The organism is Actinoplanes sp. NPDC051851, from assembly GCF_040681165.1.
Lineage (GTDB): Bacteria > Actinomycetota > Actinomycetes > Mycobacteriales > Micromonosporaceae > Actinoplanes.
Genome location: NZ_JBFAYF010000039.1, coordinates 1 through 46,978, shown reverse-complemented (window position 1 = coordinate 46,978; position 46,978 = coordinate 1). Strand labels below are relative to the sequence as shown.

The 46,978-nt window shown below is 72.2% G+C and carries 45 protein-coding genes; 31 read left to right on the top strand and 14 right to left on the bottom strand.

The genetic code is table 11. The annotated features are described in order from the left end of the window. From AB0M08_RS30970 to AB0M08_RS30960, 3 genes are all read right to left on the bottom strand, one after another. Nucleotides 1–2,532: ATP-dependent helicase (locus AB0M08_RS30970; RefSeq protein WP_364500816.1), on the bottom strand; the 2,532-nt coding region annotated here is incomplete at its 3' end. 40 nt (nt 2,533–2,572) lie between these two features. Then, nucleotides 2,573–3,121: a TIGR00730 family Rossman fold protein gene (locus AB0M08_RS30965; protein ID WP_364500813.1), complete on the bottom strand. Its 549-nt coding sequence runs from the start codon at nt 3,119–3,121 to the stop codon at nt 2,573–2,575. Beyond that, entirely contained in the window at nt 3,121–3,897 is a 777-nt protein-coding gene (locus AB0M08_RS30960) for a TIGR00730 family Rossman fold protein (protein WP_364500811.1), read from the bottom strand. Before AB0M08_RS30960 ends, AB0M08_RS30965 begins: the two co-directional genes overlap by 1 nt. Before the next feature lie 184 nt (nt 3,898–4,081). On the opposite strand from AB0M08_RS30960, the gene AB0M08_RS30955 reads away from it, so the two are divergent. After that, entirely contained in the window at nt 4,082–4,273 is a 192-nt protein-coding gene (locus AB0M08_RS30955; RefSeq protein ID WP_364500809.1) for a hypothetical protein, read from the top strand. A gap of 29 nt (nt 4,274–4,302) precedes the next feature. Here the strand turns inward: AB0M08_RS30955 and dapE are convergent, their stop codons facing one another. Continuing rightward, complete coding sequence (gene dapE, locus AB0M08_RS30950; protein WP_364500807.1) at nt 4,303–5,373, bottom strand: succinyl-diaminopimelate desuccinylase; 1,071 nt, start codon at nt 5,371–5,373, stop codon at nt 4,303–4,305. Between the two features lie 76 nt (nt 5,374–5,449). Between dapE and dapD the strand changes: the two genes are divergently transcribed. Further along, nucleotides 5,450–6,397, top strand: a complete 948-nt coding sequence (gene dapD / locus AB0M08_RS30945) for a 2,3,4,5-tetrahydropyridine-2,6-dicarboxylate N-succinyltransferase (RefSeq protein ID WP_364500805.1) — start codon at nt 5,450–5,452, stop codon at nt 6,395–6,397. A 42-nt stretch (nt 6,398–6,439) separates the two neighbouring features. Here dapD and AB0M08_RS30940 read toward each other — a convergent pair whose 3' ends face one another. Beyond that, a complete protein-coding gene (locus tag AB0M08_RS30940; protein ID WP_364500936.1) occupies nt 6,440–7,273 on the bottom strand; it encodes a LysR family transcriptional regulator ArgP in 834 nt (277 codons plus the stop codon). 70 nt (nt 7,274–7,343) lie between these two features. Between AB0M08_RS30940 and AB0M08_RS30935 the strand changes: the two genes are divergently transcribed. The 8 genes from AB0M08_RS30935 (at nt 7,344) to AB0M08_RS30900 (ending at nt 15,020) form a co-directional block, all read left to right on the top strand. Beyond that, nucleotides 7,344–7,946 carry a LysE/ArgO family amino acid transporter gene (locus AB0M08_RS30935; protein WP_364500802.1) on the top strand — a complete coding sequence of 201 codons (603 nt, stop codon included), beginning with the start codon at nt 7,344–7,346 and terminating at the stop codon, nt 7,944–7,946. Between the two features lie 35 nt (nt 7,947–7,981). Then, nucleotides 7,982–9,043: a MerR family transcriptional regulator gene (locus AB0M08_RS30930; RefSeq protein ID WP_364500800.1), complete on the top strand. Its 1,062-nt coding sequence runs from the start codon at nt 7,982–7,984 to the stop codon at nt 9,041–9,043. A 1,008-nt stretch (nt 9,044–10,051) separates the two neighbouring features. Beyond that, nucleotides 10,052–10,795 carry a methyltransferase gene (locus tag AB0M08_RS30925; protein ID WP_364500799.1) on the top strand — a complete coding sequence of 248 codons (744 nt, stop codon included), beginning with the start codon at nt 10,052–10,054 and terminating at the stop codon, nt 10,793–10,795. A 498-nt stretch (nt 10,796–11,293) separates the two neighbouring features. After that, a complete protein-coding gene (locus AB0M08_RS30920) occupies nt 11,294–11,785 on the top strand; it encodes a hypothetical protein (protein WP_364500797.1) in 492 nt (163 codons plus the stop codon). Between the two features lie 62 nt (nt 11,786–11,847). Continuing rightward, nucleotides 11,848–12,327, top strand: coding sequence for a hypothetical protein (locus AB0M08_RS30915; RefSeq protein ID WP_364500795.1), 480 nt, complete (start codon nt 11,848–11,850; stop codon nt 12,325–12,327). Further along, nucleotides 12,324–13,010 carry a hypothetical protein gene (locus tag AB0M08_RS30910; protein WP_364500793.1) on the top strand — a complete coding sequence of 229 codons (687 nt, stop codon included), beginning with the start codon at nt 12,324–12,326 and terminating at the stop codon, nt 13,008–13,010. The genes AB0M08_RS30915 and AB0M08_RS30910 overlap by 4 nt, the downstream gene beginning before the upstream one ends. Nucleotides 13,011–13,434: 424 nt before the next feature. Beyond that, entirely contained in the window at nt 13,435–13,992 is a 558-nt protein-coding gene (locus tag AB0M08_RS30905) for a hypothetical protein (RefSeq protein WP_364500790.1), read from the top strand. Nucleotides 13,993–14,027: 35 nt separating this feature from the next. Next, the gene (locus tag AB0M08_RS30900; RefSeq protein WP_364500788.1) at nt 14,028–15,020 is read left to right on the top strand and encodes an SDR family oxidoreductase; all 993 of its coding nucleotides are present in this window, start codon (nt 14,028–14,030) and stop codon (nt 15,018–15,020) included. Between the two features lie 3 nt (nt 15,021–15,023). Here the strand turns inward: AB0M08_RS30900 and AB0M08_RS30895 are convergent, their stop codons facing one another. Genes AB0M08_RS30895 through fdxA form a run of 4 tightly spaced genes read right to left on the bottom strand, consistent with a single transcriptional unit; the run spans nt 15,024 to nt 18,396 of the window. Next, nucleotides 15,024–16,271 (bottom strand): DUF4407 domain-containing protein, encoded by a 1,248-nt coding sequence (locus AB0M08_RS30895; RefSeq protein ID WP_364500785.1) that lies wholly within the window; start codon nt 16,269–16,271, stop codon nt 15,024–15,026. A gap of 43 nt (nt 16,272–16,314) precedes the next feature. Then, a complete protein-coding gene (locus AB0M08_RS30890; protein WP_364500782.1) occupies nt 16,315–16,965 on the bottom strand; it encodes an SIMPL domain-containing protein in 651 nt (216 codons plus the stop codon). A gap of 10 nt (nt 16,966–16,975) precedes the next feature. Next, nucleotides 16,976–18,076, bottom strand: a complete 1,101-nt coding sequence (gene dapC, locus AB0M08_RS30885; protein ID WP_364500933.1) for a succinyldiaminopimelate transaminase — start codon at nt 18,074–18,076, stop codon at nt 16,976–16,978. After that, on the bottom strand, nt 18,073–18,396 hold the full coding sequence (gene fdxA / locus AB0M08_RS30880) for a ferredoxin (RefSeq protein WP_364500779.1): 324 nt from the start codon (nt 18,394–18,396) through the stop codon (nt 18,073–18,075). The genes dapC and fdxA overlap by 4 nt, the downstream gene beginning before the upstream one ends. An 83-nt stretch (nt 18,397–18,479) precedes the next feature. On the opposite strand from fdxA, the gene AB0M08_RS30875 reads away from it, so the two are divergent. Continuing rightward, nucleotides 18,480–19,442 carry a GNAT family N-acetyltransferase gene (locus tag AB0M08_RS30875; protein ID WP_364500776.1) on the top strand — a complete coding sequence of 321 codons (963 nt, stop codon included), beginning with the start codon at nt 18,480–18,482 and terminating at the stop codon, nt 19,440–19,442. Here the strand turns inward: AB0M08_RS30875 and AB0M08_RS30870 are convergent. The 3 genes from AB0M08_RS30870 to mshB all read right to left on the bottom strand — a co-directional run bounded on the left by AB0M08_RS30870 (nt 19,439) and on the right by mshB (nt 21,320). Beyond that, nucleotides 19,439–19,903: a hypothetical protein gene (locus AB0M08_RS30870; protein WP_364500773.1), complete on the bottom strand. Its 465-nt coding sequence runs from the start codon at nt 19,901–19,903 to the stop codon at nt 19,439–19,441. The genes AB0M08_RS30875 and AB0M08_RS30870 overlap by 4 nt on opposite strands. Nucleotides 19,904–20,004: 101 nt before the next feature. Beyond that, nucleotides 20,005–20,448: a hypothetical protein gene (locus AB0M08_RS30865; RefSeq protein ID WP_364500770.1), complete on the bottom strand. Its 444-nt coding sequence runs from the start codon at nt 20,446–20,448 to the stop codon at nt 20,005–20,007. Beyond that, nucleotides 20,445–21,320, bottom strand: a complete 876-nt coding sequence (gene mshB / locus AB0M08_RS30860; protein WP_364500767.1) for an N-acetyl-1-D-myo-inositol-2-amino-2-deoxy-alpha-D-glucopyranoside deacetylase — start codon at nt 21,318–21,320, stop codon at nt 20,445–20,447. Before mshB ends, AB0M08_RS30865 begins: the two co-directional genes overlap by 4 nt. 82 nt (nt 21,321–21,402) lie before the next feature. On the opposite strand from mshB, the gene AB0M08_RS30855 reads away from it, so the two are divergent. The 7 genes from AB0M08_RS30855 to AB0M08_RS30825 all read left to right on the top strand — a co-directional run bounded on the left by AB0M08_RS30855 (nt 21,403) and on the right by AB0M08_RS30825 (nt 30,564). Then, on the top strand, nt 21,403–23,235 hold the full coding sequence (locus AB0M08_RS30855; RefSeq protein WP_364500764.1) for a prolyl oligopeptidase family serine peptidase: 1,833 nt from the start codon (nt 21,403–21,405) through the stop codon (nt 23,233–23,235). A gap of 41 nt (nt 23,236–23,276) precedes the next feature. After that, the gene (locus AB0M08_RS30850) at nt 23,277–24,704 is read left to right on the top strand and encodes a TldD/PmbA family protein (protein WP_364500761.1); all 1,428 of its coding nucleotides are present in this window, start codon (nt 23,277–23,279) and stop codon (nt 24,702–24,704) included. After that, nucleotides 24,701–26,143, top strand: a complete 1,443-nt coding sequence (locus AB0M08_RS30845) for a metallopeptidase TldD-related protein (RefSeq protein ID WP_364500758.1) — start codon at nt 24,701–24,703, stop codon at nt 26,141–26,143. The genes AB0M08_RS30850 and AB0M08_RS30845 overlap by 4 nt, the downstream gene beginning before the upstream one ends. A gap of 139 nt (nt 26,144–26,282) precedes the next feature. Beyond that, nucleotides 26,283–27,059 (top strand): hypothetical protein, encoded by a 777-nt coding sequence (locus AB0M08_RS30840; RefSeq protein WP_364500755.1) that lies wholly within the window; start codon nt 26,283–26,285, stop codon nt 27,057–27,059. A gap of 14 nt (nt 27,060–27,073) precedes the next feature. Then, entirely contained in the window at nt 27,074–28,963 is a 1,890-nt protein-coding gene (locus tag AB0M08_RS30835; RefSeq protein WP_364500753.1) for a fumarate reductase/succinate dehydrogenase flavoprotein subunit, read from the top strand. Next, a complete protein-coding gene (locus AB0M08_RS30830) occupies nt 28,960–29,943 on the top strand; it encodes a succinate dehydrogenase/fumarate reductase iron-sulfur subunit (protein ID WP_364500750.1) in 984 nt (327 codons plus the stop codon). Before AB0M08_RS30835 ends, AB0M08_RS30830 begins: the two co-directional genes overlap by 4 nt. A 42-nt stretch (nt 29,944–29,985) precedes the next feature. After that, a complete protein-coding gene (locus AB0M08_RS30825) occupies nt 29,986–30,564 on the top strand; it encodes a GNAT family N-acetyltransferase (RefSeq protein ID WP_364500747.1) in 579 nt (192 codons plus the stop codon). Nucleotides 30,565–30,589: 25 nt separating this feature from the next. On the opposite strand, the gene AB0M08_RS30820 is transcribed toward AB0M08_RS30825, so the two are convergent. Beyond that, entirely contained in the window at nt 30,590–31,354 is a 765-nt protein-coding gene (locus tag AB0M08_RS30820) for a TetR/AcrR family transcriptional regulator (RefSeq protein ID WP_364500744.1), read from the bottom strand. Nucleotides 31,355–31,442: 88 nt separating this feature from the next. On the opposite strand from AB0M08_RS30820, the gene AB0M08_RS30815 reads away from it, so the two are divergent. Together AB0M08_RS30815 and AB0M08_RS30810 are read left to right on the top strand one after the other, a co-directional pair. Next, nucleotides 31,443–32,951: an MFS transporter gene (locus AB0M08_RS30815; protein WP_364500741.1), complete on the top strand. Its 1,509-nt coding sequence runs from the start codon at nt 31,443–31,445 to the stop codon at nt 32,949–32,951. After that, complete coding sequence (locus tag AB0M08_RS30810) at nt 32,948–33,580, top strand: alpha-ketoglutarate-dependent dioxygenase AlkB (RefSeq protein ID WP_364500738.1); 633 nt, start codon at nt 32,948–32,950, stop codon at nt 33,578–33,580. The genes AB0M08_RS30815 and AB0M08_RS30810 overlap by 4 nt, the downstream gene beginning before the upstream one ends. A 114-nt stretch (nt 33,581–33,694) precedes the next feature. Here AB0M08_RS30810 and AB0M08_RS30805 read toward each other — a convergent pair whose 3' ends face one another. Next, nucleotides 33,695–34,837: a DUF4328 domain-containing protein gene (locus AB0M08_RS30805; protein WP_364500736.1), complete on the bottom strand. Its 1,143-nt coding sequence runs from the start codon at nt 34,835–34,837 to the stop codon at nt 33,695–33,697. Nucleotides 34,838–35,106: 269 nt separating this feature from the next. Here AB0M08_RS30805 and AB0M08_RS30800 point away from each other — a divergent pair, with 269 nt between their 5' ends. From AB0M08_RS30800 to AB0M08_RS30750, 11 genes are all read left to right on the top strand, one after another. After that, nucleotides 35,107–35,907 carry an ABC transporter ATP-binding protein gene (locus AB0M08_RS30800; protein WP_364500734.1) on the top strand — a complete coding sequence of 267 codons (801 nt, stop codon included), beginning with the start codon at nt 35,107–35,109 and terminating at the stop codon, nt 35,905–35,907. Continuing rightward, nucleotides 35,904–36,623: an ABC transporter ATP-binding protein gene (locus tag AB0M08_RS30795; protein WP_364500732.1), complete on the top strand. Its 720-nt coding sequence runs from the start codon at nt 35,904–35,906 to the stop codon at nt 36,621–36,623. The genes AB0M08_RS30800 and AB0M08_RS30795 overlap by 4 nt, the downstream gene beginning before the upstream one ends. 12 nt (nt 36,624–36,635) lie before the next feature. Continuing rightward, nucleotides 36,636–37,514 (top strand): branched-chain amino acid ABC transporter permease, encoded by an 879-nt coding sequence (locus tag AB0M08_RS30790; protein WP_364500729.1) that lies wholly within the window; start codon nt 36,636–36,638, stop codon nt 37,512–37,514. After that, on the top strand, nt 37,511–38,530 hold the full coding sequence (locus AB0M08_RS30785; protein ID WP_364500726.1) for a branched-chain amino acid ABC transporter permease: 1,020 nt from the start codon (nt 37,511–37,513) through the stop codon (nt 38,528–38,530). Before AB0M08_RS30790 ends, AB0M08_RS30785 begins: the two co-directional genes overlap by 4 nt. Beyond that, on the top strand, nt 38,527–39,777 hold the full coding sequence (locus AB0M08_RS30780; RefSeq protein ID WP_364500723.1) for an ABC transporter substrate-binding protein: 1,251 nt from the start codon (nt 38,527–38,529) through the stop codon (nt 39,775–39,777). The genes AB0M08_RS30785 and AB0M08_RS30780 overlap by 4 nt, the downstream gene beginning before the upstream one ends. Before the next feature lie 39 nt (nt 39,778–39,816). Beyond that, nucleotides 39,817–40,563, top strand: a complete 747-nt coding sequence (locus AB0M08_RS30775) for an SDR family oxidoreductase (RefSeq protein WP_364500720.1) — start codon at nt 39,817–39,819, stop codon at nt 40,561–40,563. Continuing rightward, nucleotides 40,560–41,333: an SDR family oxidoreductase gene (locus AB0M08_RS30770; RefSeq protein ID WP_364500717.1), complete on the top strand. Its 774-nt coding sequence runs from the start codon at nt 40,560–40,562 to the stop codon at nt 41,331–41,333. Before AB0M08_RS30775 ends, AB0M08_RS30770 begins: the two co-directional genes overlap by 4 nt. Continuing rightward, a complete protein-coding gene (locus tag AB0M08_RS30765) occupies nt 41,330–42,310 on the top strand; it encodes a phosphotransferase family protein (protein WP_364500714.1) in 981 nt (326 codons plus the stop codon). The genes AB0M08_RS30770 and AB0M08_RS30765 overlap by 4 nt, the downstream gene beginning before the upstream one ends. Continuing rightward, a complete protein-coding gene (locus tag AB0M08_RS30760) occupies nt 42,310–43,515 on the top strand; it encodes an acyl-CoA dehydrogenase family protein (protein WP_364500711.1) in 1,206 nt (401 codons plus the stop codon). The genes AB0M08_RS30765 and AB0M08_RS30760 overlap by 1 nt, the downstream gene beginning before the upstream one ends. Further along, on the top strand, nt 43,512–44,093 hold the full coding sequence (locus tag AB0M08_RS30755) for a TetR family transcriptional regulator (RefSeq protein WP_364500709.1): 582 nt from the start codon (nt 43,512–43,514) through the stop codon (nt 44,091–44,093). The genes AB0M08_RS30760 and AB0M08_RS30755 overlap by 4 nt, the downstream gene beginning before the upstream one ends. A gap of 99 nt (nt 44,094–44,192) precedes the next feature. Continuing rightward, the gene (locus AB0M08_RS30750) at nt 44,193–46,886 is read left to right on the top strand and encodes an AAA family ATPase (RefSeq protein ID WP_364500706.1); all 2,694 of its coding nucleotides are present in this window, start codon (nt 44,193–44,195) and stop codon (nt 46,884–46,886) included. The last annotated feature ends 92 nt before the right edge of the window (nt 46,887–46,978 follow it).

Sequence of the window (46,978 nt, the reverse complement as noted above, 5' to 3'; positions counted from 1 at the left end):
GTCAGGCTCGGGTGGCAGCGGCGGCTCCGGGTCCGGGCCGTCGTCTCCGCCGCCGGCGCTGTCGCTGCCGCCGTCGTCGCCGGACGGGCGGCGGGCCGGGGCGGCCAGTTCGGTCAGGAAGCGGCTGGGCTGCTCCTCGCCGGTGGTGCCGCCGACGCCGGCCGAGGCGACCGCGGTGGCGACCAGGCGGCGGCGGGCGCGGGTGGCCGCGACGAAGAAGAGGCGGCGTTCCTCGTCGAGCAGGGCAGACGTCTCCCCCGCCACCGCGGCCGGTCCGGTGGCGGGACGGCCGGCGAGGACGTCGATCAGGCGCTCCGAGCCGAGCAGGCTGCCGCGCAGGCGCAGGTCCGGCCAGATGCCCTCCTGCACGCCGGCCAGCACCACGACGTCCCACTCCAGGCCCTTGGCGGCGTGGGCGGTGAGCAGGCGTACGGCGTCGCCCCGGTCGGCGCTCGGCGCGATCGAGTCGGCGGGGAGGTCCTGACCGAGCACGTGGTCGAGGAAGACGCCCACGCCGGCGCCGGGCAGCCGGTCGACGAAGCGGGCCGCCGCGTCGAAGAGCACCACCATGGCGTCGAGGTCGCGGTCGGCCGCCTCGGCCCGCCACTGCCGCGCGCGGCCGGGCTGATCGGTCTCGGTCGACGGGAATCTGCCGGTGGACATCGCGTACCACCGGTCGGCCAGCCCGCTCGCCCGCCACACCGCCCAGAGGACGTCCTCGGCCGAGGCACCGGGTGTGGCGGCGGCCTCCCGGGCGGTGCTGAGCAGCCGGGCGACGGTCTGCGCCGGACGGGCCCAGCGACGGTCCACCATGTCCAGCCCGGCCGGGTCGCGGACCGCGTCGACCAGCAGTTCGCCGGAGGGGCGCCGGTCGCCGGCCGCCACCGCGAGCGCGCGCAGCCCCTGGCGCAGGCGGCGCTCGGCGAGCGGGTCGGCACCGCCCAGCGGGGAGTGCAGCAGGGCGACCACGGCCTCCTCGGTGAGCGTCGCGGCGTCCAGGGCACAGCGCAGGAGCAGCAGGAACGGCGCGACGGCGGGCTGCAGGTGCAGCGGCATGTCCTCGGCGTGGATCACGGTCGGCACCCCGGAGGCGGCGAGCGCACGCTGCACGGCCGGCTGCTGGAGGGCCGCCGAGCGCATCACCACGGCCATCCTCGACCAGGGCACCCCATGAAGCAGGTGCGCCTCCCGCAGCGCATGCGCGATGAACGCGTTCTCCGCCGCCGGCGCCCGAAACGTCCGCACCACCGCCCCCACGCCCAACTCCTCCCCACCCTCCCCGCCGCCTCCCTCGGCGCCGCTCGATCGTGGCAAGTTGTGGTCGCCAGGTGGGCCGATCTCGCCGAGATCGGAAAGGGGCGCCGACGAGGCTGCGGGTGAGGGGGCGGCGGGTGAGGGGGCGGCGGGTGAGGGGGAGTCAGGCGTGGGCGGGGCGGAGTCGGTGGGGGGTGGGAACATCGGGCGGTGACGGATCGGGCCGCGCATGCGGCGGGCGACCCGGGACGTGGCCGAGAGCAGGGGCGCGGCGATCCGGTGGTTCGTGTGCAGGGTGATCGTCTCGGCGGGGGTGCCGGAGGCGGTGCGGAACTCGGACGGGAAGCGGGTGACCACGGCGGGATCGGCGCCCCGGAAGCCGAAGATCGAGGAGTCCGGGTCGGCGAAGGCGATCAGCGGCGACCCGCCACCGGCGATCTGGGCGAGCAGCGCCACCTGGGCGGGGTCGGTCTCGGCCAGCTCGTCGACGAAGACCCAGGCGAGGCGGCGGCGCTCGGCGGCCAGCACCCCGGGTTCGTCGGTGAGCAGCCGGGACGCGGCGCGGACCAGCTCGGCCGGGTCGTAGGCGACCGAACCCCGCGTGGTGATGTCGCGCAGGTTGAGAACGTCGACGTACTCCTCCAGGAAGCGGGCGGCGGCGAGCCAGTCGTCGCGGCCCAGCTCCCGGCCGAGGCGGGTCAGCTCGGCGGCGTCGACGCCCCGCTCGGCGGCGCGCTGCATCAGGTCGCGCAGCTGCTGGGCGAAGGCGCGGGTGGGCAGCGCGGACCGGAGTCCGCCGGGCCAGCCCGCGGGGTCGGCGGCCTCCGCGTCGGCCACCACGGAGAGCAGCTCGCGGATGATCAGGTCCTGTTCCGGACCGGTCAGCAGGCGTGGAGCGGGCTCACCCCGCTCGGCCGCGGCCCGGCGGAGCAGGCCGAACGCGTACGCATGGAAGGTGCGCACCAGCGGCTCGTGCACGACCCGCCCGGCCTGACCCGCCACCCGGGCCTCGATCCGGTCGCGCAGTGACGCGGCGCCCCGGCGGCCGAAGGTGAGCACCAGGATCCGCTCCGGGTCGACGCCCTCGGCGATCCGCGCGGCGACCGCCTCGACCAGCACGGTGGTCTTGCCGGTGCCCGGGCCGCCGAGCACCAGCAGCGGCCCGCCGGCGTGCCCGATCACCCGCCGCTGGACCGGATCGTCGCGCAGCTCGGGCGCGACCGGACGCGGACGCCGCACCAGACGGTAGTCGGGGGTCTGGAGGGACGGCGTGCTCACGGCATCTATGAGAGCACGCCGGTACGACGTTTCTTCGAGGTCATCCCCCGAGTGCGGCCTCGATCGCGTCGAGGGCCTCCGGGACCGAGCGGGCGACCAGCACCGTCTCCATCGCGCCGGTGCGGACGAACTTCTTGTCGACCAGGTCGTTGAGCCAGGCGATCAGCGGATCGTAGAAGCCGTCCGGGTCCAGGATCACGATCGGCTTCCCGTGTACGCCCAGCGTCGAGGTCGTCCAGACCTCGAACAACTCGTCCAGGGTGCCCAGCCCGCCCGGCAGCGTGATGAACGCGTCCGAGCGGTCGATCATCAGGTTCTTCCGGGAGCCCATGTCCTCGGTGATCACCAGCTCGTCCGAGTCGGTGTCGGCGACCTCCCAGTCGACCAGGCACTGCGGGATGATGCCGAGCGTGTGGCCGCTCGCCTCGCGGGTGCCGAGTCCGACCGTACCCATCATGCCGACCCGGCCGCCGCCGGAGACCAGGCTGTGCCCGCGCTCGGCGAGCGCCCGGCCGGTCTCGCCGGCCAGGTCGAGCCAGCGCTGGTCGAGGGTGTCGGAGGATCCGCAGAAGACGCAGATCGCCGCCATCAGTGCGCGTCCTGCGCGGCGGTCTGGGCGCCCGCCTCCACGATGATCCGGACGGCCTCGGTGACGTCGTCGGTGACCTGGATCAGGTCCAGGTCGGCGGGGCTGATCTTGCCATCGTCAAGCATGCGTCGTTTGATCCAATCCAACAGTCCGCTCCAGTAGTCGACGCCCATCAGGATCACCGGGAACCGGGTCACCTTCTTCGTCTGCACCAACGTGATCGCCTCGAACAACTCGTCGAGCGTGCCGAAGCCACCCGGGAGCACCACGAAGGCCTGGGCGTACTTGAGGAACATGGTCTTGCGTACGAAGAAATAACGGAAGTCGATTCCGACGTCGACCCAGTCGTTGAGACCCTGCTCGAACGGGAGCTCGATGCCGAGCCCCACGGACATGCCGCCGGCCTCGGTGGCGCCGCGGTTGGCGGCCTCCATCACGCCGGGACCGCCGCCGGTGATCACCGCGTAGCCCGCCTCGGCGAGCGCGGCGCCGAGCGCGGTGGCCATCGCGCACTCCGGGCTCTGCGGCGCACTGCGGGCCGAACCGAAGACGCTGACCGCGGGCGGCAGGTCGGCGAGGGTGTCGAAGCCCTCGACGAACTCGGAGAGGATGCGGAGGGCCCGCCAGGCGTCCTTGGTCTTCCACTCGCCCCGGTGTGGCGAGTCGAGCAGCTTCTCGTCGGCGGTGCTGGGCGGGACGGCGTCACGCCGCAAGGTGACCGCGCCACGATGACGCTGTGGCGTGGCCGGCTGCCGGCCGTCGGTGCTCTCCGTCATGCGTCAACGGTAGTGCGGCCACTCCGCGCCCGGTGAATTACAGGCTGCGTTTTGGTAAGAGGATTGCGACCGGCAGACCTTTTTGCCAGATTGAAGCAACGGACGGTAGCCCTGGCGCGTCTGTACTGTTACGGCACTTCGCTGGTCATCCTCGCACCACGGCAGGCACAGAAGGGCGGCCACCGTGACGAACCGCTACGAGCGCCTCAAGATGCAGCGGCGCATGCAGCGACGGATCCGCCTGGTCGTGGAGGAGCGGCGGATCGCCTTCGCGGCCCGGGATCCGGAACCGGACTTCGACGCCGAGGCGACGATGGAGATCCCGCCGCTCGCCACCCAGCGCGCGATCGGGCGGGTGAAGCTCCAGCAGGCCTGAGCTCCCCGCCCGTGTTCCCGGAACCCGGGCTAGGACGCCAGCCAGCGGTGCAGTGTGGCCGCGCCGTCCCGGATCTGGCCGATCTCCACGTGCTCGTCGGGCGCGTGGGCCAGGGCCGGGTCGCCCGGTCCGTAATTCAGCGCGGGGATGCCGAGCTTGGCGAAGCGGGCGACGTCGGTCCAGCCGAGCTTCGCGGCGGGCTCGACGCCGACGGCGGTGAGGAACTCGCGGGCCGGCGCGGCGCGCAGCCCGGGGAGGGCCCCGGCGGACGAGTCGATGACCACCAGGTCGTACCCCTCAAAAACGGTCTTGAGGTGATCCAGGGCCTGCTCCTCCGAGCGGTCCGGCGCGAATCGCAGGTTGACCTCGACCGCGCACTCGTCCGGAACCACGTTGCCGGCCACGCCACCCGCGATCCGGACCGCGTTCAGGCCCTCCCGGTACGTGCAGCCGTCGATGGTCACGGTCCGCGGGCGGTAGTCCTCCAGCCGGCGCAGCACCTCGCCGGCCGCGTGGATCGCGTTGACACCGCGCCAGGCCCGTGCGGTGTGCGCCCGCCGCCCGTGGGTGAGCACCTTCACCCGCAGTGATCCCTGGCACCCGGCCTCGACCACGCCGTACGTCGGCTCGAGAAGCACCGCGAAGTCGGCGTCCAGCCACTCGGGGTGGCTCGCCGAGACCAGGTTGAGCCCGTTGAACTCGGACTCGATCTCCTCGGCCTCGTAGAACAGGTACGTGATGTCGTACGCCGGATCGGGCAGGGTCGCCGCCAGGTGCAGCGCGATGGCGACACCGGCCTTCATGTCCGACGCGCCGCACCCGTAGATGAGGTCGTCGACGACAGTGGACGGCCAGTTGTCGTTGATCGGCACGGTGTCCAGGTGCCCGGCGAGCACGACGCGCTGCTCGCGGCCGAGCTCGGTCCGCCCCATCACGGTGTTGCCCACCCGCCCCACGGTGAGGTGACCGGCGCTGCGGAGGACGTCCTCGACGCAGTCGGCGATCACCTTCTCATCGCGGGACACGGACTCGATGTCGACCAGGGCACGAGTCAGCTCGACCGGGTCGACCACCACGTCCGGGGTAAGCGGGTTGGCCATGAGCGCACCATACAAGGCGTGCCCGACCCGTGCCTCCAGGCGATCCGCCACCGCGACGGCTAGTAGGGTTCACGTCGTGGAAACCGCGCTCTCGACTTCGCCCGCCTGGGGCATCGGCCTCGCCACCGTCACCGCCGAGGGGCAGGTCCTGGACACCTGGTTCCCCGCCGGTCACCTGGGCCTCGGCGAGGAGCCGGCCGGTGTGCCGGCGCTGCCCGCCGGGCTGACCGGCCCGAAATCGCTGGCCGGGCTCTCGGTCGTCGAGGTCCGCGCCACGATCAAGTCGCTGACCGACCCGATCGCCGACGCCTCGGACGCCTACCTGCGTCTTCACCTGCTCTCGCACCGGCTCGTCCAGCCGAACGCGCTCAACCTGGACGGCGTCTTCGGCGCGCTGGCCAACGTGGCCTGGACCTCGGCCGGCCCGTGCCCGCCGGACCGGGTCGACGAGCTGCGCCTGCTGGAGCGCGCCGCGGGCCGGCAGCTGAGCGTCTTCGGCGTGGACAAGTTCCCGCGGATGACCGACTACGTGGTCCCGTCCGGTGTCCGGATCGCCGACGCGGACCGGGTCCGGCTCGGCGCCCACCTGGCCTCCGGCACCACGGTCATGCAGGAGGGGTTCGTCAACTTCAACGCCGGCACGCTCGGCACCTCGATGGTCGAGGGCCGGATCGTGCAGGGCGTGGTGGTCGGCGACGGCTCGGACATCGGCGGCGGCTCGTCGATCATGGGCACCCTCTCCGGCGGCGGCAAGGAGAAGGTCCGGATCGGCGAGCGCAGCCTGCTCGGCGCGAACGCCGGCGTCGGCATCTCGCTCGGCGACGACTGCGTGATCGAGGCGGGCACCTACATCACCGCGTCGTCCAAGGTCGCGCTCCCCGACGGCCGTGTGGTGAAGGCCATCGCGCTGTCCGGTGTGAACAATCTCCTCTTCTGGCGCAACTCGGTCTCCGGCGCGCTGGAGGCCCGCCCCCGCAAGGGCACCGGGATCGAGCTGAACAGCGCTCTGCACGCCAACGACTAAGCACGCCAACAACTGAGCACGCCAACGACTGACCGCTTCTGATCAACGCAGTCTCGAGACGGCCGCCGTTTTCACGGCGGCCGTCAGCGTTTCCAGGAGCTGAGACTCGATCTTCCAGTACTGCCAGTAGAGCGGGACGTCGAGGAACCTGCCCGGAAAGATCTCGACATAGCGGTTGGCGGCGAGATCATCGCTGGCGTTCTGCTCCGGCACCGTGCCCCAGCCCAGACCCAGCCGGATCGCCTCGTTGAAGGCCGCGGCGGCGGGTACGTAGTGAATGGGAGGATTTATCGTACCCAAACCTGCTTTTGACAGAAATCGATGTTGCAGCCGGTCCTTCCGGTTGTAGACGATCATCGGCGTGCCGGCGAGATCGTCCACCGCCAGCCCGGGAGCGGCCACCGCCAGGTAGCGCATCGCGCCCAGCCGCTCCACCCGGCAGCCCTGGACCGCCGCACCCTCGGCGGTCACCGCGCCCATCACCGACCCGGCACGCAGCAGGTCGGCCGTGTAGTCCTGATCGTCCGTCTGGATCTCGAAGGTCACACCGGGCACCGCGGTCAGCACCGGCAGGAACCAGCTGTTCAGCGAGTCGGCGTTGACCACGATCGAGATCCGGGTGCCGCCCCGGGCCTGGGCCAGCGCCTCCCGTTCCAGCAGCGCCACCTGACCGGCGAAACGGACCAGCGCCGCGCCGGCGGTGGTGGCCGTGCAGGGCTTGGCGCGGCGGACCAGCACCTGGCCGACGGCGTTCTCCAGCGCCTTGATCCGCTGGCTGACCGCGGAGGGCGTGACGTGCAGCACCCGCGCCGCCGCCTCGAAACTGCCGTGGTCGACGACGGCCTGGAAGGTCTCGAGCTGAACATGGTCCACGATTAAGGAACGCTAATCCATACTGAGAATCTTTAGCTGGAGTAACGGCGAGCCTCTCCGTAGCGTCGAATCCATGCTCTCCTCCGCTTTGGCCGGTTTTGCCGCTTCCGCTGTCCTGATCATCGCCATCGGGGCGCAGAACGCGTTCATCCTCCGGCAGGGCCTGCGCCGGGAACACGTACTGCTGGTGGTGCTGATCTGTGCCCTCTCCGACCTCGCGCTGATCTCGGCCGGGATCGCCGGTCTCGGCGCCGCGGTGACCGCCCAGCCCGGCCTGGTCGAGGTGATCCGCTGGATCGGTGCCGCGTTCCTGACCGGCTACGCGATCCTGGCAGCCCGGCGCGCGCTGCGTCCCGACGCCGCCCTCGGCCCGTCCGAGCAGGCACCGGCCACGCTCCGGGCGACACTGCTCACCTGCCTGGCACTGACCTACCTCAACCCGCACGTCTACCTGGACACCGTGCTCCTGCTCGGCACGGTCGCGCAGCAGCATCCGCACCGCTGGCTCTTCGGCCTGGGCGCGGCGGCGGCCAGCCTGGTCTGGTTCACCGGGCTCGGCATGGGGGCGCACCGGCTGGCTCCCCTGCTGGCCCGCCCCGGGGCCTGGCGCGTCCTGGACGGCCTGATCGCGATGGTGATGGGCGGCATCGCGATAACGCTCGCGATTCCGGCTTGACTCTCCACCAGGGTGAGACCCCAGAGTCGGTGACCGTGGAGAGCGAACTTCGGGGCATCGGCGAGACGGCACGGGCCAGCGGGCTCAGCGTCAGCGCGCTGCGTTTCTACGACAGCGCCGGCGTGCTGGTCCCGGCCGACGTCGACCCGTCGACCGGTTACCGCCGCTACACACCCGCGCAGATCAAGGCGGCCCGGCTCATCGCGGGGCTGCGCCGGGTGGGCATGCCGGTCACCGAGATCGCGGAGGCGGTTCAAGATCTTCAAACCCCTTCCCGCGTACGCCGTCGCCTGGACGACCATCTGGCCCGACTGGAGGCCGGATTCGCCGACGCCCGTCGTGAGCTCCTCCGATTGCACACCCTGCTCGATGTGGAGGAGAACCTGATGACCCGGATCACCCTGCCCGCCGCCGCCCTCGCCGCGACCCTGGAGGCGGTCCGTTTCGCGTCCGCCGCCGAGGTCCCCGGCCTGCCCATCCCCGGCGGCGTGCTCTTCGAGACCGGCGAGGGCGTGCTGACGCTCGTCGCCACCGACCGGTATCGCCTGGCCGTCGCCTCGGTACCGGCCGGCATCGAGGGCCCGCCGGTGCGGCCCTACCTTCCCCTGCCGTTCGCCGACGAGCTCCGGCGGTTCGCCTCCGGCTCGGTGACGCTCGATCTCACGACCTCCGGGGTACGCGCCGAGCACGAGGGCGAGACCATCGAGTCGAAGCCGATCGACCTGGACTTCCCCGACTACCGGCGTCTCCTGCCGGTCGCCACCGACCGGACGCGCCGGGTGACGGTGGACCGGTCCGCGCTCCGTGACCTGCTCGCCGCGGCCCCCGAGGTACGCCGGGAGCACGACGGCACGGCGTACGCGGTCTCGATCCTCGCCCTCGACCCCTCCGGCGACCTGCGCCTGGCCGGCGAGTCGGAGTGGACCGCGGACGCCGAGGCACACACCGCGGTGAACCGGGAGTTCCTGCTGGAGGCGTTGGACGCGGGCGGCACCGGCCAGCTGCTCCTGGAACTGGACGGCCCGGTCCGCCCACTGATGATCCGCATCCCGGGCGACGATTCCCGCCTCTCCCTACTGATGCCGATCCGCAGCTGACCCCGTCCACCCGCCTCACCCCTGTCCCGTCCCACCTCACCCCGCCCGCCCCGCCCGCCACGCCCGCTCCTCCAGTCCCGCCCGTCCCGCCTCACCCCCGCCCCGTCCCGCCCCGCCCTGTCCCGGGCGCCAGGCACGCCCGGCCCCTGCCCTGCCGCGCCTGTCCCGTCGCGCCTGTCCTGCCGCGCCTGTCCTGCCGCGCTGCTCCCGTCGCGCCTGTCCTGTCGCCGCCCGGCCCGCCCAGCTTCAGCCCGTTCGTGCCGATCCGAGGTCGCGCTCTCGCCCGCCACCGAGTTGTCCACAGGCGGCCCGCCAATATCCACACTCATCCGTGACATTCGATTGGCTTTCGGCGAGCCCTGGGCGGTTCGGGTTCACGATCATGGCCAGCCGGGGCACCGGGGATCCACGATCGCCGCTCGTGTCCTTCCGGCGCCCCTCTGACGGCTGCACGCGCACACGATCCGTGATCGTGTGCGCCCACCGTCCCTGCACCCGGCCGATCGTGTGCACGGGCCGCCCCGCCCGCGCTCTCCGTGTGCACACACCACCCCGGCCCGCGCTGTCCGTGTGCACACACCACCCCGGCCCGCGCTGTCCATGTGCACACGCCGCCCCGGCTCCCGCCGTCCGTGTACATGCGGCGCTTCAGGACCGGTGGATCGGGGCGCCGCAGACTGTGCGAGCGACTGGCGGCGCCCGAACTCCGCGTACCAGCCGCAAGCCACGGCGCCGCGGGGAACTCGAGTGCGCGGCGGCACCGAAGTTCGTACACGCGAACAGCACCTCGACACAACACCTCGACACAGCACCTCGACGGGGCGCTCGGGCGGCGATCGTGGGCGCCTGTCCGCGAGCAAGGTCGCGGGGCGGGCCTGGAGGACACGGAAGAGGGGCGAGCGGAGGGCAACGGCAGGATCGAGGCCGTCCTGTAGTACTTCCGTAGCGGTCCGGTGACCCAAGGGGACCGCCTGAAAACGGGGTGGGAGGTGCTGGTTACCGTCGGGTGTGCGCAGTAGCCGGCCGGATGAGGATCACAACGCCGCGGCCACCGGCGCGTCCATGACCGGGTGGGAGTTCGCCTGGATGGACGGGCTGGCCGTGGCGTCCGAGCCGTCGTGGTCGTACCCGGATCTGGCGCGGCCCCTCATCCGGCGCTGTGCCAGCGTCCTCGACCTGGACACCGGCGGCGGGGAGCTGCTCGCCGAGCTGGCACCGCTGCCCGCGCACACGGTCGCGGTGGAGAGCTGGGCACGCAACACCCCCGCGGCCCGCGAACGCCTGGCCCCGTTCGGCGTCGAGGTGCTCACCGAGCTTCCGGCCGGCGAGGACGAGTTCGAGCTGGTGCTCAGCCGCCACGGCCGGCTCCCGGTGGCCGACATCGCCCGGCTGCTCCGGCCCGGCGGCATCCTGCTCAGCCAGCAGGTCGGCAGCGACGACCTGGCCGAACTCAACGACGCCCTCGGAGCGCCGCCGCCGCAGCCCCGCCGCTGGGACGCCCAGGTGGTGACCGCCGCCCTGGAGGCCGCCGGCATGCGGGTGATCGACCTGCGCGAGGAGCACCCGCCCCTCACCTTCCACGACATCCGCGCCGTCATCCACCAGCTGCGCACCGTCCCGTGGCAGATCCGCGACTTCTCCCTGCAGAAGTACGAACGCGAGCTGGCCCGCCTGACCGCCATCATCCGCGCCCGCGGTGAGTTCACCGTCCGCGCACACCGCTTCCTGGTCCAGGCCGACCGCCCGACATAGGCATAGCCCCGAAGCCTCTTTCAGGGGAACGCCCGCCGTTTTGCGTTAACCCATTCGGGTCCGGCCCCCGGAAAAACATCCTGCAAATCCGCCGCACGCGGCTTTGGCTTCACATTTCAACCGTCCGCGGGCCGCGCTCCACCCCCATGAGCCGGTTTCGCGCTTGCCCCACCGGCGCTTCTCTGCGCTCGCACCTAACCGCAGCTGAACGCCGCCCCACCACCCGGTACGCGAGCTCCGCGTGGGCGCGATCTCCCCCGCTCATCACGCTCCCGGGTTAATCGCAACGGCCCACATCCACCGGCGATCAGCACTCAACAGCCCAGCGGAACGACCTATCCCGGCCCTTGAACCATTCCGCCATCTTTGTCCCAGCGCCGGGACGGTCTTCGGGCCCCGGCGACCAACCCGATTAACGACGCTCCCCCACATCGGTCGCTTCCGCGACTCCGGCCTGGGGTGACGCGTGCCCAAAACCGTTCCAGGAGGAACCCTCTCATGCGCAAGCTCACCAAGCGTTCCACCGCCGTCGCCGCCGGAGTCGCCGTCGCCGTCATCGGCGGCGGAGCGGCCTTCGCCGCGGCCACCGGCTGGAACATCGGCGGCACAGGCAAGGGGACCGCCAAGGCCGCGGAGATCAAGCCACTGACGGCCACCTCGACACTGACCGGCAACATCTACCCGGGCGTGACCCTCCCCTTCACGACGAAGTTCAAAAACACCAACGAGTTCGACGTCGTGCTCAACGGCAAGTCCTCCATCACCAGCGCCGCAGTCACCCCCGCCGACGCGAAGGCGACCTCCTGCGAGAACGGCCTGAAGGGCACCGCGGACATCCTCAAGACCGACTTCCCGGGTACGCCTGAGATCAAGGCTGGTACCGAGGCCGACGTGAGCTCGACGGTCGAGGTTGGAAGCCTGCCGCAGGACTGCGCTGGGAAGACCATCAAGGTCGAGTACAGCTTCGAGGCGATCAGCAAGACCTCCTGATCCGAACCGGACGGGGCGGCCCGTACCGCCCCGTCGCCATCCTCGATCTTCGGGACCCATCCATGTCGAAGAGTTGGTGGACCACGGTCGCTGTAGTGCTGACACTGGCCACGATCGCGCTGTCTGTCGTCTCCGCCTCGTCGAGGCGACCGGAGGCCGAGACACTCGTCCTGGTCGGCGGGACCGGTGATCACAACAGCACGGTCCAGTTCGAGTTACGGGGCAAGCCGGTACACGGGCTCTACCCCGGAGCGGTCAGGCAGATGCGGATCACCGTGGACAATCCGTTCGGCTTCGGACTGCAGGTGCAGGATCTGACCGCCGAGGTCTCCTCGTCGGACCGGCAGGGGTGCCCGGCGAACTCGCAGAACCTGGAGGTACGGCGGTACGACGGGGTCCTTCCGGTCACGATCGCCGCCTCCGGGCGCACCGAACTGGACGGGAGTATTCCGGTGGCCATGCCGGTCGGCGCCACCGAGAAGTGCGCCGGAGCCCGGTTCACCCTCTCGATCTCCGGGGCCGGACGACGGGTGGACCGATGAGCCGGGCGGGGAAGGCTCTGGTGATCGGGGCTGCCGTGGCCGTCCTCGGCGGGGCCGGAACCGTGTACGCCTACGCCGGCGGATGGGTCCTCACCGACAACACGGCGAAGCTCACCGCCCGGGTGGCCCGGATGCCACGCGGTGTCGAGCCCAGCGTCGCCAAGCAGAGTGGCCAGGCGGTCGTCAGCTGGAGCTCCCAGGAGATCACGCCGGGTGTCCGGATGGACCGCTATGTCGTCACCGCGCACAGCGTCAGCGATCCACCGCGGCCGGACGTCGCGCACGCCATGGCCGCAGCGGGTGGCACCACCGAGACGATCACCTTCCCCACCGCCGAGGTGGCCGGCGGTGAATGGCGCTGGACCGTCACGCCACGCTATCGGGAGTGGACCGGCGAGGAGAGCACGCTCAGCCGGCGGCTCGTCTTCCCGGCGGCTCCCGTGGCGCGGGCCGCGGCCTCGACGACCGCTCCGATCGCCGAGAGCACCCCGCTCCCGACGACGTCGGCGACGGCCACGGCCACCACCTCGCCGTCGAACGAACCGTCGAACGAACCGTCGAACGAACCGTCGAGCGGGACGACGGAATCGGACGTCACCACCCCGCCTGCCGCGGAGCCGAGTCCGGTCACGCCGGCTCCCGCGACGTCGGTCTCGACGGTCCCGGCCCCGCCGCAGTCCTGACGAAACAGTGCCCGTACCAGCCCTCGGTGCTCCGCATCGAGGGCTCGCGGCGCCGGTCTCGACCGATGCGAATTTGGCGGACGGACGGGTCGGGCCAACGCGGAGTCGGCGCAGGCCGAGCCGGACGCGGGGTGTCCCGTCAGGAACGTGAAGAATCGACGGGAGGTGGCGGCCGTACCTCGGGAGGGGTAATCCGGTCGGGCAGAATCATCCGATTTATGCGCCCAGAACGGCGGACGGAAAACCGATCACATCGGACATCTCTATCGGGGAACGTTGTATGGACGCCGAACCCGGCAGCTTCCACCGGCGTCCGAGGAGGAACGAGCCGCATGCCCTGTCTGTGCGAACGGCCCGCGGCTTGTGCCCCGGGGCACACCTCGTGACGCGGCGTGATGTCCTCACGAGTCTTCGGGGCGGGCGGATGTCGGAGCGGCACATCGAGCTGGAGGCGTCGGATCACGAGGAGCCGACCTGGGAGGTGCGCGGGCCGCGGAAGAAGCGGTTCGACCGGCGGTCACGGGTGATCCTGGCGGCGGCGGCGATCCTGGCGCTGATGGCGAACGCGGGGGCGGCCTGGGCGTACTGGCGGATCGCCCGGCCGGAGAGCACGGCGAACGGCGCCACGACCGAGTTCGAGCTGGTGCTGCGGGCGCGGAATGATCTCAATCAGACACTGCGGCCGGGGGACACCGGGAACATGACGGTGACCGTGGCGAACGAGTACGGGGTGCCGATCCGGGTCACCCAGATCCGGCCGGGTGCGGGGAACGTGGTCGCCGACCCGGAGCACCGGGACGCGGGGTGCCTGAACCCGCGGGTCGCGGTGAACCGGAAGGACTTCCCGGTCTCCTGGGAGGTCGCCAAGAACACCGTGGGGGTCTTCAACCTGGACGACGCGCTGACCATGCGGCCCGGGTCGCCGAAGGCATGCCTGGGCGCGACCTTCACCGTGCCGATCCGGGCCAGGGCGGTCCGTTAGGTTTCCCAAGGGCTGATCGTGGTCACTCAGAACGCATGACCATTGCGGTAGTGACCGGTGCGAGTGGTGGGATCGGGCGGGCGGTGGCCCGGCGTCTGGCGGCCCGGGGCGACACGGTCGCGCTGCTGGCTCGCGGTACGGACGGGCTGGAGGGCGCGGCCGAGGACGTACGCCGGGCCGGTGGGACGGCGCTGCCGATCGAGGTTGACGTCGCCGACCCGGCGGGTGTCGAGGCGGCCGCGGACCGGGTGGAGAAGGAGCTCGGGCCGATCGGCCTCTGGGTCAACAACGCCTTCGCCAGTGTGTTCGCGCCGTTCACCGAGATCGGGATGGACGAGTTCAAGCGGACCACCGAGGTGAGTTATCTCGGGTACGTCTACGGCACCCGCGCCGCTCTGGACCGGATGCGCCCGCGGGACCGGGGCACGATCGTGCAGGTCGGCTCGGCGCTGGCGTACCGCGGGATCCCGCTGCAGAGCGCGTACTGCGGGGCGAAGCACGCGATCCAGGGGTTCACCGAGTCGCTCCGGGTCGAGTTGCTGCACGAGAAGAGCAATGTGCGCGTGACGATGGTGCAGATGCCGGCGGTGAACACCCCGCAGTTCGGCTGGGTGCTGTCCCGGCTGCCGCGCCGGGCCCAGCCGGTGCCACCGATCTACCAGCCGGAGGTGGCGGCCCGGGCCGTGCTGTACGCGGCCGACCATCCGAAGCGCCGGGAGTACTGGGTCGGCGGGTCGACCGCGCTGACCCTGGCCGCGAACGCCGTCGCGCCCGGCCTGCTGGACCGGTACCTGGCGCTGACCGGGTTCAAAGGGCAGCAGACCGGCGAGCGCCGGGATCCCGCGCAGCCGGAGAACCTGTGGCAGCCGGCGGACGAGACGCGGGACGAGGGGGCGCACGGCGACTTCGACGAGCGGGCGACGTCCCGGAGCCTGCAGCTGTGGGCGTCCCAGCACCACGGGCTGCTGGCCGTCGCCGGTGGGCTCGCCGCCGGGGCCGCCGCGCTGGCGCTGACCCGCCGCGCCTGACCGTCACACCCGGGAGCGGTCCCGCCAGAAGCGGCGTTCCAGGTCGGCCGGGTCGACGATGACCGCGTCGTGCAGTACCGCCCGGGCCCGTTCGGTCGCGGCGCGGGCGATCCGGTCGTCGTGGCTGGCCGCCTCGATCCCGTCCGCGACCACCTTCGCCGTCGCGTCGCCGTACGTCCGGGCGTCGTGCACCTCGCGCTCGTGGATCAGCGCCGCCTCGTGTTCCCGGAGCCGGGCGGCGCGCGCCTCGTTCCGCTCGTACGCGTTCCCCCGGGACACCAGTTTCAGGCCGATCGCGGCGCAGTCCAGGGCCACCAGCAGTAGCGCGATGCCCAGGTAGAACACGCCGACGCCCCAGAAGTCCGAGGTGACCAGGTACCACATCGCGGAGGTACGGGCGCCGAACCCGTTGTCGCCCCGGACGGCGGCGGCGTTGTCGGAGCGGGCGTCGGCGAGCAGCCGGGTCAGGCGGGCCCGCTCGACGGCCCGGATCGCCCGCTCGGTGTGCTGGTCGCGCTGCAGTCCGGCGGCCTGCCGGTCGAGGACGGCGGCCTGGGCGTCCAGGGCGCGGGAACGGCGTACCAGGTGGTAGCAGTAGCCACCCCGGGGACACCCGGCACTGCGGGTGACGCCCCGGCCCGCGGAGTCGGCCAGCGCCTGCCGGTACAGGTCGCGGGCGTCGGCGCGCTTCCCGGCCGCCCGGTCGTTGATCTCTCGCACCGACGCGTCGTCGGCCGAGGTCTCCCGGCGCAGGTCACGGAGCCGGTCCAGGTATCCGGCCACCGCGCCGCCGGTGTCCAGCAGGTCCAGCTGGGTGCTGTGCACCTCGGCGAGCCGGGCGTCGATCTCGCCGCGGTACCGGGCCAGCATCAGCGGCTCGGTGATCACGATCGCGAAGAGCAGCGCTAGACCGAATCTGCCCAGGTAGAGACCGAGCGTGGGCGGGGTGAGGAGGTACTGCGGGTCGGTCGAGTCGAGCTTCTCGTAGCCGATCGAGACGCGGCCCACCACGGCCCGGTCGTACGCCACCACCCCGATCGCCACCAGCGGCCCCACCAGCCACTGCCACCACGGGTGCAGATAGCCGCTGCTCGCGTCGATGAACGCGGCGCCACCGGCGGTCGCGTAGACGAAGTAGAGCAGGATGAAGACGCCGATCGAGCGGTACAGCACGCGGTCCGAATGCGTCGTCACACTGCGCGGATTCACGTTCGCCACCCGCAGCAGCAGGTGCCCGAGGCCCGTGCCCATGTGACCGAGTCTGATCCAGCACGCCGCCGGTCAGGGCGGGAATCTACAGATCGGCCGGTTCGGTGATCGTGACGCGTACGGTGACCGCGGCGGAGACGGTCTGCGGCGCGGGATGGAGATCGAAGGCCAGGTCGCCCGCCTCGGCCGTGCCGAACGCCGCGGCGCGCAGCATCGGGCGGACGCTCTCCAGCTCACCGTCGGTGATCTCCACCAGCCGGTCGATCTCGGCGCCGACCGCGGCGGCGTAGTCGCGGGCCCTCCGCAGCGCGTCGGCCACCGCCTCGCGCCGCACCTCGGCACCGGCGTCACTGCCCGGCCGCATCTGCCACCAGGGCCCGGCGACCGCGGTCGCCTCCTGACCGGCGAGCCGGGCCAGGAGTTCCCCCAGCCGCGCGAAGTCACTCACGGTCACGGTCGTTCCGACATTTCCCGTGTACGCCGTGACGCGCTCACCGCCTCGCCGGAATTCCGGGTGCACCTGGACCCCCGAGGTCTCCCGGCGCTCGACGACGGTGGCGTACTCGTCCAGCAGGGCGTCGATCTCGGCGGCCCGGCGGGTCAGCCGCTCCAGCACCCCGGCCTGATCCTTCCCCGCCGCCGAGACGGTCACCGAGAAGCGGGCCGTCTCGGGCGGGACCTCGCGGACGGCCTCACCCCGGGCGGTCACGATCGGCGGCTCGGGGCGAGGATCCACGACGACTCCCTCAGAGCGGCTCGGTCAGGCGGTCGGCTGCCGCGGCGACCCGCTCGTCGCTCGCGGTCATCGCGATCCGGACGTGCTGTGCCGCGGCCGGGCCGTAGAACGCGCCGGGAGCGGCCAGGATGCCGCGCCGGGCGAGCCGGTCCACGGTCTCCCAGCAGTCCTCGCCGCGGGTCGCCCAGAGGTAGAGGCCGGCCTCCGAGTGGCTGATCTCGAAGCCCGCCTTGACCAGGGCGGTCCGCAGGGTGTCCCGGCGTGCGGCGTACCGCGTGCGCTGCTGCACGACGTGCTCCTCGTCGTCCAGCGCGGCGACCATGGCGGCCTGGACCGGAGCGGGCGGGATCATGCCGGAGTGCTTGCGCACCGCGAGGATCTCGCCGATCAGGGCCGGGTCGCCGCCGAGGAAGCCGGCGCGGTAGCCGGCCAGGTTGGAGCGCTTGGAGAGCGAGTGCACGGCCAGGACGCCGGTGTAGTCGCCCCCGGTGACCTCGTCGGCGAGCACCGAGACGGGGGACGCCTCCCAGCCCAGCGAGTGGTAGCACTCGTCGCTGGCCACCACGGCACCGCGCTCGCGGGCCCAGGCGACCACCTTGCGCAGGTGCTCGGCGGGGAGCACCCGGCCGGTCGGGTTGGACGGCGAGTTGATCCAGACCAGCTTGACCCGGGTGGCCGGGCCGACCGCGGTCAGGCCGTCGGCGCGGATCACCTCGGCGCCGGTCAGCCGGACGCCGACCTCGTACGTCGGGTAGCAGACCTCGGGGATGACGACCCGGTCGCCGGGGCCGACGCCGAGCAGCGTGGGCAGCCAGGCGACCAGTTCCTTCGAGCCGATCGTGGGCAGCACACCGAGCTCACCGGACGCGCCGCACTCACGGGCCAGCCAGCCGGCGATCGCCGTCCGCAGCCGGGCGGTACCCGCGGTCAGCGGGTAGCCCGGCGAGTCGGCGGCGTCGATCAGGGCCTGCCGGACGACCGGCGGGACCGGGTCGACCGGCGTGCCGACCGAGAGGTCGACGATGCCATCCGGATGCCCGGCGGCGAGCTTCTTCGCCGGTTCCAGCAGGTCCCAGGGGAAGTCCGGCAGAACCGACGACAGAGCGCTCAGTGCTCGCCCCGGGGCGCCTGGGCGGCCACGAACGGCGAGTCCTTCTCGACCTTGCCGACCTTCGACGCGCCGCCGGGCGAGCCGAGGTCCTCGAAGAACTCGTAGTTGGCGTTCGTGTAGTCCTTCCACTGGTCCGGGACGTCGTCCTCGTAGAAGATCGCCTCGACCGGGCAGACCGGCTCACAGGCCCCGCAGTCGACGCACTCATCGGGGTGGATGTAGAGCATCCGGTTGCCCTCGTAGATGCAGTCGACCGGGCATTCCTCGATGCATGCCTTGTCGAGAACATCGACGCAGGGCTCAGCGATGATGTAGGTCACGGGTCTTTCCCTTCAAAGCCAACGCCGCGGGAACCGCCGACGACAAATGCAGAGCCTAGTATTCCCGCCGAAGGAGGTTATGCGTGCTCCGACAGCAGGATGTGGGACACCGGGTGGTGGTACGGCGAATTGTAGGCGTAACGGGAGAGCGCACGCTCTACACGGACGCCCTCGGCGAGCTGGTCGACCTTACCGAGACCGATCTCACACTCGCCACCGACAAGGGAACCCTCCGTGTGCCGTTGGCCGAGGTCCACCGCGCCAAGCGGGTACCACCGGCCAGCCGGCCCAGCGCGGCCGCGGTTATCGCCCTCGAACTCGCCGCCGATCAGGCCTGGCCCGCACCGGTTCGTGCCAAGCTCGGCAGCTGGCTGCTGCGGGCGGCGGACAACTGGACCGGGCGGGCGAACTCGGCGCTCGCCGTGGGCGACCCGGACCGCCCGCTCGAGGCCGCCATCGACGCGGTCGAGCGGTGGTACGCCGACCGTGGCCAGCGCCCCATGATCAACGCACCGATGCCGCTCGCGTCGCCGGTCAACGCGACGCTGGACGAGCGTGGCTGGGGTGCCCGCCCGCTCACCCTGGTGCAGACCGCCCCGCTGGCCCCGATCCTGGCGGCGCCGGGACGCACCGATCTGCCGGCGGTCGACCTCGCCGACTCCCCGGGTGACGACTGGTACGCGATGGTGGCGGCGCACAAGGGGGAGCTGCCGACGGCGGCGATCCGCATCCTCACGGGCGTACCGGAGAAGGTCTTCGCTCATGTGCGGGATGCCGACGGTGACCTGATCGCGGTGGCTCGCGGCGCGGTGACCGGTCCTGATCGGTGGCTCGGGGTGTCCCTGGTGCAGACCGCGCCGCACGCCCGGCGGCAGGGCCTGGGACGGCACGTGATGCGCGCGCTGGCCGGATGGGCGTCCCAGCGCGGGGCGAGCCGGGCCTACCTGCAGGTGGAGGAGCGCAACGCGGGTGCGGTGGCGCTGTACGCCGGGATCGGCTTCAGCACCCACCACACCTACCTGACCAGGGAGGCCCCGAAGGGCTAGCGGCCGACGACGCGGCGCGGGCGGGCCGCCTTGGCCCGGGTGAACGCCTTCAGCGAGCGGGAGCGGTAGTCCCGCCCGAGCAGCACGGCGACCCAGTAGCCGAGGACGGTGCCCGCGATCGCGCAGCCGCCGTAGAGCCAGACCTGCGCGAAGAAGTCGCCGCCGCCGTTCGCGAACGGCTCGCTGCCGCTGAGGAACGGTCCCACCAGGACGGTCAGCAGCATGCCGCCGACCGCACCGAAGCCCACGTCGGGCAGCCAGTCGCCGGGCTTGCGCCGCTGCGCCCGGACGAAGGTGAGCACGCCCAGCACCACCGCGATCAGCGTGAACATCGCGATCGAACTCCGGCCCTGAGCGGAGTCGGAGCCGTCGAACGCGACGCGGACCACCAGCCGGGCCACCACGTTGATCGCGAACAGCGCGACCGCCAGCACCGTGATCCGGAACCAGCGCTGCCTCATCAAATCCTCCCGGGGGAACGCATCGTGGCCGGGATCCTAACGCCGGACGCACCGGTGACGCTCGATCCCGACGGTCATCTTCGCGGATGGCGCGCGGAGGATCACTCAGAGTCGGCTGTGAGTCCGCTGATAGTCGGCGGCGGCTGCAGGATCATCCGGTACGCCGGGACGGCGAACGCGAGACTCCCGGTCAGGATCATCACCAGGGCGACCCAGTTCGTCCCGCTGATCAGGTAGTCACCCTCGTTCGTCCGGACACCCGCCGCGGCCAGCATGATCACCGTCCACAGCGCCCACGGCGGGCCGATCGCCCAGTTCCGCCCGGCGACCCGGACGGCGAACCAGGCGATCGCCAGGTTCGCCCCGATCGCCAGCACGGCGGCCAGGCCGATCAGCGGCCCGCCGCCGGACCACACGTCCTCGCCCCGGAACAGGCCGGTCACCCCGCCCAGCCGCAGCACGCTGAGCTCGATCTCGAGGAGGGCGGTGACCACGGTGGCGATCAGGGCGATCGCCGTACCGGCGATCCGGATCACGGGCTTCATACGTCCAGGCCGGCGAAGAGGTCGCTCTCCCACCGGTGCGGGCCCTCGCCGGGACCGCGCTCGCCCTTGACGAGCGTGTAGTACTCCACCCCCATGAACTCGCCGCCGAAGTCGCCGGCGATCCCGTACAGCCAGGAGTTGTCCGGGATCTGGGTGGCGTGGGCGCGCATCGCGGCGGTCTTCTTCGCGTGGTGGTCGGTGCCGTCGATCCGGGCCGCGATCTGCTCGTCGGGCGTGCCGAACGGCAGGTCGTCCGGCTTCTCCACCTCGGCGAACGGGTTGTCGGCCGAGTCGCGGAACGCCTCCATGCCGTCGATCAGCACGCTCAGCGGCATCGCGGTCCAGTAGATCTTGGTGGGCGCGGCGTCACCGGCCAGCTCGGCGGCGCGCATGGCGACCCGGTGCGCCTGGATGTGGTCCGGGTGGCCGTAGAAGCCGTTCTCGTCGTACGTGATCATGACCTGCGGCCGGACCTCGCGCATGATCTCGACCAGGTGGGCGGCCGCCTCGTCCAGGTCCGCGCCCCAGAACGCCCGCGGGTGCTCGTTGGTGGGCAGGCCCATCATCCCGGAGTCGCGGTAGCGGCCGGGACCGCCGAGGATGCGGTGGTCGGTGACGCCGAGCGCGGCACAGGCGCGCTCCCACTCGACCAGGCGATACCCGCCCAGCTGGTCGGCGTGCGCCGCGGCCAGCTGCGACAGCGCGGGGACGTGGATCTCGCCCTCCTCGCCGAGCGTGCAGGTCACCAGGGTCACGTGGGCGCCGGAGGAGACGTAGTGCGCCATGGTCGCGCCGGTGCCGATGACCTCGTCGTCGGGGTGGGCGTGCACCAGCAGCAGGCGGCGCTCGGGAAGCGGAACGGCTTGCGTCACGGCGGATACTGTACGCGCGACCACCGACGGGTTCGCTCGGCCAGCCCACGGTTTGCCCGGCGGAGGGCCGGTTTGATCAGCGATGCTGTGTGGCGTGGAGTACCCCTTCGGCCATGGCGCGCCGCACGCCGTGACGATCGGCGCCGACGGCGCGCACATCGTCTTCCTTCGCTCCGCCGGCCCCGGCGACCCCGATCCCGCCCTCTGGCTCTTCGATCCGGACTCGGGGGCGGAGCATCTGGTCGCGCCGGGACCGATCGACGCGTACGCGGCGGACCGGGACGCCCGGGTGGCCGCGTTCACCCGGGGCGGCCGGCTCTTCCGGGCCGACCTGGAGTCCGGCGCGGTCACCGCGGTGCCGACCGCCGGGGCCGTGCACGACGCCCGGCCCGACCCGACCGGCCGCATGATCGGGTACGTGACCGACCCGGACGGCTCGGCGGCGCTGCGGGTGGCCGGGCCGGACGGCGACCGGCTGCTCGCCGGGGAGCCCGGCAACGCGTGGCGTGAGCACGGCGGGCGCATCGCCTGGGGCGTGGCCGGGCGCGGGGCGGCGGAGTTCGGGCGTACCCGGGGCTGGTGGTGGGCACCGGACGGCGGGCAGGTCCTCGCGGTGCGCACGGCCGGCGCGACCAGCCTGCACCTGCTCGACCTGGACGACGGCTGGGTGGACGTGCACTGGGACCGGGAGACGTACCCGCACCTGGCGCAGGTCCGCTGGGCCGGCGGCGGCCCGCTGATCACCGTGCTGCGCCGGATGCAGCAGCACGGTCTGGTGCTCTCGGTCGACCCGCGGACCGGGGAGACCCAGGTGCACGCGGAGCTCGCCGACGCGCGCTGGGTGGAGCCGATCCCGGGCACCCCGCGGCACCTGCCGGACGGGCGGGTGCTGGTCGGCGGCGAGCTCGCGCACGACGGGTTCGACGCCCGCTGCCTCTTCGCGGACGGCAGCCTGCTCACCCCGCCGGGACTGTACGTACGCCGGGTCGCCGGCCTGCTCGCCCGCGCCGGGGGCCCGCCCGGCGCGCCCGATCTCGTGGTCGAGGGGAGCATGGGCGATCCGGCGGTCCGCGAGGTGTTCCGGGTACGCACCACGCTGGGCGGCGGCGGGCCGGACGTCACCCGGCTGACCGGGCCGGGCGGCTGGCACCCGGTCACCGCGGGCGGCGGGATGCTGGTCACCGGCGACGAGGTGTGGCGCGACGACCGGCGGATCGCCACGCTGCGGTCGATGGCGGCGCCGCTGCGGTACCGGCCCGAGCCCGTGCTGGAGCGGGTCACCGACCGCCGGCTGCCCGCCGCGGTCCTCTATCCCGCCGGCCACCTCGGCGGCGCCCTCCCGGTGCTGGTCACCCTCGGCGAGGGACCCGGCCACCAGCAGGTCCGCGCCGATCCGGCCGCCTGGCAGGAGCGCCAACGGCTCGCCGACGCCGGGTTCGCGGTGGTCAGCGTCGACTCCCGGGGTACGCCCGGCGTCGCGCCGAGCTTCGAGAAGGCGGTGCACCGCCGCCTCGCCGACCTGGCCCTGGCCGACCAGGCGGACGCGCTGCGCGCCCTGCTCGGCAAGCATCCCGACCTGGACCTGGGGCGGGTGGCCGTACGCGGGAGCGGGCTCGGCGGCTGGCTGGCCGCGCTCGCCGTGCTGCGCCGCCCGGACGTCTTCCACTGCGGGGTGGCCCGGGAACCGGTGATCGACTGGACCCGGCTGCCCCGGGCGGTGGCCGAGCGCTACCTGGGCGACCCGGCCGACTCGGCGCACGTGTACCGGCACCACGACCTGACCGAGGCGCTGGCCGAGGAGCCGTCGCACGGCCCGCTCCTGGTGTCCGGCGTCACCCTCGGCGACGTGGAGTCGGTGCCCGAGTTGACCTTGGACGACGAGCTGACCTTTTTGACGGCAAATCTCCCTAGCTGAGCAACGCGGATTTGTCGCGGTAGACGCCTAGTGTCTGGCTCATGAGCCACTTCGATGAGGCGGGTGCGGCTGTCCAGGCCGCGCTCGACGCCGGCGCTCGCTATGCGGACGCGCGGGTCATGGTGCGCCGCACCGAGGCGATGACGGCACGCGACGGCGCCGTCGAGGACCTGAGCTCCGACGAGAGCGCCGGGCTGGGGGTGCGGGCCCTGGTCGGATCGAGCTGGGGCTTCTACGCCGTACCCGACCTGAGCGATGCGGCGGCCCGGGCCGCCGGCGGACGCGCCGCGGAGATCGCCGCCGCCAGCGCGAGCGTGCCCGGACCGCCGGTGGAGCTGGTGCCGGGCGACCCGGTGACGGCGAGCTGGGCCAGCGACTGCGCGGTCGACCCGCTCGCCGTCCCCCTCTCCGACAAGGGTGACCTGCTGGTCCGGGCGACCGCCGCGGCCAAGGAGGCGGGCGCCGACCTGGCCCAGGCGAACTACTCGATCTGGGACACCCGCAAGTGGTTCGTCTCCAGCGAGGGGCACCGGATCGACCAGCACTTCCGGGAGTGCGGCGGCGGGGTCACCGCGACCGCGATCGGCGACGGTGAGACCCAGCGCCGGTCGCTGCCCGGGCAGTACGGCACCCGCGGCTGGGAGCTGATCGACGAGCTCGACCTGGTCGGCAACGCGCCCCGGCTGGCCGAGGAGGCCCGGGCCCTGCTGACCGCCCCGCTCTGCCCGTCCGGCGAGACCACCCTGATCCTCGGCGGCTCACAGCTCGCCCTGCAGATCCACGAGTCGGTCGGGCACGCCATCGAGCTCGACCGGATCCTCGGCTGGGAGGCCGCGTTCGCCGGCACCAGCTGGCTCGACCTGACCCGGCTCGGCTCCCTGAAGTACGGCTCCCCGCTGATGAACATCACCATCGACCCGACCTTCCCCGGCGCCCTCGGCAGCTTCGGCTTCGACGACGAGGGCACCCGCGCCGCCAAGCGGTACGCGGTCCGCGACGGCGTCTGGGTCGGCGTGCTGGCCGGGCGCGACTCGGCCGCCGTGGCCGGGCTGGACTACGCGGGCAGCGTGCGCTCCGAGGGCTGGTCCCGGCTGCCGATGGTCCGGATGACCAACGTCGGACTGGAGCCCGGGCCGCACTCGCTGGAGGAGATCATCGCGGCCACCGACGACGGCGTGCTGATGGACGTCAACCGCTCCTGGTCGATCGACGACCGCCGGCTCAACTTCCAGTTCGGCTGCGAGATCGGCTGGGAGGTCAAGAACGGGAAGCGCGGGCGGATGCTGCGGAACCCGACGTACACCGGGATCGGCCCGAAGTTCTGGGCCTCGATGGACATGCTCTCCTCCGAGGTGGTCGCCTGGGGGATCCCGAACTGCGGCAAGGGCCAGCCCGGCCAGGTCGGGCACACCGGGCACCCGGCGGCGCCGGCCCGGTTCACGAACGTACGGGTGGGGGTGCGGGCATGACCGCCGAGCTGAGCGTCGAACTGCAGCACGCGGTGAAGGTGATCGAGCTGGTCCGGAAGCTGGCCGGCCGGGACGCCGAGGCCGAGGTCACGGTCCGGCACCAGGCGCTGGCGCTGACCCGGTTCGCGAACTCGATGATCCACCAGAACGTGGCCGACGCGACCACCTCGGTCCGGCTCCGGATGCACCTGGACGGCCGGACGGCCACCGGCTCCACGACGGTGACCGGTGTGGACGGTCTCCGGGCGCTGGTCGAGCGGACCATCGCGGCGGCCCGGGTCAGCCCGCCGGACGCCGTCTGGCCCGGCCTGGCCAAGCCGGCCGCGCTGCACATCTCGGCCGGTCACCCCGGTTCCGGGCCGGACTCGGGGCTGAACTTCGGCTTCGACGAGGCGACCGCCCGGGCCACCCCGGCCGAGCGGGCGGCGCGGGTCAGGTCCTTCGTCGAGGCGGCCGGCGGGCTGGAGACCGCGGGCTACTGCCGTACGGTCTACGTCTCCGCGGCCTTCGCGAACACCGCCGGACAGGCCGTCGAGGGGCGGACCGCGGCGGCCGCGATGGACGGCATCGCCCGGGTGGACGGCGCGGACGGGGTGGCCCGGCTCGCCGCGGCCCGGCTGGACGACCTCGACGGCGCGGTGCTCGGCGCCCGGGCGGCGGCCAAGGCCCGCGCCGCCCGCGAGCCGATCGAGTTGCCGCCGGGACAGTACGAAGTGGTCCTGGAGCCGGTCGCGGTCACCGACCTGCTGCAGAACTTCGCGGTCTTCGGGTTCAACGGGAAGGCGTACGCGCAGAAGCAGTCCTTCGCCGAGCTCGGCGCCGCGCAGTTCGACCCGTCGATCACCCTGGTCGACGAGCCGCTGGGCAGCCGGGACGAGCCGGCGCCCGGGCTGCCCTTCGACGACGAGGGCACCCCGGCCCACCCGCTGGTGCTGGTCCGCGAGGGTGTCACCACCGCGGTGGCGCACGACCGGGCCTCGGCCGCCGAGGTGGGCGCGGTCTCCACCGGGCACGCCTCGGCGACGTCGCGCACCTGGGGACCGGCGCCGGGGCACCTGCGGCTGGAGGCGGCGCCGGTGACCGGCGAGCCGCTGCCGGACGACGGGCCGGTGGTCGGGTCGGCCCGCCCGCTGATCGCCCGGATGAAGCGCGGGCTGCTGATCACCGACCTCTGGTACACCCGGGTGCTCGACCCACGGACCCTGGTGATCACCGGGCTGACCCGCAACGGTGTCTGGCTGGTGGAGGACGGCCAGGTCACCCGTCCGGTGGGGAATCTGCGGTTCACCCAGTCGTACCCGCAGGCCCTCGGGCCCGGCCGGGTGCTCGGCGTGGGCAGCGAGTCGGTGCTGCTCCCCGAGTCGTGGAGCGAGATCCAGTACTCCTCACCGGCCCTCCACCTGGCGTCCTGGAACATCACCGGGAACGCCTCGGGATAGATCGACTACACCATCGACGCTGATCGAAGTCGGCCGGGATTGCGATTTTGTGATCCCGGCCGATTCCATTGTCGGCCGTTCGGCGTAACCTGTGCTCCAGATCACCGTCCTAGTGAGCCACCGCCAGGGGGATGAGACTTTGAGCACGACGGCAACGAAGCCGCGGGCGTCGATCGCGGCCAGGACACTGCGGACGGACCGGTGGTGGCTCGCACCGCTGATCACGGTCGTGGGCCTGGGCGCCTGGGTCACCTACGCGACCGTCCGGGTCTTCCTGCACCGCGACTTCTACGTCGCGGACTACCACTACCTGACCCCGTTCTACTCGCCCTGCATCACCGACCGGTGCGGCGAGGCGGCCGAGTTCGGCGCTCCCCTGCCGAGCTTCTGGCTGATTCCGGAGGCGGCGTTCACCCTGCCGTTCCTGCTGCTCTTCCGGCTGACGTGCTACTACTACCGGAAGGCGTACTACCGGGCCTTCTGGCTCTCGCCCCCGGCCTGCGCGGTCCCCGACGGCCACCAGCGCTACTCCGGCGAGACCCGCTTCCCGCTGATCTTCCAGAACGCCCACCGGTACGCGTTCTACGCGGCCGCGATCATCTCCGTGATCAACACCTGGGACGCGGTACGGGCACAGCAGACCGGCCTCGGCCTGGGCAACCTGATCCTCTGGGCGAACGTGATCATGCTCTGGGCGTACACGCTCTCCTGCCACTCCTGCCGGCACATCGCGGGCGGGCGGCTCAAGCACTTCTCGAAGCACCCGGTGCGGTATCGCTTCTGGACGTTCGTGTCGAAGCTCAACACCCGGCACATGCAGCTGGCCTGGATCACGCTCGGCACCCTGGCGCTGACCGATTTCTACATCATGGCGGTCTCGGCCGGCTGGTTCTCCGACCTGCGATTCATCGGCTGAGAGGCGACGAGCACATGACCACGACTCCCCCGGAGCGCCACCTCTACGACGTCGTCGTGATCGGCGCGGGCGGTGCCGGGCTGCGCGCCGCGATCGAGGCCCGGCTGGCCGGCAAGAAGACCGCGATCATCTCCAAGTCGCTCTTCGGCAAGGCGCACACGGTGATGGCCGAGGGCGGCGCCGCCGCGGCGATGGGCAACGTGAACTCCCGCGACAACTGGATGGTGCACTACCGGGACACCATGCGGGGCGGCAAGTTCCTCAACAACTTCCGGATGGCCGAGCTGCACGCCAAGGAGGCCCCGGAACGCATCTGGGAGCTGGAGACGTACGGTGCGCTCTTCGACCGTACGAAAGACGGAAAGATCTCCCAGCGGAACTTCGGCGGCCATGAGTACCCGCGACTGGCCCACGTCGGCGACCGGACCGGTCTGGAGCTGATCCGCACCCTGCAACAGAAGATCGTCTCGCTGCAGCAGGAGGACTTCACCGAGACCGGCAGCTACGACTCGCGGATCAAGGTCTTCCAGGAGACCACGATCACCGAGCTGCTGCTCGACGGCGACCGGGTGGCCGGCGCGTTCGGCTACTACCGCGAGTCCGGCGAGTTCCTGCTCTTCGAGGCGCCCGCCGTGGTGCTCGCGACCGGCGGCGTCGGCCGCAGCTACAAGGTCACCTCGAACTCCTGGGAGTACACCGGCGACGGGCACGCGCTCGCCCTGCGCGCCGGCGCCACCCTGATCAACATGGAGTTCCTGCAGTTCCACCCGACCGGCATGGTCTGGCCGCCGAGCGTGAAGGGCATCCTGGTCACCGAGTCGGTCCGGGGCGACGGCGGCGTGCTGCGCAACTCCGAGCAGCGGCGGTTCATGTTCGACTACGTCCCCGACGTCTTCCGCAAGCAGTACGCGGAGACCGAGGAGGAGGCCGACCGCTGGTACACCGACCCGGACGACAACCGCCGCCCGCCGGAGCTGCTCCCCCGCGACGAGGTGGCCCGGGCCATCAACAGCGAGGTCAAGGCGGGTCGCGGCAGCCCGGCCGGCGGCGTCTTCCTGGACATCGCGTCGCGCCTGCCGGCCGACCAGATCATCCGGCGGCTCCCGTCGATGCACCACCAGTTCAAGGAGCTGGCCGACGTCGACATCACCAAGGAGCCGATGGAGGTCGGGCCGACCTGCCACTACGTGATGGGCGGCGTCGAGGTCGACCCGGACACCGCGGCGGCGTTCGGCACGGTCGCCGGGCTCTTCGCGGCCGGCGAGGTCTCCGGCGGGATGCACGGCTCCAACCGGCTCGGCGGGAACTCCCTCTCCGACCTGCTGGTCTTCGGCAAACGGGCCGGGGAGCACGCCTCGGCGTACGTCGACGCGCTCCCGAAGCGCCCCAAGGTCTCCCGGGTCGACGTGGCCGCGGCGACCGAGGTGGCGCTCGCCCCGCTGGTCCGGACGGACGGGGAGAACCCGTACACCCTGCAGCAGGACCTGCAGGCGGTGATGGGCGACCTGGTCGGCATCATCCGCCGCGAGGGCGAACTGGCCGACGCCCTGAAGCGCCTGCAACAGCTCCGGCTCCGGGTGGCGAACGTGGCGGTCGGCGGCGGCCGGAAGTACAACCCCGGCTGGCACCTCGCCCTCGACCTGCGCAACATGCTGGTCGTCTCGGAGTGCACGGCGAAGGCCGCGCTGGAGCGCGAGGAGTCGCGCGGCGGCCACACCCGGGAGGACTTCCCGGCGATGAGCGCCGAGTGGCGCCGGATCAACCTGGTCTGCTCGATCGACGAGACCGGCGAGGTGCACCTGGAGCGCAAGCCGGTGCCGACCATGCGGCCCGAGCTGCTCGACCTGTTCGAACGCGGTGAGCTGGCCAAGTACATGACCGACGAGGAGCTGGGGGAAGAGTGAAGCGCCACTTCCGTGTCTGGCGGGGCGACTCGTCCGGCGGCGACCTGCAGGAGTTCGACGTCGAGGTGAACGACGGCGAGGTCGTCCTCGACATCATCCATCGCCTGCAGGCCACCGAGACCCCCGACCTGGCCTGCCGCTGGAACTGCAAGGCCGGCAAGTGCGGGTCCTGCTCCATGGAGATCAACGGGAAGCCGCGGCTGGGCTGCATGACCCGGATGTCCACGTTCACCGAGGACGAGACGGTCACCATCACGCCGCTGCGCACCTTCCCGGTGATCCGCGACCTGGTCACCGACGTCACCTTCAACTACGAGAAGGCCCGGGAGACCCCGGCGTTCTCCCCGCCGGCCGGGGTCGCCCCCGGCGCGTACCGGATGCAGCAGGTCGATGTGGAGCGCAGCCAGGAGTTCCGCAAGTGCATCGAGTGCTACCTCTGCCAGAACACCTGCCACGTGGTCCGCGACCACGAGGAGAACAAGGAGGCGTTCTCCGGCCCGCGGTTCTTCATCCGCGCCGCCGAGCTCGACATGCACCCGCTGGACGCCCGGGGTGATCGCAAGGAGTACGCCCAGCAGAGCCAGGGCCTGGGCTTCTGCAACATCACCAAGTGCTGCACCGAGGTCTGCCCGGAACACATCAAGATCACCGACAACGCCATCATCCCGATGAAGGAGCGCGTCGTAGACCGTCGATACGATCCCCTCGTCCGGCTGGGTCGCAAGATCTTCCGCCGCGACCAACTGGAGTCCGCCGACACCACCGACCTCCCCGCGCAGCGCCAGTCGTCGCGCACCTTCGAGACCCCGCACGGCGGCCGCCTCCCCGAGGGCCCGCCGGTCGGCCCGGACGGCCGCCTCGAGATCGCCGAGCTGGCCGCACCGCTCCAGGGTGGGCTCTCCCCGTTCGGCGAGGACATCAGCCTCCCGCTCCCGCCCGAACGCGTCTCCTACCACCACCCCGACCCGGAGGCGCGCTGATCGCCCGCTCGCCCGGGCGGGCGTCACGTTAGATTCGGCCGCATGCCGTCGCTGACCACGCCCGCCCTGGCCACCGGGACGCTCGCCGCCCTCCTCCAGCCCGAGATCACCGGGGACGGCGTCCTGCTCCGGCCCTGGCGGGAGGCCGACCATCCGGCCGTGGTCACGGCGTACGCCGACCCGGCCGTGCAGCGCTGGCACTGCCGCTCGATGACCGCCGCCGAGGCCCTGGACTGGATCGGCGCGTGGCCCGCCCACTGGCGGGCCGAGTCCCGCGCGAGCTGGGCCGTCACGCTCCCGTCCGACGGCGGCACGGTGGCCGGGCAGATCGGCCTCCGCGGCATCGCCCTGGCCGAGGGCCTGGCCGCCATCTCCTACTGGGTCCTCCCGGCACACCGCGGCAACCGGATCGCGCCGCGCGCCCTGGCCGCCCTGACCACGTGGTCCTTCACCACGCTGGGCCTGCACCGTCTGGAGCTGCACCACTCGACGGCCAACCTGCCGTCCTGCCGCGTCGCGGAACACGCGGGTTACCGGGCCGAGGGCGTCAGGCGCTCCTCCGCCCGCCACACCGACGGCTGGCACGACATGCACACCCACGCCCGCCTGCCCACCGACTGACTTCCGCCGAGCGGATCGGCGTCGTTCAGCCACCATCTGCCGTGGCGGGTGCGGACGGCTCGGCGGGGTGGGTGGTGCGCCACTGGTCGAGGCCGTCGAGGATGCGGTCGAGGCCGAAGGCGAAGGTGGCCTCCATGATGGAGTTCGGGTCGGGGCCGGCCGGGCCGTTCTCCCGGCGCCACCGGTCGTAGACCGGGTACTCGGCACCGACCTTGCTCAGGTAGGGCTCCAGCTCGCCGACCATCTCGGCGGGGGTCAGGCCGGCGCGCTGGGCGGAGTGGTGGAACGCCGCCTCCGTGGTCGCGGAACCGATGGCGTGCGAGCTGAGCAGGCTGCCGACGTACGAGACGGACATGCCGGAGAATCCCGCGTGGGTGAGCAGGGCGACGCACCGGTCGCCCAGCCTCATCGCGTTGGGGCCGAACGTGGGGCGGGTGCCGAGCAGGCCGAGCACCCACGGGTGACGGACCAGGGCCGCGCGCATGCTGGTGGCGTAGACCGAGGCGCCGGTACGCCAGGATGTGTCGCCCGCCTCGGGGACGTAGATCTCGGCCATCACCTCGTCGATCGCGAGCTCGAGCAGGTCGTCCTTGGTGGCGACGTACCAGTAGAGCGAGGTGGCGCCGGAGCCGAGGCTGGTGCCGAGCTTGCGCATGCTCAGGCCGGCCAGGCCCTCGGCGTCGAGCAGTGCGATCGCGGCGCGGACGATCTGCTCGCGGCTCAGCGTGGGCTGCTCCCCCCGGGCCACGCGGGGCGGACGGGTCCAGACCGAGTCGGTGAAGTCGGGCATGCCGTCATCCTATCGATCCTCGAACACTGTACGAGCCTAATGGTACGGTGTTCGACGTCATAGAACACCGTACGAGAGAAGGCTCTAAATGTCTGAGCGCAACCCTCGTCGCTGGCTGATCCTCGGCGTGCTGTGCCTGAGCCTGCTCGTGGTCGTCATCGACAACATGGTGCTCACCATCGCGATCCCGGCGCTGATCCGCGATCTGGGCGCGAGCACCGCCGAGATCCAGTGGATCATCGACGCCTACATCCTGGTCTTCGCCGGCCTGCTGCTGACCGCGGGCGGCCTCTCCGACCGGCACGGGCGACGGCTCGGCCTGGTCATCGGCCTGGTCGTCTTCGGTGGTGCGTCGGCGCTCGCCACCGTCTGCCAGACGCCCGGCCAGCTGATCGCGGTCCGCGGGCTGATGGGCGTCGGCGCCGCGTTCCTGATGCCCGGCACGCTCTCCCTGCTCACCACGGTCTTCGACGACGACGAGCGGAAGAAGGCGTTCGCGATCTGGAGCTCGGTGCTGATGCTCGGCGCACTCGGGGGTCCCAGCCTCGGCGGACTCCTGCTGGAGCACTTCTGGTGGGGCTCGGTCTTCCTGCTGAACATCCCGATCGCGGCCCTCGGGGTGATCGCCGCGATCGCGATCATCCCGGAGTCGAGCGGCCCGGCCGGACGCCCCGACCTGATCGGCGCGATCTCCTCGACGGCGGGCATGGCCGCGCTGGTGTGGGGCGTGATCTCGGCAGCCAAGGAGGGCTGGGGATCGGCGCAGACCGTCGGCGGGTTCGCGGTCGGCGCGGCCGCACTCGCCGGGTTCGCCCTCTGGGAGCGGCACACCGACGCGCCGATGCTGCCGCTCGCACTCTTCCGCAACCGCGACTTCGCCGGCGCGAGCCTCTCGATCGTCCTCCTCTCGTTCTCGGCGGGCGGCATGCTGCTCGCCCTGACCCAACACCTTCAATTCGTTCTCGGGTACGAACCACTGCGAGCCGGTACCGCGTTCATTCCGATGATCGTGAGCGGGATGCTGTTCAACGGCGTCGGCGTCGTGGTCGACAAGCGGTTCGGGGCTCGGGTGGCCCTCGCGGCCGGGCTGCTCGTGATGGGCGCCGGGTTCGGGGTGCTCGCCACGATCGGGCCGGGCGACGGGTACCTGAAGCTGGCGGTCGCCATGGCGATCATGGGGGCGGGCAGCGGCACCGCCGGACCGGCGGCGTACGGGACGATGCTCGGCGCGCTGCCGCCGGAGCGGGCCGGGGTCGGATCGGCGGTCAACGACACGGTCCAGCAGCTGGGGTCGGCACTCAGCGTGGCCGTGCTCGGGTCCGTGCTGACCACGGCGTACCGCGGGGCGATGGACGGGGTGCCCGCACCCGCGCGCGACTCGATCGGCGAGGCGCTGCGGATCGCCGGGGCGACCGGCGACCCGGGACTGGCCGACCGGGCCCGGGACGCGTTCGTGGACGCGGTCGCCGCGATCGCGCTCCTCGGCCTGGTCGGCGGGGTGGCCGCGGCGCTCGTCGCGGCCCTCACACTGCGGCCGAAATCGGCATCCACCGGGGCTGACAGCGAATCGAACATGGGTACTAACATTGCGGCATGAGCAGCGCTTATCAGCCCTCGATGCTCGACCTGATGGCGGGTCCGGCTGGCGCCTACACGCCGCTGGCCGGGCTCACCCGGCACGGCCTCACCGCGGGCGCCTGGGTCGACGTGCTGCCCGGCTGGCTGCGAGGATCGGACGCGGTCTTCGAGGCCCTGCTCGGCATCGACTGGCGGGCCGAGCGCCGGCGGATGTATGACGACGTCGTCGACGTGCCCCGGCTGCTGCGCTGGTTCGGCGCGCAGGAGCGGCTGCCGCATCCGGCGCTGACCGAGGGCCGGGCCGCGCTGAACGCGCACTACGCGGACGAGCTCGGCGAGGAGTTCGTCACCGCCGGCATGTGCCTGTACCGCGACGGCCGGGACAGCGTCGCCTGGCACGGCGACACGCTCGGCCGATCGGCCACCGAGGACACCATGGTGGCGATCCTCTCCCTCGGCTCGCCCCGCCACCTGGTGCTGCGTCCCCGGGCCGACGACCACGAGACGCTGCGGTTCCCCCTCGGCCACGGCGACCTGATCGTGATGGGCGGCTCCTGCCAGCGCACCTGGGAGCACGCGATCCCGAAGACGACACGCGCGGTCGGCCCACGGGTCAGCGTCCAGTTCCGCCCGAGAGGGGTCGCCTGACGAGGATTCACCGCGCCCGCCCGGCCCGCGGGCCGCAGCACTCAGCCCGTCACGTGCGGCTACTGCATGCGGCTACGCGTGGCCGGGTGGCCCGGTGGCCGGGTGGCCGGGTGTTCACCGGGGGTGAGTCAGGTGCTCCTGGTCGGCGGTGATGCGGGCGATCAAGCGGATGGCGGAGACCGCGGCGACGATGTAGGCGGCCACGATCAGGAGGGAGTAGGGGTCGCCGGGGCTGTAGCCGGTGTCGATGTCGTAGCGGTCCAGTACGAGCGTGGCCGTCCAGCTCACGGCCCAGACGGCGAAGAGGCCCGGGCCGTGGTCACGGGACTGGCGATCGACCTCGCGGAACACGAGGGGGGCGAGGACCAGACCGGCGATCGGGATGAACCAGGAGCCGATCGTCCAGCCGGGGCGCCACCTCATCGGGTGGCCGGTGCGCCACAGGTTGGTGGAGGCGCGGTGCAGCCAGACGATGAAGCAGACGCCGGTGAAGATCAGCAACGCGAACGTGGCGAGCGCGGACACGACGAGCGGGCCGCTGCCGAAGCGGTCGGCGAACGGCGCCAGCACGAGTGCGACGACCAGGTTGGCGATGTAGAGCCCCAGACCGATCGTGGCCAGCCGCGCCGGGTCCTGCAGTGGCCGCACCGGGGACATGCCGGCGTACTGGGCCGGCTGGAGCGGGGCATACGGGGATCCGGGGTACGGCGATCCGGGGGCGCCCGGGTACGGCGGCGCGGGGTACGGGGACTGGGGCGCACCCGGGTACGGCGTCGCGGCGTAGGGCGGCTGCGACGGGTCCGGATACGGCGGCGCGGGATATCCGGGCTGAGACGCACCGGGCTGGGGCGCACCCGGATAGGGCGTCGCGGCATAGGGAGACGGGTCCGGGTAGGCGGACACCTGGGGCGCGTTCGGGTCGGCCGGCGCGGACTGCGGCGGGGTGTAGGCCTCCGGCGGGAACGCCGTCGGCGGCACGGCCGGGGACGACGGCGCGGGCGAGGGCGCGGCCGGTGAGGACGCCGCCGCCGGCGAGGGCGCGGCCGGTGAGGACGGGGCCGGTGAGGACGGGGCGGCCGGTGAACTCGGTGAGTCGGTCGAGGTCGGGGGGAGGGAGGGGGCCAGCGGGTCCGGCGGGAGCATCGGGGCGGCCGAGAGCGGGTCGGTGGTGGACCACGGATCCGCGGGTGGGGGCAGGCCGGGTGTCAGCGGGTCGTTCGGGGACTGCTCGCCGGGATGGGACGGGTGATCAGTCATCGAGTCCTCGCTGTGTCGGTGGTGCCGGGAGACCGGGCCGTCGGGAGCACGGTCGACTACCGCATGGTAGCCAGCCTGGACAAGGCGCTGACGTGCGGTTTTCTCCAGAGGCGCACATCCGGTGCCCGGGTGGGAGCACGCGGGCCGTCGCTTCAGGTAACGGCGGTGTTGCAAGTAGTTGACGCGGGCGGAGAGAAAGTTACACTCCTAGTGTAAATAGTTGACCATCACGCTCCACACTGGACACTCTGCGTCCGAACGAGGCGGTCATGTCGACGATTTCTCCTGCTCATGAACTTGTGTTGGATCACATAACGGTTCGATTCGGTGGGCTCACGGCGCTGGACGACGTCTCCCTGCGGGTGCCGGAAGGGCGCGTCGTCGGGGTCATCGGGCCGAACGGGGCGGGCAAGACCACGCTCTTCAACGTCGTCTGCGGCTTCGTCGCGCCGGGCTCGGGGACGCTGACGCTGGACGGCCGGACCTGGCGGCCCCGGCCACATCACCTCAACCGGCTCGGCATCGCGCGCACCCTGCAGGGCGTCGGCCAGTTCAACGGCCTCACCGTCCTGGAGAACGTGCTGGTCGGCGCCCGGAATTCACGAAACGCCGGCGCCCGGAATTCACGAGACGCCGGCGCCCGGGATTCACGAGACGCCGGCGCCGGGGATTCGCGGAGAGCCGGCGGCGAGAAGGGGCTGAGGCAGGACGCCCTGGCGGCCCTGCAGCGCTGCGGCGTCGCCGACTACGCGCACGCGCACCCCGGCACCCTCCCGTACGCGATCCGGAAGCGGGTCGAGCTGGCCCGCGCGCTGGTCGCGAACCCCCGGATCCTGATGCTCGACGAGCCGGCCGGCGGGCTGGACGCGGGCGAGATCTCCTGGCTGGCAGACCTGATCCGGGAGGCCGGCACCACGGTCCTGCTGGTCGAGCATCACATGGATCTGGTCATGTCGGTCTGCGACGAGATCCTGGTCCTCGACTTCGGCAGGCCGATCGCGTACGGCACGCCGGCCGAGATCAGCGCCGACGAGAAGGTCACCGAGGCCTACCTGGGAGCTGCGGCATGACGGGGAAGCTGCTCACGGTGGAGGGGCTGACCGCCGGATACGGGGCCGCGCCGGTACTCCACGACGTGGATCTCACCGTCCATCAGGGAGAGATCGTCGCGGTGCTCGGCGCGAACGGAGCGGGCAAGACCACCCTCCTGCGTACGCTCTCCGGCCTGGTCACGGCGACCGCCGGCCGGATCGCGCTGGACGGCCAGGACCTGCGTGGCGTCCGGGTCGAGCGGATGGTGCACCGCGGGATCGCGCACGTCCCCGAGGGCCGCGGCGTGGTCACCGAGCTCACCGTCGACGAGAACCTGCGGCTCGGCGGGCTCTGGCGCCGCGACCGCGCCGACGCACGACGGGCGCTCGACGAGGTCTACCAGCTCTTCCCGGTGCTGGCCCAGCGCCGGGACGGTGCCGGGCACCAGCTCTCCGGCGGTGAGCGTCAGATGCTGGCGCTGGGCCGCGCGCTGGTCGGCCGACCGCGGCTGCTACTGCTCGACGAGCCGTCGCTGGGTCTGGCGCCGCGGATCACCGCGCAGATCCTGGCGCTCCTGCGTGACCTGCGCGACCGCACCGGGCTCGCCGTCCTGCTGGTCGAGCAGAACGTGCGCAGCGCGCTCTCCGTCGCCGACCGGGGCGTCGTCCTCTCGCTCGGCCACGTGGTCACCCGGAACACCGCGGCCGACCTGCGGGACGACACCGCTCTCCGGCACGCCTACCTGGGCTTCTAAAGGAGAGAAGAGATGGACAGATTCCTCTTTCTGACCTTTGACGGGCTCAGCCGGGGTGCCGTGTACGCGGCGTTCGCACTGGCGCTCGTGCTGATCTGGCGGGCGGCACGCATCGTCAACTTCGCCCAGGGAGCGATGGCCGTCGCCGCCCTCTACGTCGCGTACGCGGTCACCCAGGCCACCGGCTCCTACTGGCTCGGTTTCGCGGCCGCGCTCGGTGCCGGGCTGCTCCTCGGTGTGCTGGTGGAGCGGGTGGTGATGCGTTTCGTCGACCATTCCACACCGCTGAACGGGGTGGTCGTGGCGCTCGGACTGGTGCTGATCCTGCAGGGCGTTCTCGGCATCCTCTACGGCAACGAGTACCGCCCGGTCGCGACGCCGTTCCGCCGGGACGCCTTCGAGGTCGGCGGGGTCGCCCTGCTCAGCCGCTACGACGTCTTCGTCTTCGCGGCGGTGGGCACGGTCGTCGTCCTCCTCACCCTTCTCTTCACCCGTACGGCGGTGGGCCTGCGGATGCGGGCGGCGGCGTTCGCCCCGGACGTCTCGCGCCTGCTCGGTGTGCCGGTCGGCGGCATGCTGACGCTCGGCTGGGCGCTGGCGGCGGCGGTGGGCGCCCTGGCCGGGATGCTCGTGGTCCCGACCGAGCTGGGCCTGCACCCGACGGCGATGGACGTGGTCTTCGTGTCCGCGTTCACCGCCGCGGTGGTGGGTGGCCTGGACAGCCCGGTCGGCGCGGTGACCGGCGGGCTGATCGTCGGCCTCCTCCTCTCCTATGTCAGCGGCTATCTGGGCGCGACGGTCGCCCCGATGGCGGTTCTCCTGTTGCTGGTCGTGGTGCTTCTCGGGCGCCCGGGCGGGCTCTTCTCCGGAACGAGGGCGAGGGTGGCATGACCGACATGCGAGAGCGGGCTCCGGGCGTACGGGAGAAGGGTGAAAAGGAAGCGGAGAGCCGGAGGCGCCTTCCGTTGCCGGTGTGGCTGATCGGCGGCGTGGTCCTGATCCTGGTGCTGAGCCATGCGCTGCCGCCGTTCCGGAACTACCAGCTCGCCACGATCGGGGCCTATTTCACGGTGACGGCCGGGCTGACCGTCCTGACCGGACTGAACGGGCAGCTGTCGCTGGGACACGGCGCGCTGATGGCGACCGGCGCCTACGGGTTCGCGCTCGCCCAGAACAGGTGGCTGAGCCTGCCGCTCAGCGTCCTCGCCGCGGTCCTGGCGACCACCCTCGCCGGGCTGGTGATCGGGCTGGCCGCGGCCCGGCTGCGCGGACCCTACCTGGCCGGGCTGACGCTCGCCGTGGCCGTCGTGGTGCCCTCGGTGACCAGCACCTTCCACGAGACGTTCAACAGCGACATGGGCCTGTCGGTGGCGCTCGACCCGCCGCCCGGCGACATCCCGATGGAGCGCTGGCAGGCCTGGTTCTGCTGGGCGGGCGCGCTGCTCACCGCGTTCCTGCTGGCCCTGCTGGTCCGGGGCCGGTTCGGGCGGGATCTGCGCGCGGTCCGCGACGACGAGACCGCTGCCCGGCTGGCCGGCGTGCACGTGGCCCGCGTCCAGGTCCAGGCGTTCGTGGTGAGCGCCGCCTGCGCGGGGCTGGCCGGCGCCCTCTTCGCGGTGCTCGCCCAGAGCGTCTCGCCGGGCGCCTTCCCGCTGACCCTCTCGCTCTTCCTGGTGATGGCGATCGTGATCGGCGGGCTGGGCCGGCTGGGCGGCGCGCTCTGGGGCGCCCTGCTGCTGGTGCTGCTCCCCGCGCTGGCGCAGTCCGCCGGGGAGCGGGCCGGTTCGCAGCGCCTGGAGGGGAACCTCGCGCTCGTGGTCTTCGGCGTGGTGCTCGTCGTCGTCATGCTCGCCGCCCCGGGCGGCCTCGCATCAATCCGATTCAGATCACTCAGGAGGAAGAGATGAGACGCACCGCAGCGAGCTTCCTCGCTGTCCTTGTGGTGGCCGCCGGGTGTTCGGAGAGCGGCGGCTCCGCGCAGGAGGTCCCCGGCGTGACCGACGGCGAGGTCGTCGTCGGGACACACATGCCGCTGACCGGACCGGCCGCGGCCGGGTACTCCAAGATCGCACCGGCCACCGAGGCCTACTTCGACTTCGTCAACGCGAACGGCGGGGTCAACGGCCGGAAGATCACTTACAAGGTCAAGGACGACGGGTACAACCCGGCCACCACCCAGCAGGTGGTGCGCGAGCTGGTGCTCCAGGACAAGGTCTTCGCGATCCTGAACGGCCTGGGCACCCCGACCCACTCCGGCGTCCTCGACTTCCTCAAGACCAACAGGGTGCCGGACCTCTTCGTGGCCAGCGGCAGCCGCAGCTGGAACCAGGCGGAGAAGTACCCCGGGACGTTCGGCTTCAACCCCGACTACACGGTCGAGGGCAAGATCCTCGGCACGTACGTCAAGGAGAACCTGGCCGGGAAGAAGGTCTGCTTCCTCGGCCAGGACGACGACTTCGGGCAGGACAGCCTCGCCGGGCTGGAGAAGGTGGTCGGCGCGGTGGCGGCCAAGCAGACGTACGTGACCAGCAATCCGAACGTGGCACCGCAGATGGGCGCGCTCAAGGCCGCGGCCTGCGAGGTCGTCGTGCTCGCCACGATTCCCGGATTCACCGCGCTCTCGATCGGCACGGCCGCGAAGATCGGGTTCAAGCCACAGTTCGTGGTCAGCAACGTGGGCGCCGACCCGACCACCGTCGGCGAGGCGCTCGGCGACGCGTCGCCGCTGCTGGAGGGCGTGGTCTCGGCGAACTACCTGCCGATCAACACGGATACCGCGAACCCGTGGATCCAGCTCTTCACCAGGGTCAACAACGAGTACAACGGCGGCGCGGAGTTCGACAACAACGTGGTCTACGGGATGGCGGTGGCGTACCTGTTCGTGCAGTCGCTGCTGGCCGCGGGGAAGGACCTGACCCGGGACGGGCTCGTGGCGGCGGTGGAGAAGAACGGATTCTCCGGTCCGGGTCTGGTCCCGGCCCGCTTCTCCGGCCAGGATCATTCGGGGTACGGCGGAGAACAGCTCACCAAGGTCGAGGGCGGCAAGGCGGTGTACTTCGGTACGGCGTACACCACCGACGACGGCGACGGGGCGGTTCAGCCGTACACCGGGCAACCCGCGACACCGCCGCAGAACGGCATCCCGGCGGCGTAGTATCCGCACTCTGAGTGCAAGTTACTAGGAGGTAATGCGATGGCGGACCAAGTGGCGATCGTGACCGGGGCAAGCCGGGGAATCGGGTTCGCCATCGCGCAACGCTTCGTGTCCCAGGGCGTGAAGGTCGCGATCACCGGACGGGACGCGGACGCGCTGGCGGCCGCGGTGAAGGAGCTGGGCGGCTCCGGCGTCGCGCTCGGCATCGCCGGCAAGGGCGACAACGCCGAGCACCGGGCCGCCGTGGTCGACGCGGTCCGGGACACGTTCGGGCCGATCACCACGCTGGTCAACAACATCGGGATCAACCCGGCGTACGGCCCGCTGGCGACGCTGGACCTGAACGCCGCCCGCAAGATGGCCGAGGTCAACCTGATCGGCACGCTCGGCTGGGTGCAGGAGGCGCTCCGCGGCGGCCTCGCCGAGAACGGCGGCTCGGTCGTCAACATCTCCTCGGTCTCCGGCGTACGCCCGGCACCCGGCATCGCGTTCTACGGCACCACCAAGGCCGCGCTGATCCACCTCACCGAGGAGCTCGCCGTCGAGCTGGCCCCGCGGATCCGGGTCAACGCGGTCGCCCCGGCCGTGGTGAAGACCCGCTTCGCCGCCGCGCTCTTCGAGGGCCGGGAGGAGCAGGTCACCGCGACGTACCCGCTGAAGCGGCTGGGCGCGCCGGAGGACGTGGCCGGCACGGTCGCCTTCCTCTGCTCGCCGGACGCCTCCTGGATCACCGGCCAGACCATCGTGCTGGACGGCGGCGTCACGCTGACCGGGGTGGTCGAGTGAAGCGTGTCGTCGTCACCGGCGCCGGCGGCGGGATCGGGGCCGCGCTGGCCCGGCGGTTCGCGGCCGACGGCGCCCGGGTCGTGGTCAGCGACATCGACCCGCAGCGGGCCGAGGCGGTCGCCGCGGAGATCGGCGGGCTCGCCGTCGCCGCCGACGTCTCCGCCGAGGGGGACGTCGTCCACCTGGTGGAGAGGAGCGAGGACCTGCTCGGCGGGATCGACCTGTTCTGCTCGAACGCGGGCGTCCTCACCCCCGGCGACGAGAACACCCCGGACGAGCTGTGGCAGCGCGACTTCGGGGTGAACGTGATGTCCCACGTGCACGTCACCCGCGCGCTGCTGCCCACCTGGCTGGACGCCGGGACGCCGAAGCGGCTGCTGCTCACGGTCAGCGCGGCCGGGCTGCTCACCCTACTGGGCAGCGCGAGCTACTCGGTCACCAAGCACGCGGCGCTGGCGTACGCGGAATGGCTGCGCGCCACCTACGCGCACCGGGGTCTCGTGGTGCAGGCACTCTGCCCGCAGGGCGTCCGCACCGACATGCTGACCGGCGGGAACGCCCGGGGCAGCGGCAGCGCGGCGCTGCTCGCCGAGGGCGCGCTGGAGCCGGCGGCGGTGGCCGACGTGGTCGCCGGGGCGCTGGAGGGGAACGAGTTCCTGATCCTGCCGCACCCGGAAGTGAGGGACTACTACGCCTTGCGCGCGACCGAGCCGGATCGTTGGCTGGGTGGCATGAACAAGATGCAGCGCGGCTTCGAGGCGAAGAGATGAAGGGCCTCGATCTAGCGGCCCTCCAGGCCTATCTGGACAGTCCTCCGCTGACCGGCACGATGTTCGCGGGCGGGCGGTCGAATCTGACGTACGCGGTGACCGACGGGACGAACCGCTGGGTGCTGCGGCGCCCGCCGCTCGGCCACGTGCTGCCGACGGCCCATGACATGGCCCGCGAGCATCGGGTGCTGTCCGCCCTCTCCCAGGCCGGTTTCCCGGTGCCCGCGCCGGTGTTGCTCTGCCCGGAGAGCGAGGTCATCGGCGCCCCGTTCTATCTCATGGAGCACGTCGACGGGACGATCTATCGTGACGCGGCCCAGCTGGCACAAGTCGATCTTCGCGAGTTGACGCTCACGCTCGTCGACACCCTGGCCGACCTGCATGCCCTCGACCCCGAGAAGATCGGGCTGGGCGACTTCGGCAAGCCGGAGGGCTTCAACGCCCGCCAGGTACGCCGGTGGAAGCAGCAGCTGGACGCGTCCCGCAGCCGCGAGCTCTCCGGCATCGAGGAGCTGCACGCCCGGCTCGCCACCGACATCCCCGCCGGCGGGCCGGGCGCCGTGGTGCACGGCGACTTCCGCCTGGACAACGTGCTCATCGGCGACGGCCTCGACGTGCGGGCGGTGCTCGACTGGGAGATGTCGACGCTCGGCGACCCGCTCAGCGACCTCGCCCTGATGCTCGTCTACGTGGGCCGCCCGCTGCTCGTCCGGGACGGGCAGCCGATCGCCCCGGCCGACCTGCCCGGCCACCCCTCGCTCGACGAGATGGCCGCCCGGTACGCCGCGCGCAGCGGCCGCGACGTCGGCGACTTGCACTGGTACATCGGCTTCGCCGCGTTCAAGCTCGCCGTCATCCTCGAAGGCGTGCACTACCGCTTCACCAAGGGTCAGACCGTCGGCGCCGGATTCGACACCGTGGGCGCGATGGTGCCCGCACTCATCGAGCAGGGCCACCGAGCGCTGGAGGGACACTGATGGACTTCGAGTACGACGCCAAGACCGAGGACTACCGCAAGCGCCTGCTCGCCTTCATGGACGAGCACGTGTATCCCGCCGAGACGGGCTTCCACGCCGAGCACGAGGGCTGGGAACCGCCCGCGGCGCTGAAGGGCCTCCAGGAGAAGGCGAAAGAGGCCGGGCTCTGGAACCTCTTCCTCCCCGGCGAGCACGGCGCGGGCCTGACCAACCTCCAGTACGCCCCGCTCGCCGAGATCACCGGCCGCAGCCCGGCGATCGCCCCGGCCGCGCTGAACTGCGCCGCCCCGGACACCGGCAACATGGAGGTGCTCGCCGAGTTCGGCACCCCCGAGCAGCGAGAACGCTGGCTGACACCGCTGCTGGCCGGTGAGATCCGGTCCGCGTTCGCGATGACCGAGCCGCAGGTCGCCTCCTCGGACGCCACCAACATCGGCACCCGGATCGAACGGGACGGCGACGAGTACGTCATCAACGGCCGCAAGTTCTACATCACCGGCGCGATGAACCCGAACTGCCGGATCTTCATCGTGATGGGCAAGACCGACCCGGACTCCGACCGGCACGTCCAGCAGAGCCAGATCCTGGTGCCGCGGGACACCCCGGGCCTCACCGTGAAGCGCGGCATGACCGTCTTCGGCTACACCGACGGCGATCACGGCGGCCACGCCGAGCTGCTCTTCGAGAACGTCCGGGTGCCCGTCGCGAACCTGATCGGCGTCGAGGGCGGCGGCTTCGCGATCTCGCAGGCCCGGCTCGGCCCCGGCCGGATCCACCACTGCATGCGGCTGATCGGGATGGCCGAGCGGGCCCTGGAGCTGATGTGCACCCGGGCGCTGGTCCGGACGCCGTTCGGTAAGCCCCTCGCCGAGCAGGGCGTGATCCAGGACTGGATCGCCGAGTCCCGGGTCCGGATCGAGCAGGCCCGGCTGCTGGTGCTCAAGGCCGCCTGGCTGATGGACACGGTCGGCAACCGGGGCGCGCACACCGAGATCCAGGCCATCAAGATCGTGGTGCCGTCCACCGTGGAGTGGATCGTCGACAAGGCGATCCAGGCGCACGGCGCGGCCGGGGTCGGTCAGGACACGCCGCTCGCCGCGCTCTGGGCCTCCGCGCGTACGCTACGACTGGCCGACGGACCCGACGAGGTCCACAAGCGATCACTCGCCCGCCGCGAGCTCAACCGCTACCGGAGCCGCCCGTGACCACACCGCCGCGCGTCGACGGCCGCACCGCACGGTCCGAACGGACCCGCAACGCGATCGTCGACGCCCACCTGCGGTTGATCAACGAGGGCGATCTGCGCCCCACCGCCGACCGGATCGCCAAGCTGGCCGGCGTCTCGCTCCGCGCGCTCTGGAGCCATTTCGCCGACATGGAAGCCCTGATGGCGGCGAGTGGCCAGCGCGTACTGGAGCAGCGGGACGCGTCGTACCGGCCGATCGCCCCGGACGCGCCGCTGGCCGAGCGGATCGACGCGTTCTGCGCCCAGCGGGCCCGTCTCCTGGAGGAGATCGGGCCCGCCGCCCGGGCGTCCGCGCTCAAGGAGCCCTTCTCCTCGGGGCTGCAGCGCTATCGCCGGCTGCACGTCGCCCGGGTCCGCGAGGAGCTGACCACCGCCTTCCCCGGCGAGCTCGGGGCGGACGGGCGCCTGCTCGACGCGCTGACCGCGATCAGTCTCTGGCCGACCTGGGCGACCTGGCGCGAGGCGATGGACCTCCCGGTCGAGGAGGCCCGCGCCGCGCTCACCCGTGCCGTGACGGCTCTCTTCGCCACTGCCTGAGACCCTTTTCGGGTACGCCCGGGGCGCGGTGGGCGTACATCGGCAAAGGTTGTCGGATAGGCGGTGGTGAGCGCCCGCGACGGATGTCATGGTGCCGGGATGGGGGAGATTCCGGAACTGCTCGAACGCGCGGCGCAACTGTCCGCATTGGACGAGGCGGCCGGCGCGGTCCGGTCCGGCGGCGGTGGACGGCTGATCCTGATCAGCGGCGAGGCCGGAGCGGGCAAGACCGCCCTGATCCGACGATTCCGGGCCGATCACCCCCGTCTGCTGCGGGGCGCCTGCGATCCGCTCTTCACCCCGCGACCGCTCGGCGCGCTGATCGATCTGGCCCAGCAGAGCGACGGATTGCTCGGTGAGCTGGCCTCTTCCGCCGGACGGTCGCCGGCGACGCCCGTCGCCTGGGCGCAGGCGATCGCGCGGACCGCGCGGGACTCACCGGGGCTGATCCTGGTGCTGGAGGACCTGCACTGGGCCGACGAGGCGACGCTGGACGTGCTGAGCCTGCTCGGGCGGCGGATCGACACGTTCCCGGCCCTGGTGATCGCCACCTACCGCAGCGACGAACTGGACCGCGGCCATCCGCTGCGGCGCGTGCTCGGCGCGCTCGGCGGACCGGCACGGCGGCTGACCCTGGCGCCGCTCTCCGCCGCCGCGGTCCGCGAGCTGGCCGGGCCGCACGGGCCGGATCCGGACGTGCTGCACGCCGTGACCGGCGGCAACCCGTTCTTCGTCACCGAGGCGCTGGCCAGCGACGACGCCGTGCCCGCGACGGTCCGCGACGCCGTGCTGGCCCGGGTCGCCCGGCTCGGCCCGGACGCGGCCGCCGTGCTCGACGCGGTCTCGGTCGCCCCGCCGTACGTCGAGATCAAGCTGCTGGAGGCGCTCGCGCCGGACGGCCCGCCCCTGTCGAACGGCCTGCCCTCCCCGAACAGCCTGTCCTCCTCGAACAGCCCGCCCTCTCCGAACAGCCCGCCCTCCCCGAACAGCCCGCCCTCTCCGAACAGCCTGGACGAGGCGCTGCGGGCCGGGATGCTGGAGAGCGTGCCCGGCGGTGTCGCGTTCCGGCACGAGCTGGCCCGGCTCGCCGTCGAGGAGTCGCTGAGCCCGCACCGCCGCCTCGCCCTGCACCGCGACGTGCTGCGCGCGCTGCTCGGCGGCGAGCACCCGGAGCCGAGCCGGGTCGCGCACCACGCCGAGGCAGCCGGGGACACCGCCGCCGTGCTCGCCTGGGCCCCGGCCGCCGCCGGGCAGGCCGCCGCCAGCGGTGCGCACCGGGAGGCCGCCGCCCAGTACGCCCGCGCCCTCCGCTTCGCCGCGGGGCTCTCCCCGGCGTCCCGGGCCGAGCTGCTGGAACGCCGCTCGTACGAGTGCTACCTGACCGAGCAGACCCCGGACGCGATCACCGCGCTGCGCGAGGCGATCCGGCACCGCCGCGCGATCGGTGACCGGCTCGGCGAGGGGGCCGCCCACGCCACGCTCGCCCGCTGTCTCTGGTGCGGCGGCTACCCGGACGACGCCGCGGCGGCCGGACGGGAGGCGCTGCGCCTGCTGGACGGGCTGCCGGCCGGGCCCGAGCTGGCCGTCGCGTACACCAGCCAGGCGTCGATCCAGCTCAACATCGAGGAGTACGCCGCCACCCTGGAGCTGGGCGAGGTGGCGATACGCCTCGGCGAGGAGCACGGGGTGCCCGAGGTGGTGGCGCACAGCCTCAACAACATCGGCACCATGCGGCTGCTCGCCGGGGAACCCGAGGGGATCGGGCACCTGGAGCGCAGCCTCGCCCTGGCCGAGCGGGAGGGGCTGGCCGAGCACGTGGGGCGGGCGTACCTGCACGCGGGGTGGGCGATGACCCGGGCCCGGGCGTACCACCTCGCCCCCTGGCTGGACCGGGGCGTCACCGCCTGCGAGGACCTGGGGCTGGACGGGTGGACGCACTACGTGCTCGCGTACCGGGCCCGCTACCACCTGGACCAGGGCCGCTGGGCGGAGGCCGAGGCCGACGCCCGGTACGTGCTGGACACCGTCGGCGACGTACCCCTGCTCCGGGTCCTCGCGCTCTCCGTCCTGGGCCTGATCCACGCCCGCCTGGGCCGCGCCGACCCGTGGCCGCTACTGGACGAGGCCCACGCCCTCACCTCCGGCCGCGCCGAACTGCAGTACCTCGCCCCGGTCGCCACCGCGCGCGCCGAGGCGTCCTGGCTCTCCGGCGCCCCGGTCGGCGACGTGCTCCGGCAGACCTGGGACGTCGCTCTCCGGCGGCGGGCCGCCTGGCTGCTCGGGGAGATGGCCTGGCTGGAGCGGCTCGCCGGCGCCGAGCCCCCGGTCGTGGAGATCCCGCTGCCGGAGCCGTACGCCCTGCAGTGGGGCGGGGAGGTCGAGGCCGCCGCCGAACGCTGGCGGCTCCGGGGCTGCGGGTACGACGCCGCGCTCGCCCTGGCCGGCGCGCCGGACGAGGCCGGGCTGCGGGCCGCGCTCGCCGGATTCCAGCGGCTCGGCGCCCGCCCGGCCGCCACGATCGTCACCCGGCGGCTGCGGGCGCTCGGCGTACGGGACATCCCGCGGGGTCCGCAGCGCTGGACCCGGGGCAACCCGGCCGAGCTGACCCGGCGCGAGGTGGAGGTGCTCACCCTGATCCAGCAGGGTCTCTCCAACGTGGAGATCGCCGGAAAGCTCTTCCTCTCCACGAAGACCGTGCACCACCACGTCTCCGCCATCCTGCGCAAGCTCGGCGTGACCCGCCGCGGCCAGGCCGCCGCCGAGGCGGCCCGCCGCGGCCTCACCGCCGGCTGATCGCTCCCGGTCCTGGCTGGCGCGCAGGGGTGTCTGACGCGGAGCGAGACACCCCTCAGCACCAGCCAGGACCGTGGGCCGCGCTACGGCCT

Excerpts from the sequence above, each read along its gene's own strand:
- AB0M08_RS30895 (WP_364500785.1), bottom strand. The coding sequence starts at position 16,271 with ATGGGCACGGGCCTCGGGCACCTGCTGCTGCGGGTGGCGAACGTGAAT.
- AB0M08_RS30795 (WP_364500732.1), top strand. The coding sequence starts at position 35,904 with ATGACGGGGAAGCTGCTCACGGTGGAGGGGCTGACCGCCGGATACGGG.
- AB0M08_RS30790 (WP_364500729.1), top strand. The coding sequence starts at position 36,636 with ATGGACAGATTCCTCTTTCTGACCTTTGACGGGCTCAGCCGGGGTGCC.
- AB0M08_RS30775 (WP_364500720.1), top strand. The coding sequence starts at position 39,817 with ATGGCGGACCAAGTGGCGATCGTGACCGGGGCAAGCCGGGGAATCGGG.
- AB0M08_RS30820 (WP_364500744.1), bottom strand. The coding sequence starts at position 31,354 with ATGCCCGACTTCACCGACTCGGTCTGGACCCGTCCGCCCCGCGTGGCC.
- AB0M08_RS30810 (WP_364500738.1), top strand. The coding sequence starts at position 32,948 with ATGAGCAGCGCTTATCAGCCCTCGATGCTCGACCTGATGGCGGGTCCG.
- AB0M08_RS30960 (WP_364500811.1), bottom strand. The coding sequence starts at position 3,897 with ATGACGGAGAGCACCGACGGCCGGCAGCCGGCCACGCCACAGCGTCAT.
- AB0M08_RS30825 (WP_364500747.1), top strand. The coding sequence starts at position 29,986 with ATGCCGTCGCTGACCACGCCCGCCCTGGCCACCGGGACGCTCGCCGCC.
- AB0M08_RS30765 (WP_364500714.1), top strand. The coding sequence starts at position 41,330 with ATGAAGGGCCTCGATCTAGCGGCCCTCCAGGCCTATCTGGACAGTCCT.
- AB0M08_RS30780 (WP_364500723.1), top strand. The coding sequence starts at position 38,527 with ATGAGACGCACCGCAGCGAGCTTCCTCGCTGTCCTTGTGGTGGCCGCC.
- AB0M08_RS30870 (WP_364500773.1), bottom strand. The coding sequence starts at position 19,903 with ATGAGGCAGCGCTGGTTCCGGATCACGGTGCTGGCGGTCGCGCTGTTC.
- AB0M08_RS30935 (WP_364500802.1), top strand. The coding sequence starts at position 7,344 with ATGCTCTCCTCCGCTTTGGCCGGTTTTGCCGCTTCCGCTGTCCTGATC.
- AB0M08_RS30905 (WP_364500790.1), top strand. The coding sequence starts at position 13,435 with ATGTCGGAGCGGCACATCGAGCTGGAGGCGTCGGATCACGAGGAGCCG.
- AB0M08_RS30760 (WP_364500711.1), top strand. The coding sequence starts at position 42,310 with ATGGACTTCGAGTACGACGCCAAGACCGAGGACTACCGCAAGCGCCTG.
- AB0M08_RS30920 (WP_364500797.1), top strand. The coding sequence starts at position 11,294 with ATGCGCAAGCTCACCAAGCGTTCCACCGCCGTCGCCGCCGGAGTCGCC.
- AB0M08_RS30805 (WP_364500736.1), bottom strand. The coding sequence starts at position 34,837 with ATGACTGATCACCCGTCCCATCCCGGCGAGCAGTCCCCGAACGACCCG.
- AB0M08_RS30835 (WP_364500753.1), top strand. The coding sequence starts at position 27,074 with ATGACCACGACTCCCCCGGAGCGCCACCTCTACGACGTCGTCGTGATC.
- AB0M08_RS30750 (WP_364500706.1), top strand. The coding sequence starts at position 44,193 with ATGGGGGAGATTCCGGAACTGCTCGAACGCGCGGCGCAACTGTCCGCA.
- AB0M08_RS30965 (WP_364500813.1), bottom strand. The coding sequence starts at position 3,121 with ATGGCGGCGATCTGCGTCTTCTGCGGATCCTCCGACACCCTCGACCAG.
- AB0M08_RS30900 (WP_364500788.1), top strand. The coding sequence starts at position 14,028 with ATGACCATTGCGGTAGTGACCGGTGCGAGTGGTGGGATCGGGCGGGCG.
- AB0M08_RS30865 (WP_364500770.1), bottom strand. The coding sequence starts at position 20,448 with ATGAAGCCCGTGATCCGGATCGCCGGTACGGCGATCGCCCTGATCGCC.
- AB0M08_RS30800 (WP_364500734.1), top strand. The coding sequence starts at position 35,107 with ATGTCGACGATTTCTCCTGCTCATGAACTTGTGTTGGATCACATAACG.
- AB0M08_RS30845 (WP_364500758.1), top strand. The coding sequence starts at position 24,701 with ATGACCGCCGAGCTGAGCGTCGAACTGCAGCACGCGGTGAAGGTGATC.
- AB0M08_RS30915 (WP_364500795.1), top strand. The coding sequence starts at position 11,848 with ATGTCGAAGAGTTGGTGGACCACGGTCGCTGTAGTGCTGACACTGGCC.
- AB0M08_RS30855 (WP_364500764.1), top strand. The coding sequence starts at position 21,403 with ATGCTGTGTGGCGTGGAGTACCCCTTCGGCCATGGCGCGCCGCACGCC.
- AB0M08_RS30850 (WP_364500761.1), top strand. The coding sequence starts at position 23,277 with ATGAGCCACTTCGATGAGGCGGGTGCGGCTGTCCAGGCCGCGCTCGAC.
- AB0M08_RS30785 (WP_364500726.1), top strand. The coding sequence starts at position 37,511 with ATGACCGACATGCGAGAGCGGGCTCCGGGCGTACGGGAGAAGGGTGAA.
- AB0M08_RS30815 (WP_364500741.1), top strand. The coding sequence starts at position 31,443 with ATGTCTGAGCGCAACCCTCGTCGCTGGCTGATCCTCGGCGTGCTGTGC.
- AB0M08_RS30910 (WP_364500793.1), top strand. The coding sequence starts at position 12,324 with ATGAGCCGGGCGGGGAAGGCTCTGGTGATCGGGGCTGCCGTGGCCGTC.
- dapE (WP_364500807.1), bottom strand. The coding sequence starts at position 5,373 with ATGGCCAACCCGCTTACCCCGGACGTGGTGGTCGACCCGGTCGAGCTG.